This is a genomic window from Sorangium sp. So ce204 (assembly GCF_051526795.1).
In the GTDB taxonomy this organism is placed as follows: domain Bacteria; phylum Myxococcota_A; class Polyangia; order Polyangiales; family Polyangiaceae; genus Sorangium; species Sorangium cellulosum_B.
This window is the reverse complement of the sequence record NZ_CP150317.1, coordinates 6,070,514-6,126,273: the sequence shown is the minus strand read 5'-3', so window position 1 is coordinate 6,126,273 and position 55,760 is coordinate 6,070,514. Positions and strand designations below refer to the sequence as shown.

Genomic DNA, 55,760 nt, shown 5'->3' with positions numbered 1-55,760 from the left:
TGGATGCCGAGGCCGACCTGCTCGGCCTTCCCGGTCCGGATGATCTGCGGGACGATCCGCGCGATCGTCGTCGACGGCACGGCGAAGCCGATGCCGGCGGAGCTGCCGCTCTTCGAGAAGATCATCGTGTTCATCCCGATGAGGTGCCCGCTCGAGTCGAGCAGCGGGCCGCCGGAGTTGCCGGGGTTGATCGCGGCGTCCGTCTGGATCATGTCGCGGATGGTGACCTCGCCCACGCCCTGGACCTGGCGGCCGAGCGCGCTGATGATGCCGGTCGTCAGCGTGTGATCGAGGCCGAACGGGTTGCCGATCGCGATCGCCTTCTGCCCGACCTCGAGCGGCTCGCGCAGGGGCGCGACCTGGATCGGCTTCAGCATGTCCTTGGGGGCGTCGATCCTGATGACCGCGATGTCCTTGCGCGGCTCGACGCCGACGAGCTTCGCCGGGAACGTCTTCTCCCCCTGGAGCCGGACGACGAGCGACTGCGCTCCGGCCACGACGTGGTAGTTCGTGACGATGTGCCCGTCGGCGTCCCAGACGAAGCCCGAGCCCGAGCCCGCGGGCACCTCGACGGCCGTCCCCCAGAAGCGGTCCACCACGAGCCGCTGCTGCGTCACGAACACCGTCGAGGGCGCGACGTCGCGGAACACGGCGATCGAGTTGCGCTCGTCCTCGATGAGCGCGCCCTTCGAGGGCGGGACGGGCGGCGGCGTCGTGTCGATCGTCGCCGACGCCGCCGGCGCGTCGGGGACCTTCGTCGCGTCGGGCGACGGGCCGCTGGGGCCGGGCTTCCCCTTGCATCCGGCGGAGGCGGCGAGCGCGGCGACGACGAGGACGGCAGGGAGTCGAGCGTGGCTGCGGTGGCGCATGCGGCGCAATCTAGCTTGCTATCGGCAAGGCGTCTCCCCCGCGGCGCGCCGTCGGCCTGCGCGGTGGCGCGGCAGTCTGCCGCGCGCAACGAATGCGCGCGAACCGACGCGTGAACCGACGCGCAGGACGGCCGCGCTCCGGCGTCGGCGCACGTCGGCGTCGGAGCCGATCCTGGGATGCAAAAGGGCGAAGTTGCGGTAGAGGTGGCCTTGACGGATGAAGCCCATGACGCCCTCAGCAACGAAATTCCAGACGACCCCCCCTGTCGCGAAGGAGCCCGTCAAGGTGCTCCTGCTCGAGAACATCCATCAGAGCGCGCACGAGCTGTTCCGGTCGCGATCGTTCGAGATCGAGACGCGGAGCTCCGCGCTGAAGGAAGACGAGCTCATCGCCGCGCTCGCTGGCGTGGACATGCTCGGCATCCGGAGCAAGACGCACGTCACCGCGCGCGTGCTGGAGAAGGCGGACAAGCTGCTCTCCATCGGGTGCTTCTGCATCGGCACGAACCAGGTCGACCTCGACGCGGCGAACCGGCGCGGGGTGCCGGTGTTCAACGCGCCGTTCAGCAACACGCGCAGCGTCGCCGAGATGATCATCGCCGAGTCCATCATGCTGGCCCGGCAGCTCGGGGACAGGTCGCGCGAGGTGCACGCGGGCACCTGGAAGAAGGTCTCGAAGGCCTGCTACGAGATCCGCGGCAAGACCATCGGCCTCATCGGCTACGGCCACATCGGCCAGCAGCTCGGCGTGCTCGCCGAGGCGATGGGGATGCGCGTGGTCTACTTCGACATCGCCCAGAAGCTGCCGATGGGCAACAACCGCGCGCTGCCGACGCTGGAGGCGCTGCTCGCCGAGTCGGATTTCGTCTCGCTCCACGTGCCGGCCACGCCGGAGACGCGGAACATGATCGGCGCCGCCGAGCTCGCGCACATGCGCAAGGGCGCGTACCTGCTCAACGCGAGCCGCGGTTCGGTCGTCGTGATCCCGGCGCTGGCCGAGGCGCTGAAGAGCGGCCACCTCGCGGGCGCGGCGATCGACGTCTACCCGGAGGAGCCGGAGTCGAACTCTGACGGCTTCCTGACCGAGCTGCAGAAGCTCCCGAACGTGATCCTGACGCCGCACATCGGCGGCTCGACCGAGGAGGCGCAGGAGGCGATCGGCCGCGAGGTGTCGCGCGCGCTGACGCAGCTCGTGACCACCGGGGCGACGACGGGCGCGGTGAACTTCCCGAACGTCGAGCTCCCGCCGCTCAAGGCCACGCACCGCATCCTCAACGTCCACCGCAACGTGCCCGGCGTGCTCCGCGACGTGAACCGCATCGTGTCGGACGTGAACGCCAACATCGACAGCCAGGTCCTGTCGACCGACGCCAACATCGGTTACCTCATCATGGACCTGTCGCAGGACGTGTCCGCCGAGGTGAGCCGGCGTATCGGGGCGCTGGAGACGAGCATCCGCACCCGCGTGCTCTACTGAAGCCGCGCCGGGCCGGGGCGCCGCCGCGCCCCGGCCGGAGTCCCCGGCCCCGAGAGGTGCCCCGCCTTGTCGCCACCGTTCACGATCCAGCCGGGGCCGCGGCCGCAGATCCGGATCGAGGAGGTCGCCAAGCGCGCTCGCGTCTCGCCCGCGACCGTCAGCCGCGTGGTGAACGGCAGGGGCAAGTACAGCGCGGAGACCCGGGAGCGCGTGCTGGCCGCGATCGACGAGCTCGGCTACGTGCCGAACACCGCCGCCAGGAGCCTCGCGCAGGGGAAGACGGGCGTCCTCGGCCTGCTCCTGCCGAACGCCAGCACCGAGTTCATCTCCAGCCTCGTGCGGGCCATCGCCGCCTCGGCGGCCGAGGCGGGTTATGACGTGCTGCTCTCCGTGAGGCCGGAGGCGCCGGCGCGGCGCCTCGTCGGGCGGCACAACACGGACGGGGTGCTGATCTTCGGCCACTACGTCCACGAGGCCGATCTCCAGCAGCTGGTCCACCAGAAGTGCCCGGCGGTGCTCATGTACCAGTCGTCGCCCGCGGACGCCCCGCTGCCCAGCGTGATCATCAAGAACGCCTCCGGCGCGCGCGCCATCGTGGGGCACCTGATCGAGGCGCACGCCCGGCGCCGGATCGCCTTCCTCCACGGCGTCCCCGAGAGCGAGGACTCGACGACGCGCGCGGAGGGGTACCGGGAGGCGCTGGCCGAGCACGGCATCGCCGTGGATCCGCGCCTGATGCGCCGCGGCTTCGACGCGCGGGAGGCGCGGGCCGCGACGCTCGCGTGGGTGCGCGAGGGGGCCGACCTCGACGCGATCTTCGCGTGGTGCGACCACGCCGCGGCCGGCGCGATGGAGGCGCTGCGCGCCGCGGGCAAGCGCGTGCCCGTGGAGGTCTCCGTCGTCGGCTTCGACGACGCGCCGTCGGCGCGCCACCTCGAGCCCGCGCTCACGACCGTCCGCGCGCCGACGGACGGGGTGGGCTACCGCGCGGTGCAGGCGCTGGTGGACCTCATCCAGACGGGCAGGGCCGAGCGGAGGATCGAGCTGCCGACAGAGCTGATCGTCCGGCGGTCGTGCGGCTGCGATCTCTGAACCCGACGAGGATCCGCGATCGGTCGATCGAATTTTCGGAGAGATTCACAAGGAGGCGGGGAGACGGGGAGTAAAGCCCCATCGATCTCCCCGTCTCCCCGCCTCCCTGTTCAATTTCTTTTTCTCGCTAAAATGCCAATAAAACGAGGGGATTTGGCAGGCTTCGACGTCGAGCGCCGCGATGGACCCCGCCGCGGGGACAGCGCTCATTCATTCCAGACCGGGACGCTGACGCGCTCTCCGGCGCTGCGCCGCGCGGCCGGATCGTCGCCCGCGAAGACGACGGTGAACACGACGAACGCGGCCCACAGCGCCGCGAGGTGGTAGATCATCGCGACGCCGCCCGCGGCCTGGTAAATGGCGCTCGACGCCGGAGGGCCGAGGAGCATCCCGGCGGCGTAGAAGACGTTGTAGAGCGAGTTCGCGCGGCTGTAGTCGCGCGGCGCGGTGACGACGCCCTGGAGCGCCAGGCTGAGCGGCGATATCGACGCGAGCGTCGCCCCCGCGACGAACACGGCCACGCACATCGCGTCGTGACGATCGAGGTACACGAAGCCGAGGATCATCAGCGTGCCGATCGTGCCGAGCACGCGCATGAGCAGGAGGTGGCCGCGGCGGTCGCCGATCCGGCCAAAGACGTTGGTGAAGAGGAGCATGCCCACCGCGAAGTAGGCGGGGATCTGGATCGTCTGATCGCGCGTGACCCCCTTCTCCGCCATCAGGTAGAGCGGGAGGAACAGCACGACCGACGCCTGGAAATAGCCGTAGGCGAAGGTCGCGAAGCACGCGGTCTTGATGCGCGCGAGGATCGAGGCGGAGGACGCCGAGGGCTCCGCCCCGCTCGCCGCGCCGGCCTTCCCGTGGGCCTCGGACATGCCCGGCAGGTCGCGGTCGAGGCGCGCGAGCACGAGGACGGCCGAGATCAGCGAGATCACGCACGAGAGGAGGAACGCCGCGGGCATCGAGGAGAGCGCGACGATGTGCGGCGCGCAGAGCGGCCCGAGGACGTAGCCGAGCGCCATCGAGACGGCGTAGAGGCTCGTGACGAACGCCTTGTTGTCCTTGTCCGACCGGGCGAGCAGGATCGTCTCGCAGCTCACCCAGATGCCGACCGAGCAGGCCCCGTCGAGGAAGCGCACAGCGGCGATGGCGGCGAAGCTCGGCAGGAAGGGGAAGGCGCCGACCGCCCCCGCGTACCCGACCAGCGCGAGCACCAGCGTGGCCTTCGCCGAGAACCGGCGGATGAGCGTGTCCATCGGCAGCGAGAGCAGGACGATGCCGAGCGCGAAGCACGACGCGAGCAGGCCGATGTCGGTCTTGGTGAACCCGCGCGCATCGAGGAAGACGGCCGTGAGCGAGATGGCGATGCCGTACGCGAGGCCGAGGAGGAATATCGCGCCAAAGACGAGCCAGATGTTGCGATCAGGGATGCGGCGGAGCATGAGCGCCCGCCAGGTTCGATCGGTCGCTCCGCCGTGTCAAACGGGTACGTGCGTCAGGAAACGCGCCTCGCCGGCGGTCGCGCCGCGCACGCCCGCGAGCGCCGCGCGGCCGCGGGGGCGCGAGGGCGTCAGCGCAGGAACTCGAGGAGGAGCTGATTGACCTTCTCCGGCCTGTCGTAATGCACGAAGTGGCTCGCGTCGGGGATGCGGGCGACTCGGGCGTTCGGGACCAGCCGCGGATCCGGCGCGGCGAGCTCGGAGCCGAGATAGCGATCGTGCTCGCCCCAGATCACCTGCACCGGGAGGTCGATGCGGGGCTGCCTACCGAGCTCGCCAAGGCCGCCCGGACGGAAGAGGGCCCGGTAGTAGTTGATCATCGCCGTGAGCGCGCCGGGCTGCGACCACGCCTTCACGTAATGGGCGACATCCTCGTCGCTCACCGCGCCCGGGCGCCGCGGGTCGTCCTTCACCGCCGCGCGGAGCCACGCGAAATCGTCCTTCTGCGCGGCGAGCTCCGGGAGCTTCGGGAGCTGGAAGAAGAACATGTACCAGCTCTTGCGGAGCTGCCGCGCCGTGCGGAACCCGGCGAACAGCCGCTCGGGGTGCGGGCAGTTGAGGACGACCAGCCGCTCGAGGAGCGCCGGATACCGCGCCGCGAACCCCCAGGCGACGCCGCCGCCCCAGTCGTGGCCGACCACCGCGGCGGCGCGCTCCGCGCCGGAAGCCTGGATCAGCGCGGCCACGTCCGCGGTGAGCTCGGCGATCGCGTACGCGGCGACGCCCTCGGGCTTGTCCGAGAGGTTGTAGCCGCGCATGTCGGGCGCGATCACGCGGTAACCCGCCTCGACGAGCGCGGGTATCTGGTGGCGCCACGAGTACCAGATCTCGGGAAAGCCGTGGAGGAGCACGACGAGCGGCCCTTCGCCCGCCTCGACGTAGTGGAGGCGCACGCCGCCGTGCTCGGTGAACCGGTGCGAGAGCTTGGATTCGTCGAGGGTCATCGTCTCTCCTTGTCTCCTTGCGCTGATTCCGTCGAACGGCCGCCGGCGCTCTGCCGCGCGGTCACGGGTTGAATCGCTGGTTGGTTGCACCATGGGGGTCCGGGGGCGCGGCGAGCGAGGCGAGGGGCGCGCGGGAGGCGCTCAGACGTCGATGATCTTGCCCGGGTTCATGAGGTTCAGCGGATCGAGCGCCCGCTTGATCGACCGCATGATCGCGAGCTCCTCGGCCGAGCGCGAGTAGGGCAGGTAATCCTTCTTGAGCAGGCCGATGCCGTGCTCGGCGGAGATGCTGCCGTGGTACTTCTTCACGAGCGAGAAGATGGCGTGATCCGCCTCGTGGGTGCGCTTCAGGAACTCCTCGCGCGTGAGGTCGTCGGGCTTCATCACGTTGATGTGGAGGTTGCCGTCGCCGATGTGGCCGAAGAGCGCGATCTCCCACCCTGGATAGCGGGCCTCGAAGAGGCGCTCGAGCTCGGAGCAGAAGCCCTCGAGCTCCTGGATGGGGAGGGACACGTCGTTCTTGTGCGGCAGCCCGGTCGCCGACAGGCTCTCGCTGATCCCTTCGCGGAGCGCCCAGAGCTCGGCGGCCTGCGCGCCGTGCTGCGCGAGCGTGCCGTCGGTGACGAGCTCGCGCTCGAACAGCGAGGTGATCCACGCCTCGAGCGCCTCGGGCTCGCCGCGCTCGACCTCGATGAGCACGTAGTAGTCCGACGGCGCGGAGAGCGGCACGCGCACGTTCCGGTGGCGGCGCAGGCGCGCCTGGCACTTCTCGGTGAAGAACTCGTAGGCCATCACCACGAACGGCCCCGTCCGGGCCTCGCGGAAGAGCGCGAGCACGCCGGCGAGGTCGGGCACCGCGAACAGGAACACGTTGAGCGCCTCGGGCACCCGCGTGAGCTTGAGCGTCGCCTCGGTGATGATGCCGAGCGTGCCCTCGCTGCCGATGAACAGCTGGCGCAGGTCGATCCCCGTGTTGTTCTTCTCGAGCGCGCCGTTCAGCTCGAGCATGGTTCCGCTCGCGGTGACGACGGTGAGCCCGAGGACCCACTGGCGCGTCAGGCCATAGCGGATGACCTTCACGCCGCCGGCGTTCGTGGCGATGTTGCCGCCGACCTGGCTCGACCCCTTCGAGGCGAAGTCGACAGGCCAGGTGAGGCCGTGCGGCGCGACGTGCTGGTGCACTGCCTCGGTGACCGCGCCCGCCTCGACGCGCACGGTCGCGCCGAGCACGTCGACGGGGCCCATCTTGCGCATCCGATCGAGCGACACGACGAGCTCGCCCCTGGCCGCCACGGCGCCGGCGGCGAGCCCCGTGCGGCCGCCGGAGGGCACGACCGGGACGCGGTGCTCGGAGCAGAGGCGGAGCAGCCGCGAGACCTCGTCGGTCGAGCGCGGGAGCGCGAGGGCCGAGGGCCTGGGCTCGTGGACCTTGGTCCAGTCGCGGCCGAACGTCGCGAGGTCGGCGGCGTCCGTCGAGAGGAAATCCGCGGGGAGCTCACGCTGGACGGCCTCGAGGAAGGGGCCGGGGAGGCCGGTAAGTGGGGTCATGGCTGGGTCGGTAGTGCGGCGCGGCGGCGAGGGCAAGCGGGCTGCGCGGTCCTGGCGGGTCAGCCGGCGCCCCGGGATCTCGCCGCTGCTCTGTGGACCGCCGAGATGCGCGGAGATCAGCCGGGCCTCTGCATGGCCTTCAGGAGCTGCGCGGCGAACGCCGGATCCTTGGCCATCTTGCGGGTGCCAAAGCGCCTGAGCCGCAAGAGGCCGCCCTGCGGCAGATCGAGGCCGTCGAGCAGGCATGGGGTGCGGCGGCCTGTGCCAGCCAGCAAGCGCGCGTAGTCCTCGGCCCGGATGGGCCCGTTTCCACGCTCGATTCGCGCGACATAGTAGGCGGCGTCGTAGGCGTGCAGCAGATCCATCTCGCCCCGGCTCGTCGCCTCGTCGATGGCGGCGGCATACCGGCGATCGAGCGCTGTCCAATCGGCCTCGGTGAGCCGGCGGGCTTCGAGGATCTGCGCGCGCGAGCCCGGCTCTTGATCCATCTCCGCTGCGATCGCCGCGCACTCGTCGAGAGAGACATCGAGCGCGGGCTGCTCTGGCTCGCTGGCGGGCGCCTCCGGAGGCACGCTGGCAGCAGGAGGTGGCGTGGCGGGCGGTGAGGCCTCGAGCTCCGGCTCCGGCGGCGGTTCGCGAAACGGCGCGTCGCTCGCCTCGATCGGCGCGACGAGCGGCGGAGGCGGCAAGGGGGAGAGGACCGCGGCCGGCTGGAACGGAAGCGGGATCGGGCTGGGCAGGAGCGGCGCGATGACCGTGCCGGTGCCGTCCGTGAGCCCAAGCGGGGAGGTCTCCGCGGGATCGGCGCAGGCGACGGGCGCGGCGTGCGCCGGGGCGCGCGGCGCGTCGTGGACTTCTGCGGAACGTGATGCGTCCACGAAGAACGGCACCACCGGACCTTGGGGCGCCAGCGACACGGCCACGGTCCTTATCGCGTCCTCGTCGTCGTCGCTCGGCGGATACGTCTCAGCGCTGTTCGGCACGGCGCGGCTGGCCGCCCGCTCCGCCTCGGGCTCCTCCAGGGTCATGGACGACAGAGGTCGCGCCGTCCTGCAGATCGCGCTGCTCGCCACGATCTACTTCGAGCGCGGGCACAGCCTCGAGAAGCGCCGGGCCGTGGCGGCCTGCTTCGAGGAGTACCGCGCCATGGTGGGCGGCCATCTGCGGTGGGCTCACCCCGGGGCGAAAGGGTTCGACCGCCTCGACGGCCCCGCCACGCGCGACCCGGCGAAGTGGCTCGTGGATCCAGGCCTGAACGAAATGCGGGGCTGGGAGTTCCTCTGGCATGGCGGCGCAACCGACGAGGAGGCGAACCATTTCAGGATCGGCGCGCTGGGCTCGCGAAAGTGGGAGAGCGATAGGCATGGATCGCTCAGCTACTTCTCGTTCGCGCTGCCCATCACATGGTTCGCCGATCGTGAGGGTGGCTTCCCGAGCCTGCTCTTCCGTTTCTGTGAGAGGATCCAGCCCGTCCACGGCTATGGCGGTTTCGGCCTCGTCCAGTCCCCGAACCGCTTCCTCAACCAGCTGCACGAGAAGACGGTGTATGCGCTGGCGATGCGGCACCCGGGGCTGGAGATCGATTACCCGATCACGCACAGCCTGTGGCTGCGGGACGGCATCAAGGGCGTCAACTGGCTGACGATCCTCGGCGAGCGATGGCTCGCAGCGCTGGGAGGCCCGTCGGCGCTGGGGCAGGCGCTCGGCGGCACCGCCGAGCTGCGCGAACTGCAGGGCGGAGCCCTCGTCATGGCCGGCCCGCATCCGGAGCTCGGGGATACGAACCGGGCGCTGTACCCCGTCTCGTATGGGCCCGTGTCGAGGGCGCTGAAGCCGATCCGGGTGAAGACGCACCCGCGCGTCCACTCGATGGGGCCGTTCGGCAAGGAGGAGTTCGAGGCGTGGCTCGCTCGGCTCGATGGCGACCGGCAGGACGCGGGGCAGAGGAGCGGCGGGCACGGCACGAGCCTGCCCCCGCGGTGACCGCAGCGCGAGGCGGCGTTCACGCAGCCGTTGCCCGACGAACGCGGAGCCGGCGCCTCCCTCGTTGCGGCGCCGCGCCCGACAGGGCACCGTGACAGGAGGCATGGAGAAGGCACACGGCGTGGACGGGGACGCGGGCGCCCGCGGCGCGCTCGATGTCGTCATGGCTGGGGGCGTGCCTACGGCACGCGGCGGCTGGAGCCGTGACGGGCGCGCGGCTCTGCTCGCGGCGCTCGCCCTGACGCTGGCCACGTGCGACCGCGCCGCCGTCGGCGCCCCGCGCGATGGCAACGGCGCGGGCAGCGCCGGGGGCGCGGGTGCTGGCGAGCTTGGCGAGGATGGCGCCGCCCGTGCCAGCGTCGCGACCAGCAGCGGGGCTTCCGGCGGCGGCGGCGAGGGCGGCGGCAGCGAGGGCGGCACCGGTGGCGACGGCGAGGGCGGCACCGGTGGCGAGGATGCCGGCGCCGCCAGCAGCGAGGGCGGCGCGCCGAGCTGGCAGCCGGTCGAGACGGACTGGTGCTCGGCAGGGTGGATCGGCCTGGACGACCACACCTGCTTCCATGTGCCGGAGACCGCGCCTCGAGGCGCGCCGATCCTTTATGTGCTGCACGGGGCCATGGCGCCCGACTCGCTGCCCGTGGACCTCCAGGCCACCGCCGCGGAGGCCGCCGGGGCGCTCGGCGCCGTCGCCGTGTTCCCGCGCGGGAGACCCGGACTCTGCACCTGGGATCCGTCCGTGGAGACCTACCCCTGCTGGCCGACGCGCCGCGAGACCGTCGACGCCGCGGCGCCCGCCCTGCTCGAAGAGTGGATGCGCGCAGAGGCGCTGCTGGCGCGGATCCTCGGCGGTACGTTCGGCAGGCGTTATGTCATGGGATTCTCCAACGGCGGTTATTTCGCGAGCTACGTGGCGCTCGAAGGCCTCGTCGCCGTCGACGGCGCGGCGCTCGTCGGCGCGGGGCGCATGGTCATCGAGGAGCACCTGTTCTCCGAGGAGAGGCCGCCGATCTTCATCGCCGTCGGCGAGCTCGAGCTCGCCTCCACCATCGCGAGCGCCGAGAACCTCGCCGACGTGCTGACCCAGCACGGCTGGGAGCACGAGCTCGTTGTGCACCCGGGGCGCGGCCACGAGATCCACGCCGACGACTTCTCTCGAGCCTGGGAGACCTGGGTCGCCGCGCCCTGAGCTGCCGCGCGCCGCCGCCGCGCTCGCCCGGCGGAGGATCAAGCCGATTCGACAGGACCCCTGACGCTCGCGACGCGGGATGCCCGGAGCGTCCTTTTTGAGCACTCTTGCGTACACGAGCGCAGGGGAGATGGGCTGAGCGCGCCGGGCGGGGCGGGGCGGATCGCCTGAGGACGGCGAATGCATCTGCGGTGTTGTCGTTCCTTATCTCACGTTGTCGGCGCGGAGGCTCGACATCGTCGGAGACACCTCGTCGACGCGCGCTGCGCCGAGAAATCCGCAGCGCGCGAAAGGCGTGTTATTGCCGGAGCCGTCGCGTCGCGAGGGGCGCTCCCGGCGGGCGCCGAGTGTGCCTGGAAGCGCCTTCTCTGCGCAGTGATCCGGCGCGAGGGGACGCGCCGGATCACCGCGGGGTCGTGCGCTGTTTCGGAATGTCGGTTTGTCGTTGCCTCGCGCCCGCGGCGCGCACCCTCGGGCGGCAGGCTCTGCACACCAGCTCTCGGGCATGAGCGCTGCTCTCTCCGCAACCCGACTGGCGCGACGGTCTTGCAGACGTCGCGGGCCGGGCAAGGAGGAGAAATGGTCGAGCTGTTGAATACCAGGTTGATGTGCGTCGCGATGGCGATGGCGGCGCTGACCACCGGGTGCGCGGTGGGCGCGGGCGAGGCGGACGTCGACGAGAGTGATGCGGACGAGGCCGTGACGGTGGAGGAGGCCTCCCAGGCGCTGTGCGGGGCGCGGAGCTGCGGGGCCCCCGGGGGCTTCGAACAGGGCTGGGGCTGGCCCAACGGGACCTTCGGCTTCCCCAACGGGAACTGGAGCTTCCCGAGCTGCGGCAACGGGAGCTTCGTCGGCGGGAACCCCTGGAGTAACCCGGGCTGGAACAACTGGGGCAACTTCGGGAACAGGCCTTGCGGCTGGAACAGCCCCTGGAGCGGCTTCAGGGCGCCGTGCGGCAGGCCCGGCTGGGGCGGCGGCGGCTGCGGCAGGTTCTAGCCCGCTGGCCCGGAGTCCATCCGCGGCGACGACGGCGAGCGCGGGCCCTGGACCGGCGCGCGACAGGCCCTCCGAACACGAGGGACCCCTTGCGCGCCCGGCGCCCGAGCGGCGGGTCGTCTGATGTGTCGCCCGGGGGAGTGACCGGGGTGCTGGCCTCCAGGAGCTTCGCGCTTGCCGCAAGCGCCTGGAGGCCAGGCGCCCCGGGTCTCCGGATCGGCGACGGCCGTGCAGCTGACGGCCACGTTCCCGGGCCCCCACCTGTCGCATTTTAGGACATCGCCGCCTGGCACGCGCACCTGGGTCTGGCGGCTCAGCCGCTGCCCAGCCCGTTACACACCTCGGCGCAGATCACGCGCCGAGGCGCCGTGCCTGCGCTTGCGCCAGGCCTGGCAGCCCTCGTCGGATGGCGGATCGCTTCTTGCTCCATCCGGAGCGCGCCGGTGCGCCGGCGTCCTCGAGGAATGCCGGCCATGATGTCTTTTGCGACACCCGTCTCGCGTTACATGACCTGTGAAGTCATCGCGGCGTCCGACATGACGCCGCTGCCAGAGGTGCACCGCACGCTGGGCGAGCGCGCGATCTCCTGCGTTCCGATCCTGGACGCGGCGTCGCGCGCGATCGGCGTGCTGTCGCGCACCGACCTGCTCCGGCTCGGCAGGTTCGAGACGAAGACGAACAGCCGAGGGATGCTGCTCACCTTGCCCGATGTGCCCGCGCGCGCCGTCCTGCGCCCCGGGATCATCACCGTCGGGCGCGCGACGCTGGTCGTGCAGGCGGCGAGCGTGCTGCTGAAGCACCGTATCCATCGCGTGTTCGTCCGCGAGGACGAGGCCTTGACCGGCGTGTTCAGCACCAAGGATCTCCTGCTCTCCCTGGTCGAGGCGCGGGACCCGACGCCGATCGCCGGGCTCATGTCGGCGCCCGCGTACACGATCCCGCTCGACGCGCCGCTCGCGCTCGCCGCCGACCGGCTGACGACGGCGCAGGTGAGCGGGCTCGTCGTGGTGGATCCCGGCGGGTGGCCGGTGGGGATGTTCACGCAGACCGAGGCGCTGCTCGCGCACGGCGTGCTCTCCGATTCACCGGTCGAGGACGTGATGAGCCCGGCCATGGTCTGCCTCGACGTCCGGACGCCGCTCCACCGCGCCGCGGCCGCCGCGCACGCGGCGCAGGCGCGGCGCGTGCTCGTGGTGCAGGGGCGGCGGCTCCGCGGCGTGCTGACGGGGCTGGACTTCGCGCGCGCCGTCGCAGGGACGGGCGTGATCACCATGGCCGCGAGGTCCAGGGCGGGATAACGCCGGCCTCGGCGAACGCGGCCTCACCGCGCTGCGGCGCGGGCCGCCATCCGCTCGACGACCCCGTCGGCGCCGGCGGTCAGGCGCGCGGCGAGCGCGCGGGCCGCGGCGGGCGAGGCGGACGCGACCCCCTCGACGGCGCCGAGCCGCGCGCGGCGCGGGAGGCGGGGGTCCGCGGCGAGGGCCTGGAGCTCCGCGATCACGCGCGCCGGGGCGGAGGAACGCGTGGCGGCGCGGCCCGCCGCGGTGAGGGCGCGCGCCCTCACGTACGCCGGCGCGCCGGGATCGCGGCCGACGGCGAGCAGCCGATCGGCGTCGGCGCCGGCCGCGCGGAGCAGCTCGTCGAAATCCGCGCCACGGGCCGCGCTCTGGCCGCAGAAGTGCCCCGCGAGCAGCGCTGCGGCGTGCGGCGGGAGCGCGGCGGTGGAGGCGAGGCGGTCCGGCGCAAACGAGCGAGCACCCTCGCCCGGAGCCGGCGGCGCGATGGGCGCTCCGCTCGCCGGCGTGTCCGCGTCGGCCGGGAGCGGGACGGCCGCCCCGCCGCCCTGCTCGACGATCCCGCGGTAGAGCGCGCTCGCCCGCACGATCGCCGTCTGCTGCGGCGTCATCGTGCCCGAGAAGTCGCCCCCCGTCGGGAACATGAGATTCCCGAAATCCGGGCAGCGATCCATCTGCGACTCCACGTCGCCGCACCGCGAGGTGTCGTCCAGCGGGTCGCCGAAGTCAGCGTCGAACTCGGTGGTGTGGAACAGCCCGGCGAGGTGGCCGAGCTCATGGCGCAGGATGACGGTGTCGACCGAGGGCTCCTCGTAGAGCGTGACCACGATGCCGCTCAGGTGGGTGCCGTGCTCGACCGCGACCGAGGGCACGGCGGGCGTCACGCCGGACGCCTGCACGATGCTCCCCCCGAACGCCGTCACCGCGATCACGTTGAGGGCCGGACGGCCGGGGGCGCCGGCCGTCTGCTCGAGCAGGCCGGGGAGGAGCTCGTCGTCGACGAACTCCCACTCCGAGCCCAGGTGGTGGATGTTGATGCTGCCCACGCCGAGGCCCACGTACCCCTCGTACGCGGCGAGCAGCGCGCGCCGCATGTACTGCTCGGAGACCGCCTCTCCGGCGATGAAGGCGTTGATGTCGATCTTCCCGCCGTGAAAGCGCCCGTCGAGCGTCCGGCGGTGCCACACCGAGAGGCGCACCGGCTCTGCCAGGGGGCCGACTCCGCGGTTGCCGAGCTGGATCCAGTAGGTGCCTGGCGCGAGCGGCGCGGATGCGTCCGCGCCAGTCTGGGGGACGGCCGCCGTGCCGATGCCCTGGTTGAAGAAGGCGGCCATCGTGCCTGGGATGGTGTAGTCGGCCGCCAGCAGCCTGCCGTCGGGGCCGAGGATGCTCTCGATCCCGATCGGCTCGAAGCTCGGCGATGACGCCATGATCTCGGCGACGGCCGTGAAGCCCAGGGTGCCCGGCTGGACGAACACCGGGATGCCCTCGCCCATGCTGACGTTGTTGTGCTCTTCCTTGACGAGGGGCGGAATCGGTGGGGCCCCCCCCTCGCCGGTGCTGCCGCCTTGACCGGCCCCGGAGGCGTCTTGCGGAGCGGAGCTCGCGGTGTCTCCGGAGCTCCAGGAGCCGCCGGAGCCCCCGGAGCCGTCGGGCGGCGGCTCGAACCCGTCGACCACCACCCTGCCGCCGCAGGCGCCCGCGACGAGGGCCGCGAGCGCGCCCGCGGCGAGGAGAGCGCCTCCGCGCACCTGCGTTGCCCGGCGCTCACCGCCTGGTTTCCCGTCCACGCGAGACGGATCGATGGCGCTCGATGCCGGTGCAAGCGACGTTGACATAAGCATGCTCCTGCGTCGGCAAGGGCCCTCCCTCACCGCGCGCGCAGTATGCGCGGGCCCTCGCGCGGTGTCACGCGCTGCGCACGCCCGTGACCTCGGCGGGTGTGCGATGGCGCGCGCGGCGCTCATTCCACTTGCTTGACGCGCATTCTCACCCGACCTGGAGATGCTCCCGTCGCGCCCTCGAAGCGCTCGATGACGATCACGAAGCGCGACACGCCGTCCGCGCCCTGGACGAGCCACGCGGCGTCCTTGGCCGGCGCGGGGGGCGTCGCGCCGGGCTCGATCCACCGCCCCGTGAAGGCGGTCGCGATGTGGTCGCCGCGGTAGGGGACGGCGGGATCGGAGAGGGCCGCGTGGTCGGCCGCGTCGAACCGCGCCTGCTCCGACGCGGCGGTGCGCGCCTTGACCTCGGCGAGCTCTTCGGAGTCCGATGCATCTGCTTGGAGGTCGGCGGCGCGCGTGGTCCCGGGGCCGCCGAGCTCGCCGTTGACGCTGACGAGCGACCTTCGGAAGCAGACATTCCAATCCGTCGACGCGCGCGCCTCTTCGGGCGTGAGCATCAGCTGCCGGTCGCCCGCGAGGTCGAGGCAAGCGCTCGGCTCGGTCTCGGGCGCGTCGATGCCGCCCGCTGTCGCGTCGAGATCCTGGACGTCGACGGTCGGGCCGGAGCCGTCGGGGAGCACCTCGGCGTAGCGGAGCTGATAGAGCGCCGTGACCGGCGCCCCGTTCACCTCCCCGTAAAAGGAGGAGATCTGGAGCTTCCAGTACCTGCCCTCGTGCTCGATCGCGTGGACGTGGTAGCGGCTGAAGGCGACGTGCTCCTCGCCGTCGTAGGCGTACCAGCGCGAGAAGGCGCCGCCGGAGTCGTCCGTGAGCAGGAAGGGGGTGCTCGGCAGCTCACCCGCTCTGTAATCCTCGAGGCCGATCGGCAGCGCCCCACCTTCGCCGGGGCCGCTGAGGCCGCTGTTGGTGAAGACGTCGTAGCCGGAGAGCGCGAGATCCCAGTCGGTGGACGCCGCGCCGTCGCCTTCAACGAGCGCGATCTCCGGCGTGGCGAGGCGGAGGAAGACGCGGCCGGTGGCCGGCACGTCGACCTCGAGGAGCGCGCCGTCGTCCGTGGTCCCGGGGTCTCCGCCGTCGCCGCACGCCGGGGTGAGCAGGAGAAGCGCCGCCGCGACCGATCCTCTCGTCATGAGTCCTCCCACGGTAGATCGGCGCGGACGCCGACGTAAAACGTGCGCCCCTCGAGGGGCCGGTGATCGCCGCGGCGCTCAGGGTCCTTCTGCGCGCCAAGCAGGTTCCTGACGCCGAGATACGCTTGCGACGACGGCCAGAGCGGCCGCGCGAGCCGCGCGTCGAGCGTCGTGAACCCGGGGGCGTACAGGTCTCCCTCGGCGCGCGGGTCTCTCTCGACGAACGCGCCGCTGATGGTCCGGAGACGGGTGACGAGCTCGATCCGGAGCGGCAGAGCGGCGCGGAGCGACGCCTGCGCCGTGTGCGGCGGTTTGCCCGAGAGCGGCTGTCCGGGATCGGCGGTGTCGTCGCGTGTCCAGAGGTAGGCGTAGCCGGCCTCGACGCGGAGCCACGGCGTGGCCTGGAGCGTGGCCGAGAGATCGAGGCCCGCGGTGCGCGCCTCGGCGATGTTCGTGTAGGTGTACGTATCGACGCCGTCGGAGGAGCTGACGGGCTTCGGGTCGACGTCGATCAGGTTGTCGACCCAGTTCGAGAAGGCGCCCGCCCGCGCCGTGATCCCCTCTCGGGGGATCCACGTGACATCGCCGTTCACGCCCCAGGACGTCTCGGGGGCGAGCTCCGGGTTGCCCTCGAGGATGTAGCCGAGGCTCGAGTGGTCGAACGAGAAGCCGAGCTCCTTCGCGCTGGGGGCGCGGAATCCGCGCCCGCCGGAGACGCGCAGCGTGAGCGACGGCGAGGGCCTGTACGCGAGGGCGAGGCGTGGGGCGACGACGCCGCCGTAGCGGACGCGGAGCTCGCCGCGAATGCCGGGCATGACGGTGAGCTCGTCGGTGAGCTTCCACCCGAGCTGGCCGTAGAGCGCGGCGCTGCCGAGCCGGGTGCTGGGCACCTCGTCGTTCGGCGGGATCTCCTCGGTGCCGGAGGTGGTCACGTCGGTGATCTTGAGCACCTGGTCGAGCGTCTCCAGCTCGGCGCGCGCGCCGGCGACCCAGGTGCGCTTCCCGTCGGCCACGGTGGCGATCGCCTCGTAGCTCTGGAGCGTGCCCGAGCGCTCGCGCAGCTCCTCGTAGGGCGAGCCGCGCTGGTCGCGGCCGCTCGACCGGAAGGCCCATTGCTGGCCCGCGGCGAGGCGCAGGCTGGAGCCGCCGCCGAGGTCGAGCGTCTCGGCGAGGTGCAGGGTGATGCGGTCGGTCACCTCGGGGAGGTCGTAGAGGTAGACCCCCAGGACGGGCCGTTCCTTCTGCTCGACGCCGTCCTGCTCGTCGTGGATCCAGCGCGCGCGGAGCCGCAGGTCGATGCCCCTGCCGAGCGCGGCGCCGGCGCGCAGGCCGAGGAGGGTCTGGGAGCGCTCGGGCAGGGCGGTGGGGGCGTCGGCGCCGGCCTCGGGATGGGCGAGGTTCTCGGCGGGCTCGACGAGGGAGAGGCTGTCCTCCCGCTGGAACGAGGCGTCGGCGCTGAGCCAGGCGCGCTCGCCCCGGTAGGCGCCCGATCCATGGAAGAGGAGCCCGGCGCGGCTCCGGCCTTCGAGGCGGGCGCGGCCGCTCAGGCCCGGGTGCTCGGGGGGCGCGGAGAGCACGTTGACGACGCCGCCGATGGCGCTGGTGCCGTAGAGCGAGCTGGTCGGCCCGGTGACGAGCTCGATGCGGGAGACGTCGCCGAGCGGGAGCGACGAGAGGTCGATGGCGCCGCCGGCGTCGCCGATGACGCGCTCGCCGTCCTCGAGGACGAGGACGCGGTCGAGGTCGAAGCCCTGGATCTGGATGGCGCTCGGGTTGCCGAGCGCGCCGTAGGCGCTCGGGTTGACCTGGACGCCGAGCTCGCCGTCGAGCGCCTCACCGACGTTGGTGGCGCCGCGGCGCTCGGCCTCGTCGCGGGTGACGACGCGCGTGCGCACGGTGGCGCGCTGGCTGCTCTCGGGGGTGCGCGTGCCGGTGACGACGACCTCGAGGGGAGGCGGCGCGGGGGGCGAGGGGGGAGGCGATGGAGAGGGACGAGGCGACGCGGGAGAGGAAGGCGAAGGAGCGGGAAGAGGAGAAGGGGAAGGGGGCGCGGCTGACGGCTGCGCGGAAGGGAGCTGCGCGAGCGCAGGGCGCGAGAACGCGGCTGTGACGAGCGCCGGGAGCGGGCAGAAGGCGAGCAGCGCGGCGCGCGTCAGGCGCCGACGCCGGGGCACGGTCCTCCCTGGGACATCGGAACGGCAGGCTCGAGGCGCGGGGACGGCAGCATGGGGAGAGCTCGGCCTGTGCGGCGTTCGGTCGATGGGGTGAGGTGGGGTGGGGGATGGTCGCCCGATTCAGGGCGGTCGTCCAGCGGTTCGCGGGGCGGCGGGCGCGGTAGATGGCGCATGGCGCGCAGCGGGAGCAGCGAGGGAGCTCGCGTCGGGACGGAGGCTCGTGGCGGGCGAGCGGTGAGCGGCGATGCCGAGCGACCGACGCCTCGGCGGGAGGCCTGCGGCGCGCCACGAGAGGCCCCTCGGCCGGCGCGCGTCGCGGCTGCGGGGGGTCTCGGGGCGGGAGCGGGCCCGACGGCGGAAACCCCAACGGGCGACGCGAGTTGGGCTTGCATTGCTCGACGACGGACGGTAGGGTCCCGCGCCGAATCGCCGGTCCCCATCGTCTAGCCCGGCCCAGGACTCAGCCCTTTCAAGGCTGCTACGCGGGTTCGAATCCCGCTGGGGACGCTCCGCTTTCCGTAAGTATTTCCGCGCAGTAGGCCCCAGGTGGCCGGTCCCTCGGACGATTCGTCGGACGAAACCAGGAGCGCGGCAGGGAGCGGAGGGAACGGGTCGCCCACGGGGTGCATGAGGTTCTCGGCCTCGCGCACATAGCCCATGGTCGTTGCGATGTCCTCGTGGCCGGCGCGGCGCATGATCTTGATCGGCTCATCGCCGCGAAGGGCCATCCACGTGATGCCAGTCGCGCGGAGATCGTGGAAGGTGAGCTGTTTGCGGGTGGCGTCGTTGGCGAAGAGCTCGGCGCGCTCGATGCCGGCCCACCCGAGGTATTGCCGCAAGCGCACCGAGAGATCGCAGCTGGACGGCATGTTGATCACGCGGCCCCGGGATGCCTTTCCCTGCATCGCCAGGAGCAGCGGGAGCAGCGTGGGCTCGATGGGAATGCGGCGCGGGTTGTTGGTCTTCGTCTCCTTTACCTCTCCGGTCTCGGAGCGATCGACGGCTCGGTGGATGTGGATGAGGCGTCGATCGATGTCGACGTCTTCCCATTCGAGCGCTTCGAGCTCAGCGGCGCGCGTGTAGGTGTAGACCGAGAGCGCGAACAGCTGGCGCCAGCGGATCGGCACGCGGTCGCATGAGACCACGGCAAGGAACTCCGAGGGGAAGAGATAGCTCTTGCTCTTCTTCACCCCTTCATCCGGGCCGCGGACGCCGGCAGCGGGGTTGTCGTCGCGCACGCGCAGCGCCAGGACCTTGGAGCGGCAGGCATCATCGAAGAGCTTGGAGACGACCCCCCAAACGTTCTTGGCTGTCTTCCACGAGAGCTCTTTCGCGCGCACGCGGGCATCGAGGTCTTCCACGAAGCGCTCGAGATCCGACCGGCCGATCGCCGTGATGGCTGTCTCTCCGAGGGCCGGCAGTACCCACTTCCGGAGGCGCCCGCGATCGTCGCCCACTGAAGTGAGGCCGCGCTCATCGCGGGCCGCGCACCAGCGATCGGCGTAGGCGCGCAGGGGTTCGCCCGCGGGCGCGTCCGCCTCCGAAGCGGGTTGCATGGTGCCGTTCTCGACGCGGGCGAGCTCGGCCAGGCGCCGGGCGTGGTCGCGGGCGCGAGCTTCCGAGAGGCCAGACGGCAGGCAGACCCGCGGGCGCGAGCCATCGGCCAGCGTGAGACGCGCATCGTAGTGGTCGCCGTGGCGCTCGATCGTTCCGGTGCGAGGTCGGGGCATGCGTCGGTGTCTCCGTCAGGGCGCGGCAGGCGCGGTCTACTTCTGCTTCGCCTCCCACGCGCGCAGGGCGTGGGCGAGCGCTGCCACCTTCTCGGGGGGCAACGGCGGCTTCGTGGCGTTCTGCGTGTGAAAGCGGCTGATCTGAGACCGCTCGACACCGGAGAGCTTCGCGAGCTGGGCTTGGGTAAGGCCCCGCTCGAAACAGCGGGCCATGAGCTCGCGGACGTCGCTCTCGTTGCTCTCGCGAGCGGGAGAGCGCGCGGGCGGAGCCGCGGGCGCGGGGTCTGCGGCAGGCTGGCGCAGCGTCGAGATCAAGCCCTTGATGACCGACGACCGCGACACCTTGTCCGCGAGGCCGGGCGGCGCGACGGTGCGCTGGCGCTCGACCTCTGCATCCACGGTCTCGACCTCTCCCGGGGTGAGCCGGACGTGGACCATGACACCGGCGACGGTGCTGCGGTCTTCCTTCGGGGGGCGGCCCATGCGTGCCATGCTCTTGATCCTTTCCTTCACGGCTTCGTCGACCTCTCGACGCTCTTCTCCGGAGACGATGCGAACGATCGCGCAGAACCGCGGCCAGGGCTGCGCGAGCGCCCACGCGCGGAAAGCGCCGGGCGGGTCCGCGTGCTTCAGGATCTTCTGGCAGAGCTCGCGGGTCGCCGGGTCGGGGTTCGGCTCGGCCAGGGCATGCCGAACCGCTGCGCTACCCCATATCTTGCACGCGATGGAGAAACTCACTCTCTCGACCTCGCGAGCACCTTTCGCACGGTTTCAGCCGCCCAGCTACCGCCCCGCTTCGTCCGATACCCCTCGTCGGTCAGGGTCGCGGCGATCTCACGCAGGGAGAGGCCATCGGCGCGGAGCGCGAGGATCCGATCCACGGTCGCAGCCTCATCCTGCACGCGGGCGATGATGCGCCGGCCGTCCGCATCGGCCTCCCCGGTGTGAACCCACCCGAGCGCCGCTCCGCCGAGCCGCACGCCATCGGCGCGGAGCTGGGCCAGCGCGTCGCGCGTGCGCTCGGCGGTCGCTTCGCGCTCCCATTGCGAGACCGACGCGAGGACGTTCAGCACGAGGCGACCCGCGGCAGAGCGCGTGTCGATCGAATCGGCGACCGACAGGAGCGAGAAACGATCGGCGAAGTAGCCGGCGATCAACGTGTCGAGGTCGCGCACGCTGCGCGTGAGGCGATCGAGCTTCGCCACGAGCAGGGCGGAAGCCTGGCCAGCGTCGAGCATGCCGAGGGCACGTTGCAGGCCGGGGCGGTCGAGTGTCTTGGCGCTGACGCCGGGGTCTTCGATGATGTCCACGAGGTCGAGATCCATGGCGGTCGCGTAGGCTTCGAGCTTCGCCCGCTGCGCCGCGAGGCTCACGCCGCCGTCCGCCTGATGTTCGGTCGAGACCCGCACGTAACCGATCGCCCTCGTCCGCTCGCCCATATGTACATTATGTATCTCAATATGTATTCGGTCAAGGGGGATTGCGATCGAGCTCCGCCGACATCACCCACGACTGCGACGCGGGCGCGGGCACCTCCTCGCGGATCGTGCTCCACGCGACCGCGGCGGCGTCGCGTGCATGCTCGCTCGACCGGGCGGGCCAGCCGGCGACCCGCGCGCGGATGGCGGCCGCAAGCGCGGCGTCGCCTGCTCTGGCGCATCCCAGGGCCGAGCGCACCGCCTGGAGTGTCGCGGTGCGGACGATGAGCCCCCGCGCCGCCGCGAGGCCGGCGAGCTCGGCCCCGACCCATGACGCGCCACAGAGCTCGCTGGCCATGGCAGGACCGAACCGCGGGCGGGGGAAGACGCGGACGACCCGCTCGACGGCGACCAGCGCGGGGCAGTAGCGCGAGAGCAGCGCCCCCGCGGCGGCGCGCAGGGCCTCGATCCCGGGATCGCCGGCGAGGTCGACGGGAAGCACGCCGGAGCCGACGTGCCGCGCGCCTGCCGCGTCCACGTCGAGCGCTGCCCATCCCACGCGGGCGGCGCCAGGGTCGAACCCGAGCACGATGGTTTCCATCGGGAAAACCTCACGTCCCCCAGCACGCGGCATGCCGGCCCCGGCTGATTTACTCGCGGTAAATCAGCCGGGGCCGGCATGCCGCGTGCGGGGGACGTCGGAAGAACAATGTCCTAGCTGCGTCCTGTCAAGATATTTCTGCTCCCGCTCACGGCGCCGATGGGCTGCCTTTCGGCACTTGTTCGAGCACCATCGCGCGTGACGTCGCCTGTTCTCCGGCATCGATCGTTCGCACCGGGCGCACCGCGCGGACGCCTCCTCTGGGGGGAGGGACGCTTTCTGCTCGGAGGCGCTTTCGTCGGACTGCTGCCTTCTGAGGACTTCGAGAACGCTCGTCCAAGCAGCGGCGAACGGCCCTGAAGCGAACACGTCCGCGTCGAGGCGCCGACGGCCGTACTCGATCGGCCAGGGCTTGAACGCGTACCGGAGCACCTTCGGCACTTCACCAAAGAGCTCGAGAGACGATCCTTGCTGGTGCTCGCCCCAGCCCGTCACCTCTTTGAGGGTGCATGACGATGCGCGGGCGCCTGTCCGGCGGCACCACGTGCCGCGCGCCGCTGCGGCGTCGCACGTCAAGACGAGCCCGTGTAGATGCTCCGCTCCTTCTTTTCCACGGTCGATCACGAGGACCGCCCCCTCACCCGGGCGTGCCGCGATGAGGGAGGTGAATGGTGCGGCGTGGTCGCGCACATGCCGGTCATCGCGAACCGTGAGGGACGCGCTCGCAAGGGTAAGAGACTGCCCGCGGCATGCGAGCAGGATCGGCCAGAGCCGCACGAGGAGCTCCCAGGGGGCGGCGCCGTCATCCGCGTCTCCAGGGAAGTGCAGAGCGGGAGAGGTGTCATCGGGCGTAGAGAGGGGGAAGCAGAGGCCGCTATCAAGTAAGGCGACTGAGGGGTCACGGTCCGTACCGAGGCGTTGAGAGCCAGCGGATCCATGCGATGGGTGTAGGGCCAAAGACTCGACGAGATCCCGGGGATTTCGCTTGCCGAGGGCTGCAAGCTCGCTGCCCTCGTGTCCGGATGGGCCGGATGGCGAAGCGTCCCCCTGGCCGGCGAAAGCGTCCCCCCGGCCGGCGAAAGCGTCCCCCCGGCCGGCGAAAGCGTCCCCCTGGCCGGCGAAAGCGTCCCCCCGGCCGGCGAAAGCGTCCCCCCGGCCGGCGAAAGCGTCCCCCCGGCCGGCGAAAGCGTCCCCCTGGCCGGCGAAAGCGTCCCCCCGGCCGGCGAAAGCGTCCCCCCGGCCGGCGAAAGCGTCCCCCCGGCCGGCGAAAGCGTCCCCCGCGACAGCCGGCTCGCGGGTCGTGTCCCTGGGTGGCCAGGCGGTATCGCCCGCGAGCCGGAAGGCTTCAAGAGCGCCAGGGGGGCCTCCGGAGGGCCGTCCTCTGCTGCGGTCGCTACGCTGCACCTCAACGCCCGCGGGAGTGCTTCCGGTGACGTGCGGGTGCGGCGTCGTTCGCCGGCTGGAGCCGAACACCCGCCCTTTGGAGGCGGGCGCGATCGTCGTCCGCGTCGTCTACGGGCTTGCGTTCACGAGGTGCCGGCTTTCGGCTCTCGATCCAGCTCTCGACGTCGGTCCAGAGCGCGACGACCTCGCGCCGGCGTTTGAACGTGGCGAAGTCCCCGCGGCGATGGGCATCCAGAAATGCACGGGAGGAGCCGAGCGGGTTCGATTTCGCCGTTGCGTAGCGCGGCGTTGGCTGCGCGCTGATGCCGCGTGCCGCGAGCACCTCCACCAGCGCGCGCAGTGTGCGGGCGTGTGTGTCGAACGCATCCGCCTGTACGGACAACAGCGTCGCCACATCTACGGCGGTCACCGAGGCGTTCACTGCGTAGGCTCCGCCTTCGACTTCGCGCGTTCCATCTGCGCCAACCGAAGTCGAAGCCCCTGCTCTGCGATCCGGCACTGCGGGATCCCCGTTTCTTCGGAGACGACGCGGAGCCGTTCCCGAAGATCGGCAGGAAGGTTGAGATTCGCAGGAGTGCGGCCCGTCCTCGGCCGGCAAGCGGTGTGGTGCTGACCCATGCCCAAGATGGTGCACCCTCCACGGCAGCCACGGAAGGGACTGCACCCCATGGGGGGGATAGGGTGCACGCGGTGCACCCTATGGGGGGGGATAGGGTGCACCCTCTTGACGTCACCACAGGCGGCTCAGGGGTCGAGGAAATGGAAAGCCGCCCGAATCTCCGCGGGGCTGCTTCCGGAGTGCTTGAACTCGTCGCGCAGGAGCTGCTCGGCGATCGTTCGTCCCAACGACTCAGTGGTGTCACGCGCGAGGAGGTCGCCGATCGCGCACAGGGCTGCACGTACGCGCTCGGCGACCTGAGCCTGTCGCTTGAAGGTGTCGGGGTCGCTCGACAGGCTTTTGATCGCCGGGAAGTTGTGAACCATAAGCGTGGCGACCCTGCTGACTACTTCCTCGATCGTACATGTATTTGCCCTATATCGTTCGAGCTCAGCCTGGAGCAGGGCAGCGAGCATGTAAAAGCCACCGGAAATCTGCGAAATGCTGAGCGACCGTCCCATGGGATCTTCGAGCGGTAGGAACCCAAAGTGCCCGATCGATCCACGAGGCGGGCGAATACGCGCGCGTGCCCACTTTTCGGGCTCGCGCAGTGCCGCGGAATCGCCCTGCTCCACCGCATCGCACACCGCGGAAAGGATGTGGCATACGACTACTGCATCTTGATTAGCGTGCTGGAGCGCGAGGTCGTAGAATGCGCGCGTAGCCCTCTTCAGATCGGTCATCGCTGGGTGCAAGCCGGGTGGGGTTCGGATACGCTGCTCGCTTCCGTCGGACGTCTGTTTGACGACCACGGGCACGTCCACCGCGAGTTCGCCGGTAGCCTCCGCCTCTGCCGATGCCTCGATTTTCGCGGCCATCCACATCGCCATCTGATCGGGGTCGTCGAAGCGCACCTCTTCTGGGCCCACTCGGCGCCGCTTCACCTTGTCGCCACCGAGCTCGCCTGCCTTGCTCCTGCCTTTGCTTGCGCGTACCTTCTTCGCCACGGTCACCTCGCACGTGATCAATCGCGGCCGGGAGGCTCCACCCTCGCCGGCCGCATCCTTTCGAGCCTACAGCACGCGGGAGCGATGTCAGGGCCGCACGTCCGGGGAGGAGCTCCCCGGTTCCGTCGGCGGTGGCGGGGCTGAGACCGGCGGGCTGCGAGCCGCGCTTCTGCCGGGCGTGCGTGGGGGCGAGGCTCCGCGTAGCTCGCCCGGCATGCGCCGCCCGTGGAGCGCCTACCTGTCGTGCCGCACGAAGTGCCGCTCGATGGCGTCGAGGATCTGCAAGGCGCCGCGCGCTTCGGCGACGGCCTCGCGTTCGGCGCGCGTGCGGTCCTCGTTGCTGGCGGCGCCCGGCCTACTCCCAGGTCCGCCAGACCCGCCGCGTGCGGCGCTCCGGGCCCCTGCCGGCTGCGATGTCAGCGAGAACTTCGCCCGGGGAGCGGCGCTCGCGCATCGCGATCATGGCGATGATGCGGGTGAGCGGGACGCTTCGGTCGGTCCTGGCGGGCAGCAAGCCGTCGTCCCGCCACCCCGTCGCGTCGATGTAGCGGTCGATCTGCGCGGGCGTGATCGAGCGCGTGACGGGCTTCCCGGGCACGGTCACGCGCACGCGCCGCTTCGGGTCGCGGGGCTTCATCGGCGCCACCTCCTCAGCTTCAGCGCCAGGGCTTCGCGCGCGATCCTGAGCCTGGACGCCGCGGTGCTCGGGTTCATCCTGCGCCGCTTCGCGTACTGGACGAGCGACTCTGGCGAGTCGACGGAGAGCAGCGCGTCCCGCTGCCAGTCCGGAAGCTCGGCCATCGCGTCCAGCACCTCACGCGCCTCGATCTGCGCATGCATGTCGACGCCGACGGGCTCGCGGAGCAACCCGAGAGGCGAGGGATGGAGCACGGCGCGCCGCGCCCACGCGCTGTGCACGTAGTGCGAGGCGAGGCGCCAGGCGATGCCGTGGAGCCACTTCCGCAAGGCGTCGCGCGGCTTGTCCCGCGGGTCCGGGCGGTAGAGCCCACGGCGGACGGCGTTCCAGGCGTTCACGAGCACCTGCTGCTCGACGTCCGCGCGGTCGCGCTTCGGGATGCCGGCGAGCGTCGCCAGGACGATGCCGCGCTCGGCAAGGATCTCTGCCATCGAGGGGCGCTTCCTGGGGTGTCGTGCGGTAGGCGGGCGTCCGGCCCCCTTCCGCCGGCGCTTCACGCGCGCCTCCTGTGGTCCTCGTGGGGGAATCGCGGGCCGGCGGGCCCGTCTGCGGAACAGGAAGCGGACGGGCGAGCGGCCCGTTCTGAAGGCGGATCGGTTCCTTGGCCCGCCGGGGGGCGTAAGTATACAACGGACATGTCGGACCTCGGGTGATCGGGGTTCGGCCACGCCGCCCGGGGTGTTACCAGCACCCGCGGGCGGCACTTTGCTTGTCCGGCGAGCTTACGTGGTCAGCATGAGAATGGCAATCGATACCCACGCTCGGCGATGGGTGGATCGCACCGTCCGGGTTTCTGACAACGAGACGCTCGTCTCGTTGTCATGGGCTTGCACGTCTCCGATACGGTCGACCGTGCCATCTCACCCGGGATATGCCAGATGAAGCGGCCGAAAGCACACACGAAGGGCGCTCTGGGTGTCGCTGGCCTGACGAAGGCCTGCCTGGAGTGCGAATGGGCCTGTGATCCAGTCCTTTCGGACTACGGCGAGGACTTGATCGTTCAGACGACGCTCAATGAAGAGGTAGATACTTTTCGTACCCTGTTTCAGGTAAAGTGCACAGAGAAGATCCGCGCTCGCGGGAGCTCCTTCAAGTGGAGGATTCGCAGGGAGCACGCCCTAAGGTGGCACCGCAGTCGCGAGCCCGTCGTCCTTGTAATCTGGGAACTCGCGTCGGGCACGGGCTGGTTTGCGCTTCCACGAGAGCAGACGAGCGAGTTCGCACTGCTGACGTCAAGCCGCCGCACCGTGTCCGTTTTGTTTGAAAAGTCTTCGTGCATCACAAGACAGAAGCTTGAGCAGCTCGCATGGCGGCTGAGGCTCAAGCACTACGAAGAGCGCATGGTAGTGGCTCACGATGCCGACATGACGCGCTTAGAATTCGGGCAGAAAAAAAGCCCCGACGGTACCGGGTTCCAGAGCTCGTTGGCGGTAATCGCATTCGACCTCTTACACACGATTGGCATCATGCGGCGAGGAAAACTTGCGCCGGTAGTGTTAAGCAGGTTTGCGAATCTGCGTCGGCTCATTGCTTCCAGGGATCAAGCTCTACCTGTCGACGAGCGCGCTACCCCCGAGCACCTAGACGACATGGCAGCCACGCTCTTCGTGATTGCACAGATTCAAGAAGTGGCATCAACCGCTACGCCTACTGCACTCAGCACGCTCGCGGCTCATTACTTGCTCTTGTTCATCAAGCAGAGGAAAGGACGCAACTCGGTCTGATAAGCCGGTGCGGCTGCGCATCACTTGGTATGCGGACGCCGGCTGCGTCGGCCCCTGGTGCGCCGAGCAGGCGGCCGATGGTCTCGTGGGTGATGCGCGCCGCCTCGACGTCGCCCGCGGCGAGCGCCGCCGCAGCGAGCGCTACCCGCCGCGCCGGCTGCGCTCGGCGGCGAGGTCGATGATGTCGGTGAGCATCGCGTCCCGCGTCCGATCGGTGAAGACCGCGGCCCCATGATCGGCGGCGTTCACCGTTCACCGCCGGTCCCCACGCCGATCTGGGCCACGCTCGCCTCCGCGGCGTAGACGTTACGCCCGCCGAAAAGTCGAAGGCCCGAGGGCTGCCACCCTCGGGCCTTCTGGAGCTCCGCGTTGCCGGAGTCCCCCACCTTCATCACAAGCCGGGCTCCAGGTCCAGAAAGCGGCGTCATGGAGCCCGTTGCCTTCGTCCGCCTACCGCCTCGCCCACTGCGCCCGCTGCCGCGTCCAGCTTCGCCTCTGCCGTCGCTGCGATCGCGGCCAGCGCCTCTGCCCCGACTGCCGCCCGCTCCAGCGTCGTGAGTCGCTCCGCCGCGCCGGCGCGGCCTACCAGACGCAGCTTCGCGCTCGCCGCCTCCATGCCGCTCGCCAGGCCCGGTATCGGGACCGGCAGCGGGACAAGTTCTCCGCGCAGAAAGTGACGCATCACAGGGTGACACAAGCCGCGGCCGCGTCGATGTCCCAGCTCGCGCCGGAGATCACCCCCGGCCGAAAGGACAACAATGACGATTGGATCCGAGATGTCGGCCGCTGCTCGCTCTGCGGAGCGCGGCTTCCGCCCTGGGCCCTGCGCGAGCGGCGCGCTCGGTCAGCTGTTCACCGACGCGCTCCCCGCGTCCCACGAAGCCCTCCGCGGTGACGGGAGGCGGCGGTGATCGCGAAAGAGAAGGAGGCCGAGGTGCTGCGCCTCTACCACGGTGAGAAGTGGCCCGTGGGCACCATTGCCGCTCAGCTCGGGCTGCACCACACCACCGTTCAGCGCGTGCTCGGGCAAGCGGGCGTCGACCCGAAGGTCGTCGCGCCGCGCCCGTCGATGGTCGACCCGTTCGTGCCCTTCATCGTCGAGCAGCTCGGCAAGTATCCCTCGCTGCGCTCGAGTCGCCTCTTCGGCATGCTCAAGGAGCGCGGCTATCCGGGCGGTCCCGATCATCTGCGCCGAGTGATCGGTCGTCTCCGCCCCAAGAAGCCGGCAGAGGCATTCCAGCGGCTGCGCACGCTGCCCGGCGAGCAAGCGCAGGTCGACTGGGCGCACTTCGGCAAGCTGGCTGTCGGCCGGGCGCTGCGCCCGCTCTGGGCGTTCGTCATGGTGCTCAGCTACTCGCGGCGGATCTTCCTGCGCTTCTTCCCCAGCGCAGCGATGCCCTTCTTCGTTCGCGGGCACGTCGAGGCGTTCGCCGACATCGACGGCGTCCCGCGCGTGCTGCTCTACGACAACCTCAAGAGCGCTGTCGTGGAGCGTCACGGCGACGCGATCCGGTTCCACCCCATGCTCCTGGCTCTGTCGGCGCACTACCGCTTCGAGCCGCGCCCCGTCGCCGTCGCTCGCGGCAACGAGAAGGGCCGCGTCGAGCGCGCCATCCGCTACGTCCGCGAGGCATTCTTCGAGGCCCGGACCTATACCGATCTCGACGACCTCAACCGACAAGCGACCGAGTGGACCAGCTCCGCAGCGCTCGATCGCTCCTGGGTCGAGGACCGCGCCCGCACCGTGCGGCAGGCCTTCGACGACGAGAGCCGTGTGCTGCTCGGGCACCCCGACACGCCGTTTCCAGCCCATGAGCGCGTCGAGGTCGAGATCGGAAAGACCCCCTACGCGCGTTTCGATCTCAACGACTATTCTGTTCCCCACGACCGGACGAGCCGCACGCTCGTCGTCCTCGCCGACCTCGAACAGGTGCGCATCGCTGACGGCAACGAGATCGTCGCGACCCATGTCCGCTCGTGGGACCGCGGCCAGCAGATCGAGCAACCCGAGCACATCCAGCGCCTGGTCGACGAGAAGCGCCGCGCCCGCGAGCATCGCGGCCTCGATCGCCTCGCCCGCGCCGCCCGCAGCAGCCAGGCATTCCTGCGCATCCTCGCCGAGCGCGGAGACAACGTCGGCAGCGCCATCGCCCGGCTTCTGCACCTGCTCGACGCCGTCGGCGCCGCCGAGCTCGAAGAGGCGCTCGTCGAGGTGCTCGAGCGCGACACCATTCACGTCGGCGCCGTGCGCCAGGTGATCGACCGCCGGCGCTCCGAGCGCCACCTGCCGCCTCCAGTCTCGATCCCCGTCACGCGCGGCCAGCACGCCGCCCTCGTCGTCACGCCGCATTCGCTCGCCACCTACGACGCCCTGAAGAAGGACCCGACGCCATGACCGATCTAACGCCCACCGAGACCAAGGCCCGCCTGAAAAGCCTCGGCCTGTTTGGTCTGCTGGCCTGCTGGGAGGAGCTCGCCGAAAAGCCCTGGCTTCGCGAGGTGCTCGCCATTGAGGAGCGCGAGCGCCAAAAACGCAGCCTCGATCGCCGCCTCAAAAACTCCCGCGTAGCCGCCTTCAAGCCCATGGCGGACTTCGACTGGTCCTGGCCCAAGAAAATCGACCGCGAGGCCGTCGACGACCTCTTCGCTCCCGGCTTCCTCGCCACCGGCCACAACGCCGTGCTCGTCGGCCCCAACGGCGTCGGCAAGACCATGATCCTCAAGAACGTCGCCCACCAGGCCGTCGTCCGCGGTCACACGGTCCGCTTCTCGACCGCGAGCGACATGCTTGCCGACCTCGCCGCGCAGGAGTCCTCGGCCGCGCTCGCGCGCCGGCTGCACCGCTACACGGTTCCAGCCCTTCTTTGCATCGATGAAGTCGGCTATCTCTCCTACGATGGCCGCTACGCCGACCTGCTATTCGAGGTCGTCACCCGTCGCTACGACGCGCAGAAGCCGATCCTGCTCAGTACGAACAAGGCCTTCTCCGACTGGGGCCAGGTCTTTCCGCACGCCGCCTGCGTCGTTACGCTCGTCGACCGGCTCGTGCACCGGGCCGAGGTGATCGAGATCGAGGCCGAGAGCTACCGGCTCAAGGAAGCCAAGGAGCTGAGTGCCATCCGCACCAAGCAGCGCCGCACCAAAAAGCACTGAGCGGCCTCTTCACCGGTGAACTTCACCGGCGTCGGGTGCGGGTTTCACCGGCACCGGGCGCGGATTTCACCGGTGAACTTCACCGAATCTCCGCGGATTGCCGCGATCATCAACAGATGACGCCGGCTGCGTCGATACCCGTAGACCCGCCCCCTGCGACGTGACCGTCGCGGTGCTTCCTGAGCAGGTGCTCCTTGGTTCGGCTGCGGATGCGTTCTCCCTCGACGTCGCCCGGAGATTCGCAGTGGCTCAAGCAAGAGCGGTCCATGGCGGTGTCGACCTTGACCTCGCGCCGGTCGATGTATGTCCACAGCTGGGCACCAACCTCCCGCAGCTCTTCAACCCAGAGGGGCACGCGCGCTGCGTGGCCACCGATGCGCGTGAGGTCGCGGCACACAACCGCCGCGAATCGCCCCTCCTCGGCAGCGGCCTTCATCGCGAACCATCCGGGCCGCCACTTGAACTCATCGCGGCTGATACCGGCGTCTTCGAAGGCTCCCACCACCGTCCAGCCCTGGGTCGCGGCGAACGCCTCGGCAGGCGCGTTGGACCTCGAGCGAGTCCTGCTGCTCGTCGGTGGACTTGCGGAGGTAGAGCGCCACTTTCACGACGCGCCTCCGGGCAACAGCTCCGCGAGAACCAGGGCGGCGAGGCGTCGCGAGAACTCGGCACGGGCCTTCTGGTCGGGTTGCGCGGCGGGCTCGGGCGCTTGGGGGTCGTCCCACTTGTCGCTGGTCGGGTCCACGCTGGCACGCCAGCGCTCGAAGCCGCGCGGTTCGGCAGCGGCCGAGTTGCCTCCAGCGGGCGCAGGTGTTCTCTTCTTCACGTCGAACCTCCACTCAGGTTTGGCCATGCCCCGGGGCGGGTACCAACCGTCGCCGGGGCGTTCCTCGCGCGCGCGTCTTAGGCCCGCATGGAGCGCGGCGCCGGGCGCCGCGTGGTGATCAAATTACGGGGCTGACGCATTCGCGAGCAACCGAAATCGGCTTGTTTTAGCGATGTTTATTGCGTTCGTTCCGTTTGTTTGAACACCAATTATTGCCATCGATCAACGCGAACGCTTCCATGTTCGGTGGGCCCGCTTCGCTGACTCGCCCCATGGGACACCGCGCGGCAGCTCCGCGGTGAGCAGCTCGGGCACCGTCCGCACCCAAGGCGCCTGGTAGCTGTCGGATTCATCAACGAGGCTGAGCAAGCGGACGTCCGAGGTCGCGAGGAACGCGGGTGCGGCAATGCACCCGAGCATGCCGACGTCCTCGATGTCGTTCGGCTGCGGCTGCTTCCCCTGGTGACGGGCCGCGCGGATGATGAGCAGGAACATCACACGCAGCTGCGCGTCGAAGCGCTCCGGCCTCTCGTGGTAGTGAGAGCCGAACCTCAAGAGCGAGCGCTTCAGCATCTCCGGCTCTGGCACTGCCGCCGCGGCCGGGTTCACCTCGCGCGCCCACATCTCCTGCAGGCTCTCGACCCACTGGTCGGCGAGTTCGTTCAGTCCCTTGTCGAGAAGCTCGCCGATGCGGTGGAAGGCTGCGTCACATATGCCGCGTCCCAACTCGTAGACGAGCCGGTCGCGTAGCTTGGTGCTTCGCGCCCGGTGTTCGGCCGCGAACCGCTTCCGCGCCGCCACGTTGAGCGCGTTGGCTTGCTGCCCGAGGTGCGCCGGCCCAAGCACGAAGGGCAGCTCCGGGTCGAGGCGCGGCAGCACGCGAGAGATCGGGCCGAACGCTTTGCCTGGGGCGCCGTCGCGCAGCGCTGCAGCCCACGCCTCGGACACGGCGAACATCGGCAGCGACACGGCGAAGCCGCGGGTGCGGAGCGCGTCAACGTCACCCGCTGAGGTGGAGCGCAGCACGCAGGTGTCGAGCACCACGCGACGGACGACGCTCATGTTGCACCGCCTGCTTCACGCAACCACCGCCGACGCTCCCGCTCCGCGCCCGCTCCCCAGGGCACACCTCTCGGCAGCGGCGTGGTGAGCAGCTCGCGGAGCGTGCGCACCCAGGGCGCTTGGTAGCTGCCGGAGTCGCGCACGTCGCTGAGGAGCCCACGGTCCTCGGTTGCGAGGAAAGCCGGCGTGGAGACAGCGTCGAGCATCAGTTGGTCGTCATGGGCTTCGTGGGATCGATCGTTGAGGGCGTGTTCCACAACTCTTCGAGGGTGCGCTTGTACGACTCGCGTTGGTCTTTGAATCCGCTGACAAGGTCGCGGTAGAGCGCGAACTCGTCGTCCGACATGCTGCTCTCCAGGACGCGCAGCAGCTCCGCGCGGACGGCACGTCCTCGCGGCCTGTGTTCGCCTGCGAAGAGGCGGGCGATGTGCGGCGGTACAGTCCCCACCTCGCGCGCCTGGTGCCCTCCCGTGACGACGAACGGTTCATGTTCGTCGAGGCGCGGAAGCGCGCACCGCAGCGCCGCGAAGATCAGCCCCGGCTTGTCGTCCCGGACTGCCCTCGACCAGACCTCCATCATTCCGAACACGGGCAGCGAGATGACGAACCCGCGTGTACGCAGCGCTTCAAGGTCGGCAACCGACGCGCCGCGCAGCACGCTCGGATCCAGGACTTCGCGCCGGACACCGGTGGCCTTGGAGCCGCTCATCGCAGCTTCCGGTCCAGCAAGTCCGGCGACGTCAGCGTCCCAGTTGCGTCCCAGTGGTCGAGGTCGGCGAGGGCCGCGCGTACGGCGTCGCAGTCGTACTCGGAGACCAGCTCGACGAGACCTGCGCGGTCTGGAACACGGAGGTCGTCTTCGAACGAGAGGGCATCGATCGTGCGCTGTTGGAACGCCATGTAGACCGCGTCCGCCTTGCCACCTTGGCGCGCCTTGCACTCTTCGCGTGCGGCGAAGATGACGTGGTGCACTAGTCGGTAGCGCGCCAGTGAGACGAAGTACGCGTCGGCTCGCGTGATGTCCTCGGCGCTGATGCCGAGCGCTTCGAGCCGCGCTCTGAGGGCACCGCGCAGCTCGAACTTCTGCGACCAAGGCATCGCGCCGAGGATAGCCGTGCGCGCAAGGACGTCGAGCGCGACATGTGAAGTCGCCACGGCGAGCTTGCGCATCTCGGCGAGCGACTCGTCGATCTCCTTCACGCGCGCGTCGACCTCAAGTGCCGCACCGTGCGCCGCTTCTGCCTTCGCATCGGCTACCTTGGCGGCCTTGTTGGCGCGGGTCGCGGCGGCGTTCGCGTTGTCGACGGCCGGTCGGGTCTCGAAGGTGACGAGCTTGCTCGTCAGCTTCTTGATGCGGTCGAAGCGCACCGCGATGAGCGCAACGACGACGCCGGACACCGCGACCCCGAGCACCTTGTAGTCGGCGGCTCGGTAGACCCAGAGCACCGCCGCTAGGAGCACAACCAGCCCAAGGTGTGCGACGACCGACGCACGGTCGGTCGGCTGCTGGTCGATAGGCTCGACGTCGTCGACCGGCTCGCGGGGCGCGGGCGTCTTGCGGGGGCGCTTGGTGATGGCCTTGGTGTCGCCAGCGGGCGGCTGTGCCTTCTCGTCGCTCACTTCGAGCTACCCTTCTTCGCGCGCGGCGCAGGCATGTCGGCGAGGTACGCGGCGAGCGCCTCGCGGATGACGTCGCCGCGGGTGAGGTCGCCGCCGGTGGGTGTGGTCTTGCCCACGCGGTAACGGTCGACCTTGGCGACGAGCGAGACGGGCAGCCGCACGGCGGCCTGGTGCGTGGGTTCGGACGGCGGGGGACGGGCCATGCTGGGTCTCCTTGGTGGTCAGGACCCTGGGTCCCCGCCGCAGTAGAGGCAGTCCGACCGTCTAACCACGACCCCCATGTTACCTTGTTGTCGGGCGCCGCGAGAGCCCGCTGGCTCGGCGCTCTCACCGGAGCTCGTGCATGCAAGCGCCGCCCCGGCGCGGTCGAAGACGGGCATGTTGCCGTACACGTCGGCGGTGTCGAAAAAGTTAATGCCGAGGTCCAGTGCCGCCGCCACGACGGCGTCGGCGTCCTGCGAGCTCGGGGCCACCCCGAAGGTGGCCGTGCCCATGCAGACCTTCGAGACGCGGACGCCGGCCGGACCGAGGACGGAGTACTTCATCTGATAGTTCCCTTCAGTAGGCTTCGGACCGGGCCGGGCCGCGCACGCGATCTGGCGAGCCGCCATCGGCGATCAGTGCCGCCTCCACCTCCTAACCGTTCGGTTAGATTTGAGCAACGTAACCGCCCAGCCAACGCCATCGTGATCCCCCGTGCGTCGCCGGCTACCTGTTCCCATCGCGACGAAGGAGGAAGCGATGGCGACGCGGGCGGAGACCGGCTCACCGGACCCGGGTCGTGGACCGACGCCGCCCCGCGCCCAGCATCGTCGACCCCGGCGATCGTCGCAAGAGGTCGCGCCCAGGGCGATGGCTGGGCGCCTACCTCCAGCCGTCGCTACCCGCCGCGCCGGCTGCGCTCGGCGGCGAGGTCGATGACGCCGCCCGCGTCGGCGCCGGGCGCGCCGAGCAGGCGGCCGATGGTCTCGTGAGCGATGCGCGCCGCCTCGACGTTGCCCTCGGCGAGCGCCGCTCTCATGCCTTCCGCGAGCTGGCGGAGCAGCACCGTCCGCGCGTCCTCCGGTTTCGTCCGCGATTCGTCCGGCTCACGAGGTTCCGCGCACTTAGCCGCCGCTGTCTGCCTCGTCACCTCGCCGTCAGCATGCGGAAGCCTACGTGATTCCTGCGGATCTCGACGCGTTTCCAGGGTTCGAATCCCGCTGGGGACGCAATTCATTAATAATTCCAATAGCTTGGCGATGCGCCGAGCGTCGGCTGGAGGTTCAGGTAGATGCCGCACGAGGTGCGGCAACGCTACTGGGCCTTCGGGTCTCCGAGCGCTCCTTCTCCGGATTCAGGACCGAGCAGCTCCACCTCGCTCCAGAGCGCGTCGAGATCGAGCGAGAGTCCCTCCAGGCCGGGAACACTGCCCACGATCCCGTCGGCCGCCGAGCGCGCGTGCACGTAGCAGCGATCGGTTCCTGGCTCGAGGAGGCTCGAGCGTCCTTTCCTGCGGGTCGATGATCCAATACCAGCGCACCCCGAAAGACGCGTACTCGTGGAGCTTCTCGACACGGTCGCGTCGCGCGTCCCGCGGGATAGGGGAGACCACCTCGACCATGATGTCGGGCGAGCGTTGAACGACCTCCGGCTCCTCTTCCTCTTCCACGAGCCGCTCGCTCTTCCACGAGCCGCTCGTCGACGAGCTCACCCGGTTCAGCTTCGCGGGTGCCGAGCCGAAAACGCTGTGCGACTCCGGACCGAAGGGCATGAGGAGGTCAGGAAGAATTCGTGAGCTTCTCTTCCTGCCATCCCGCCTTCATGTTGATGCTCTCTGGCTCTCAACCTGATTGCAACGCGCCGCGACGATCTCGTGCGTGAGTGGAATCTTCTACTCTGCGAGCGCGGCGTCGGCGGTCTGTTCCATCTCCGCAGGGCTGGTGGGCCTCGCAGCTTTCACGCGCTTGAAGGGCCGGATCCCGCCGGACGAGACGAGGCTGTACTCGGCGCCCCTCGCTGTCCCGGCTCTCGCGACGCGGCCGCGAGCGACGAGCGCGCGAAGCGTGACGTACACGCTCCCGTTCGGTAGCCCGCTGCGCGTGGCGATCTCCGTCGCCGTCCCTCGCACGAGCGCTCGAACGGTTTCGAGCACCACAGCCTCCCGATCGCTCGTGGAGGCCCCCGTCGCGGTCATCGTGCCAGCCGTGGTTCGGTCCGCGCCGGATGCCGGTGCCGAGGTCGTCCTCGTGGACGGTGCCGTCGTCGAGGAGCTTGACGCTCCCGAGAGCGCGCCCTGCTTCGCCACGCTCCTCGTAGGCTTCGCCACGCTCCTCGTAGGCTTCGCCACGCTCCTCGTAGGCTTCGCCACGCTCCTCGTAGGCTTCGCCACGCTCCTCGTAGGCTTCGCCACGCTCCTTTTGGCGTGCGCGGGCTGCTTCCGGGGCTTCGGACGGCGCTCCGAGGAGGCGTTCGCCGCTGGCCGTCCCAGATCGGCCAGCATCGTCGTCACAGTCCGGTGCGCTGCGGCGCGGTGCTCGTCCTGAACTCGTTCGACCAGGCTCAGGATGTCCTTTACAAAGCGGTCCACCCGCTCCTTGATCGCGTCCGAGGCGTTCATGGGGAGCGCCTTAGTAGCACGAACGCTCCGACAGTCGAGAGCTTGCAAGCAAGCTGGGCCGGTCCGGGCGACCGGGTGGTGTCGACTACGTGCGCGAGGAGCCGGATCCCGAAGACCATCCGCGCACGCCGCGCCGGCAATGTCTCCGGCAACGTCGAGCGCGCGCTCGGGTAAGGCCCCGCCGAGCGGACTCGCCAGGCGCGCGGGAACAGGCGTCCGGTCAAATGCCGCTGCCGCGCGCCTCCCGGCACCCGCTCACGCCATGCAGGCGAGGGGAGCGGAGAAGGCCACCCGGGCATCCTCGGGGTGGCGGTCAGCATCGAGCGCAGGCCACCGATGCGCCTCTTCGCCTCGGCCGCCGTGCAGCGGACCTCGTGTCTTCTCCCCCGGAGGCTCGCTCCCGCCGCGGCGATCCAGCGAGGCGACGTCACTGACACGCGTTCGGCGCGGCGGTGCAGTTGCCGAGTGCCGCGCACACATAGGAGCGCGCGCACGTCTTGGCGTCATCCTGAGAGTACGCCACGACGTGCTGGGTCGACCTCCCGAAGGGACTGGTGACGCATATCGCGTGCGTTCGCGCCACCCCCGCCGGGGCGAGCCGAACCCCCTGGAGCGCGGCCCTCGCGGCGGCGCATCCCAGCGCCTCCACTTCCGAATCTGCGAAGACCACGAGGCCGGGGCCCGCGCAGCGCGTGTCCGACAATGCGGTGTTGAACGTATAGGTGTTCGCCCCACGGCAATCGGCGAAGCTCGGTTCGCGCGTCCGGGGAGCGCCGTCGCGAACCCCGCTGGCATCGCTCCGTCCGTCCTCGGCAGAGCTGCCGCGGGCCGAAGGCGATCCGCTCGCGGGGGTGATGGTGAACAGCAAGAAGGCGCTCCAGGCACGCAGCGCCGCTTCGAGCGATCTCATGGATCTTCTCTTATCATAATCGCCCGACCGAGCTCGCTCAAAAGTTCAGTGTTGGCACGTTGCACGTTGGTTGGCATATCTCGGGTTAGTACAGGTTGGCACATCTCGTGCCGCACCGCAGGGCTCGTGGCATTCGGCTCTTCTCTTGACAGTGGTCGTAACGCTCGCTCCCATCGAACATTGGAGTCACCATCCCATGCAAAATACATCTCGATCGCAGGTGGATAGCAGCGCTTTCCAGCCGCTCACCGGCCGCACCCGGCGGAAGATCGTGCGGGCGCTCGTCCGTGCCGAGCCCCGGTCCAAGGGGGCGGGGCCGCCGCGGCTGGGGGCGATCGTGCCGGGCATCGGCACGGCGATCGCGCTGCTGGCCGACCCGACCGAGCTCCAGCGCGCAGGCCATGAGGCGCTTGGTGATGTATTTACCCTATCGCTGTTCGGGCTGCCGCTCACGTTCGTCGGCGGGAAGGACGCCACACAGCGCTTCATCGACGCGGGTGAAGAGCTGAACCTCGTGGACGCGTACCGGCGGCTCGCCGGCAGGATCCTCGGCGAAGACCTCTTCGTCGAGATCCAGCCCCACGTGCTCCGCGCGCTCTCCGGCGCGTCCGTGCGTCGCCAGAGCGGCCCCCTCGCGGATTTCACGGCGCGGTTCCTGCGCGCACGGCTCGCTGGCGGCGAGATCGACGCGCTCGCGCTCGCCAACGACCTCGTACTGCACATGGCTTGCCGGTTCGTCTGCGGCGACACCATCTCCGAGCCGCTGTGCGACGAGCTCGCGCGCCAGTTCCACATCCTCGAGAGCGAGCTGAACCTCACGGGCTTCTTCCTGCCCATCGAGACGCCCTCGGCGAAGCGCCGCAAGCAGGCGCGGGAGCGCATCCTCTCGATCTTCATGAGCGAGGTGCGGCGCGTGGCGGCCGAGGGCAGCGCTGACCCGGAAGGTTATCTCCATGCGGTGATCAAGAGTTCCCTCGGGGACGAGCCCACGGCCGCGACGCCCGAGCAGCTCCGCAATGCAGCGCTCGCCGTGATGGGCGCGGTGCTCGGCGCGCACACGAACACGGCCATGAGCCTCGCCGCGAGCCTGTCGGAGCTGCTCGAGCACCCGCGGGCGCTCGCCGCGGTGCTCGAGGAGCAATCTCGCGTCCTCCAGGATGGGCAAGCCCTCGATCTCGGCGCGCTCTGCCGCATGCCGGTGCTGCTCCGCTCGATCAACGAGTCGCTGCGCCTCCATGGCAACGGCGGCCTCTGGCGCCTCTCGCGGAGGCCGGTGGAGCTGGGCGGCCACCTGATCCCGGCCGGCAGCCTCATCGGGATGTCGATGGGGCTCGTCAACGGCGATTCGTCGTTCTACCATGATCCGTCTCGTTACGAGCCCGATCGGTATTGCGATATGAAGACGGACGCCTTCCAGAGCCCCGCAGTCAAGGAGCGGCGGTTTGGCGCGTTCGGGCTCGGCCATCACCTCTGCCCTGGCCGGACGCTCGCCTACACGATGTTGGGAATCGCGCTCACCGTGCTCCTGCGCGACTTCCGGATCGAGGTGCTTCGCCGGCCGCGCGCATGGCTCGACCTCATGATGGGCGGCATGGCACGCCCGGTCGGTCAGCTCCGTCTCCGTGTGACGCCTGTGCGCCGCGCGCCCGCAGGCGTGATCTCGCGCTCGAGCTCGGTGAACGGCGAGGTCGGTTGACCATGACCCATCCAGCAGACGACCCCCTTGACGCTGGCTTCATGCAGCTCGCCGTGGACGCCTCGAGCGACGCCCTGCGCGCCGGCAACATGCCGTTCGGCGCCGTGCTCGTTCAAGGCGGCCAGGTGCTCCAGGTGAGCGGCAACCAGCGGCGAACGGCCAACGCAGGGCGGGGCGACTGCACCGCTCACGCCGAGGTGGTGTTGTTCCGCGAAGCGACGGCGGCGCACGGCCCGGAAGCGCTCGCGGGCGGCACCGTGTACGCCAGCGGGGAGCCTTGCGCCATGTGCTCGGGGGCGTTGTTCTGGGCGGGGGTGAGCCGCATCGTCTACGCTGCCAGCACGCCGGACATCATCGCGGTGCTCGGCGGGCGAGCTCTGCCGGTGCGTTGCCACGAGGTGCTGGCGAACGCCTCGCCCGCCGTGCGCGTGGACGGGCCGATCCTGCGAGAGGCCGCCGTGGCGCTGCTGCGGAGCGCCGTGGAGCGGTCGTAGCCCGCTCCACGCCCGACAGGCCATCACCCTGCCCGCGCGGCGCCCTTGCCGATCTCCACGATCCGCGCCGCCAGCCGTTCGGCCGCCGGAGGCAGCTCGGCGCCGCGGCGGGTGACGCGCCGGTAACACACGGTGCCCAGCTCGGGCACGGGCCGCAGGATCACCCCGCGCGGGGGCGCGCCCGCGGGATCGGGCCGAAGATCGGCGCGAAGCGCGAGCGTTACTGGAAGGAGACGCGCGGGTCCTCGCGGGGCGAGCGCGACGTATCCGCTCAGAATGCGATCGTGGAGTACGGGCAGCGCTTCTTGATCTCGTCCACGTCGCACGCCTGAGGTGGCATGCAGTTGAACGAGGGCGGGCAGCTCGGGTCCTGCTCGCAGCCGCAGCCGCACTCGTTGGAGACGTAGGTCAGGCCTCCGGTGCAGGCGAAGTCGATGAGCGTGCACTCCTCCGGGCTGGTGCTCACGTACTGGCGCCACCACTCGCTCGACGGGTCGCAGCCGCAATAACGCTCGGTGCAGGCCACGCCCCCGCCGGCGGTGCAGGTGCAGGTGTTGCAGCCGTCGAAGGCAGGGAAGCTGTCGCCCGGCTTGTACTCCACGCCTCCATACGTGCAGCCCTCCGGGCAAGCCACGTCCGTGCACACGATTTCGCCGTCCGCGTTGCATGTGCAGCTGTTGCAGCCGTCGTCCGGTGGGACCGGCGCCCCCGCCGCGTAACCGATGCCGTCTCGTTCACAGCCGTGACACGCGATCTTGGTACAGCCGACGCTCCCGGAGCCCGAGGGATCGCAGGTGCAGGTGTTGCACCCGTCGGACGCCGGGAAGGACTCACCGGGCGGGTAGGCGAGCCCGTCGTAGATGCAGCCGCCGGTGCACTCGATCAGCGTGCAGGCGACGTTCCCGTCCTCCATGCAGAAGCAGCTGTTGCACCCGTCCCCGGCAGGGAACGACTCGCCCGGCGCGCGGGTGACCCCTCCCCACGTGCACTCGGCGATGCACGCCATATCGGTGCAGGCGACGTTCCCGTCCTCCGTGCAGGAGCAGCTGTTGCACCCCTCCTTGTCACGAAATTCGTCGCCGGGGCTGTACTCGACGCCGTCGTACTCACAGGTCGTCCAGCCGAGCGGCCCGCAGCCCGCGAGCGCGCCGGAAAGGGCGATCGCGAGCGAGAACACGGGGCCGAGATGAAGCCACGTCGGTCGAAGGTCTGTCATTGGATTCGCTCCTGTGCCAAAGAGTGCCATGGCCGCGCGTGGAAAGATCCCGAGAAAGGCGCGCGGTTTGATGCAAGACGGCGTTCAAGAAAGACCTGTGCCAGGCACGTCGAGGGCCACGCGTTCTGACGCATGCGCCAGTTCTTCGGCAAGAGGAGAGGCTTGTATTCTAACGGATGATCGTCTAATATAACGGATATGACTGCTCCGCGTCCCCTCCCTGCTGACCTGCTCCGCGCCGCGTTGCGTGTCGTCCACCTTTTCGCCCTGCTGGTGTCGTGCGGCGCGGTGGGCTGCTCGCGCGACGACGCTCCGCGTGCCTCCGCCGCCGGACCGGAGGGCGAGTTCGAGACGCTCGAGCTCCGCTATCAGGGCAACAACGGCACGGTGTCGCCGATCGAGCTCGCCGAGGATCTCGGTTACCTCGCGCCGATCCGCCTGAATTTCGTCGGCAGCACGGTGAGCGGCCCGCAGAGCGTGCAGGCCGTGGTCACGGGCGACACCGACTTCGGCGGCGCCTTCAACGGCGCCATCATCAAGCTGATCGCGGCCAAGGCGCCCATCCTCGCCGTCGCGGGCTACTACGGTGTCGACGAGCACCGCCAGAGCGGCTTCTACGTGCTGAACGACAGCCCGCTGCGCACCGCGCGCGATCTGCTGGACAAGACGATCTCCATGAACACGCTCGGCGCTCACAGCGAGTTCATGGTCAAGGAATTTCTGTCGCGGGGCCAGCTCGCGCCGGAGGAGGCCCGGCGCGTCACGCTGCTCGTCGTTCCCCCGGTGAACGGCGAGCAGCTGCTCCGCGAGAAGCAGGTCGACGTGGCGACGCTCGGCGACATCTACCGCGATCGCGCCCTCGAGCGCGGCGGCATTCGCTCGCTGTTCTCGGACTACGAGCTCTACGGCAAGTTCACCGCGGGCAGCTACGTGATGAAGACGAGCTTCATCAAGCAAAACCCCAAGACCGCGCGGCGCTTCGTCGAGGCGACGGCCAGGGCCGTCGAATGGGCCCGGGACACGCCGCGCGAGACGGTGGTGGCGCGCTGCATCGCGCTGATGAAGAAGCGCGGTCGGAACGAGGAGGACTCGGTCATCAAGTTCTGGCGCAGCTACGGCGTCGCCGGCAAGGGCGGCCTGATCGCGGAGCGCGATTTCCAGGTCTGGATCGACTGGATGGTCAAGAGCGGGGAGCTCAAGCCGGGCGAGATCTCCCTGAGCCGCGTCTACACGAACGAGCTCAACCCCTACGCGAACGAGCAGGCCGCGAAGTAGTCGGGGTCGGTCGCCCCCTGGCTGCGTCAGGGCAGCGTGCGGGGCTTCCAGAAGCCTTCGAGCTTCTCCTCTCTCAGGACTTGATCGAGGAAGCTGCGATCGACCCAGGGCTCGAAGTCGAACGTCGTGCGGATCAGGCCCAGGCGCTTGGCGTCGGCGATGCGCGCGGGGGAGGGATGGCGGAACGCGCACAGGCCGCCTAGCGAGGCACCTCGCCGCGGATCACCTGCCGCACGGTCAGGACGACGACGCGGCCCGCGTCGCGCTCCTCCGCGAGCCAGTCCACGAGGGTGGAGAAGTCCTGTCTGGAGATGCTGTATTTGCCGCAGGCGTCACAGACATGGTGGAAGATGAGCTGTATCCATCCGCCGTCCTGCTGCGCGCCGCGGAGGAGAGCCTTGATCGTGGGGACGCCCTGGCTGCGGGTGAGGGAGCCGGGCGCGCGGGTGGCGGTCGGGTCGCGGGGAGGGATGGACTCCGTCCGTGGGCACAAGATGCAGGAGGCGAACGCGAGCCCTCCCGCGCGCCTTCCGCTGTCGTAACCGCAGGCGCGCACCAGCGCGGTGCTGACGCTGTCGTGAGCGCCCCAGGGGTAGGCGAAGTCGCTCACGGCGAAGCCCAGCGCGAGGAGGGCGCGGCGATCATCGCAGATCTGCCGGCGCTGCTCGCTGGCGCTGAGCCCGGGCAACCGCACGTGATTGACGGTGTGGCCGCCGATCTCATGGCCGTCGGACGCGAGCGCGCGGAGCTGCGCGACGGTCAGGTAGCCGGGGCGGTCGAGTACACCGCTGTTCACGAAGAACGTGGCATGCATCCCGTGCTCGGCGAGGATGGATCGCACGGAGAGCTGATCCGCCAGCGTGTCGTCGAATTCGATGGACACGACAAGGGCGCCCGGGTCACGCCGCGCCAGGTGGACCGGGGAGAGGAGGACGGCGGCAAGGCACGCCACGATGAAGGCCAGCACCGCCTGCTGTCGGCGCGTCGCGGGGCGTCGCGCGCAGCCCCTCTCCATGGGCACGATCTCCACGGAACACGTCGCCGTATCATCGACCGTGCCCGGGCCTCCGGCGCCCTTCCGGGAGGACCGGCGCGCTCTGCGCGTTCCAGGAACGCCTGGAGATGCTCCCGGGGCGGCGCGCGGCTGCGGCGTCGAGGCATAGGCCAGTATGCCCATGCCTCGAGCCAGCGACCTCGGATATGACAGCCACGTGCATCGGGTGATGTGACGACGGACGGTGAGCCGGGAAGACAGGGCGGCGCTGTCCCGCGCTTCCGAGGACGTGACCCGAGCACCGGATGGCGGTCTTGAACCCACCGGACAGAGGTGCTGACCAATGACGTACGGACGAACGAGTTTACCGAAGCTGATTCTGGTGTTGGGAGCGCTCGGCATCTCCCTCTGGGGCTGCGGTGGCGACAGCGATGGGACCACCAGCGCCGGTGGCGACGGCGGCGGCGGCCCCGCCGCCGGCGCCAGCACGAGCAGCACCTCGGGCAGCGGCAGCGTGTCGACGGGCCCGGCCAGCGGCACCAGCACCGGCAGCGATGGCGCCAGCACGAGCGGCGCGGGTGGCGACGCCAGCACGAGCGGCGCGGGTGGCGACGCCAGCGCGAGCGGCGCGGGTGGCGGCGCCAGCACGAGCGGCGCGGGCGGCGGCGCCAGCAGCACGAGCGGCGCGGGGGGCGCCACCAGCACGAGCGGCGCGGGGGGCGGCGAGCCCATCACCTGCCCGTCGACCGCGCTGAGGGCCGGCGACACGAACAAGACGATCACGGTCGGCGGCTCGAACCGCAGCTATGTCCTGCATGTCCCTGCCGCGTACGACGGCAGCAAGCCGGTGCCTCTCGTGGTGGACCTCCACCCCCTCGGCGGCTCTGGCCCGTCGGAGCGATCGGGCTCGCCGTATCCGGCGCAGACCGACCCGGAGGGCGTGATCATGGCCTTCCCGTCAGGGCTCGCCGGCCCCTCGGGCGGCGCCTGGAACGTGGGGCCCTGCTGCGTGAAGAACACCGACGACGTGGCCTTCGTCAAGGCGATGGTGGCCGAGATCCAGGAGACCGCCTGCATCGACCCGAAGCGCATCTACGCGGTCGGCTTCTCGATGGGAGGTGGAATGTCCCACTACCTCGCTTGCCACGCGGCCGATACGTTCGCCGCCGTGGCGCCCGCCGCCTTCGATCTCCTGCAGGAGAACGTCGGCGATTGCAAACCATCGCGCCCGATCACCGTGATCTCGTTCCGCAGCACCGGGGATCCGATCGTGCCTTACGCCGGTGGATACTCCGCGGTCGTGAGCGGCATGCCCATCACGTTCCTCGGGGCGAAATCGACCCTCGAGAAGTGGGGCCAGATCAACAAGTGCACGGGCTCGCCATCGGCCGAAGACAGCAAGGGCTGCTCGACCTTCTCGAACTGCGAGGGCGGCGTCGAAGTGGCCCTCTGCACGAAGCAGGGAGGGGGCCACGACTACGGCAACGCCGCGGTCGGCTGGCCGGTCCTGAAGCGGCACGTCATGCCGTGACCGCCTCCTGACGCGCGCTCCGCGTGCTCGACGCGGCGCGTCCCCCCATTCCCGTGCACGGCGTCCCTCGATCGTCGCCGTCCTGCCCACACCCGCCTCCACGTTCGAGCGACCCCGCTGACATCGAGATACGACCCACCGTGGGATGCAATGACGCTATGCATCCACAGCGCGATCTGTCGGCCTGCAGCGCCATCAGAAGAATCTGCTGCTGGTGTGCGAATACCGCGTGATCGTAGCTGCGGCGTGACACGCGAACTCGCGGGTTGGTGGCCGACGCCTTGATCGTTCGACGTGGCGAGTGATACTTTGGGAGCCTGCCTCCCGAGCGGCTTCGTCGTCCAGCGGGAGGCGCCAACGAGCTTCCCATGAAGGTCAGCGGAACCACAATCCTGACGCGGAAAACCTTGGTGAGCCGGAGATTCGGCTCGGAAGCGTGGCGAGGCCTCTTTCGTGACATGGCGCTGAGCCATCCGTGGTTCAGGCAGCCGATCACGGCCAGCAGCCTGGTTCCGCTGCCCGAGTTCCTCACGTTCCACGACGAGCTCGTGCGGCGCTTCTATCCGGACCGCAAGGACGCCCTCTTCGAGCTCGGGGCCGAGTCGGCGCGCTGGGCGCTCGTCGATGGCCCGCTGAAGCGCTTCGTCCGAGATCCGGGGATCTCCTCGCTTGTCACGGCGATTCCCACGCTCTGGCATCGTTATTTTTCCGAGACCGACAGCCGCTCCGAAGCGGCGCTGCGGGACGCCGGCGTCGAATTTCGAGTTCACGACCTCCCGGCCTGGCACCCGTATTTCGAGCACTTCGTGATCGGGTACACGAAGGAGATGCTGGAGCTCTATTGCGCCAACCCGATCTGGACCCATCGCCTCGCCGGGGGGCGCGGGACGACGTACAACTACCTGCTCGCCACCGATCCCGTTCCGAGCGCTCCTCCGAGCGGAGAGCGCGCCAGCGGCGGGTGCGCTCGGCTCGTCCGGTCACGAAGGGCGCTCACGGAGCGCGAGCTGGAGGTGCTGCGGCTCGTCGGGGTCGGCAAGACCAACCGCGAGATCGCCGTCGTCCTTCACATCTCCCAGAAGACCGTGCAGCATCACATCGCCCACGCCTACGACAAGCTCGGCATCTACAGCCGAGCCGGCGCGACGCTGTGGCTGGGCGAGCGGGGGCTCCTGGGCTGAGGGGCGGCGCGAGCGCGCGCCGCTGGCCGGCCGGCAGAGCGACGAGCGCTCGCCGGGAGAGCGCGAGCCTCACGGTCGCCTGCATACGCGATCGCCTGCATACGCGGTCGCCTGCATACGCGGTCGCCTGGCATACGGCGGCGCGGCGATCACATCGGCGATGGACGCGCTCTTCGTAAGCACTGGATTGGCTCGTCGCTCGCCTCGCCATCGGTGATCGCGAGAGGGCCGCGCAGGCCACGCTGCGGGGGCAGGTTGCGCAAGCCCAGGCTCACCTTGCGCAGCTTTGGCCCGATCCGGGCGGCCGCTGACGCCGCAGCCGGGCGTGCACGCCGTGGAAACCGCGCCGCGCGACGTGTGGCCTGACTCCTGCCAAGGAGACAAGGAGACAAGGAGACAAGGAGACAAGGAGACAAGGAGACAAGGAGACAAGGAGACAAGGAGACAAGGAGACCGTGCCCCCGCGGCGCTGCGACCGTCGGCTCGAGGTCTCATCGCACGTAGGTCGCGTCGAGTCGACTCTCATGCTCGCCGACCGATCGGCAGGGGGGATGACAGGGATCACGCGCCGCGCTCGCGCTCGGCGCAAGGCGCCCTTTCTCTCCAGGGGAGGGGCTCGCGTACGGTCATCGCTTTGCCGGGAGCGGCGAGGCGCCATTGGAGGAAACATCATGAACGTTCAGGCTTGGTTCAAGGGCAGTCGCATGGCATCCATCGTCTGGCTCGCGCTCGCCGTGGCCCCGCTCGCCGCGGGCTGTCAGGTGGAGGTGGCCGACGATGCGCCCGAATCGATCGTCTCCGAGTCGAGTGAGGTGAGGGGAGACGGCGGGCAACAGGGCGGCGTCTGCGGCGGCTTCGCCGGGATCGCGTGCGAGCGCGGCTTCTTCTGTGACTACGACATCAAGGCGCAGTGCGGCGCGGGCGATCAGACGGGCGTCTGCGCGCCCATCCCGCAGGCGTGCACCCAGGTGTACAATCCCGTTTGCGGCTGCGACGGCAGGACGTACAGCAATGCATGCGCCGCGAACGCGGCGGGCGTGTCGGTTGCCAGTTCGCAGGGTCATGGGGCCACCTGACGGCGTTTTTCGCAGGGTCATGGGGCCACCCCAATCGCAGGAGGATGGGGCCACCCGCGCGGGGGCGTGACCCAGTTTTTCGCAGGGTCATGGGGCCAGCTTTCGAGGTTTTTCGCAGCCTCATGGGGCCAGCTCGGGACGCCGCGGTCGGGATCTGAGACGGGCTCCTTCCGACGACGGCGCGGGTCGCCGTCGGAAGGAGCCCGATGCCCTACCGAGAGCTGATCATGGTTGACATCAAGGAAATGCTCCGCCGTCGTGCGGCGGGGCAGAGCGCGCGTCAGGTGGCGCGCGAGACGGGGTTCGATCGCAAGACGGTCGGCAGGTACTTCGAGGCCGCGGCGACGCTGCCACTGCCGCTCGACCGCGAGCCGACGGACGAGGAGGTCCATGCGATCGCCCAACGCGTGCAGGCGCGCCCGGTGCCCGACGCGAGCGACGAGAGGAAGCAGATCGACGCGCATCGCGTGCGTATCGAGGCCTGGCTCGCTCAATCTCGCCCGCTGAAGCTGCGGAAAATCCACACGCTGCTCCAGCGCGACCACGGCGTCACGGCGAGCTACGACACGCTCTGGCGCTTCGCCAAGGAGGAGCTCGCGTGGCGCAAGAAGACGCCGACGGTTCGTGTCGCGGATACCGAGCCCGGCGAGGTCGCGCAGGTCGACTTCGGCCTCATGGGCAGGCTGTTCGATCCTGCGACGCAGCGAGTTCGCAACCTGTGGGTGCTCGTGGTGACGCTCGCGTACAGCCGCTACCAGTTCGTGTGGCCGTCGTTCGAGCAGACCACCGTGGCGGTGTGCGCGGGCCTGGATGCGGCGTGGCGCTTCTTCGATGCGATGGCGCGCGTGATCATTCCGGACAACATGAAAGCCATCGTGCTGCGCGCCGACGAGGTCGCCCCCGTGCTCGCGCCGGCCTTCCTCGACTACGCTCAGACGCGCGGGCTGTTCGTGGATGCCGCGCGTGTCAGGTCGCCGAGAGACAAGGCACGTGTCGAGAATCAGGTCGCCTACGTGCGGGAGAGCTGGTTCGACGGCGAATCGTTCACGAGCCTCGACGACGCGCGCGCGTCGGCTGAGCGGTGGTGCCGCGACGTCGCCGGCGCGCGCGTCCACGGCACGACGCGCGAGGTACCGCGCGAGGTGTTCGAGGCGCGCGAGAGGAGCGCCATGAAGCCGGCGCCGGCAGCGCCGTTCGACGTGCCGCACTGGACCGACGCGAAGGTCCACCCCGATCATCACGTGCAGGTGCTCCGGTCGCTCTACAGCGTGCCCACCCGCCACGTCGGCAGCACGGTGCGCGTCCGCGCCGACAGCGCGTCGGTGAGGATCTACGCCGGCACGGAGCTCGTGAAAGTGCACGCGCGCGTCGCGCCGGGCAAGCGTTCCACCGATCCGAGCGACTACCCCATGGGCAAGGACGTCGCGGCGGTGCGCGACGTCGCCTCGCTCATCGCGAGCGCGAAGAAGTGCGGAGTGCACGTCGGCGTCTACGCTGAGCGACTGCTCGCGGTGCCATTGCCCTGGACGCGCATGCGGCTGGTCTACGCGCTGCTGCGTCTGTGCAAGAAGTTCGGTAACGGGCGTGTCGAGGCGATCTGCCAGAGCGCGCTCGCGTTTGATGTCGTCGACGTGCAGCGCGTGGCGCGCATGCTCGAGACGGCGAAGACGCCGGCGTCACCGTCCACGGGTCAGCGCACGGTCGTTGCGCTGCCCACGCCGCGGTTCGCGCGCAGCACGGAGCACTTCGCGACGCGCATGCCGGCGGCTGCCGCGACCAAGGAGGACTCGTGATGAGCGCGAGCGAAGTCGACCCTGCGCTCATCACGGCGCTCAAGCGCCTTCGTCTCGGCCGGATCGCGGCGACGCTGCGCGAGCGTCTCCTGGTCGCCGAGAAGCAGTCGATGGGACACGAGGAGCTGTTGCTCATGCTGCTCACCGACGAGATCGCGCGTCGCGAGGCCAGCGCGACGGAGAGCCGCGTACGCGACGCCGGGCTCGACCCGGCCATGCGCCTGGAGCTCTGGGACAAGACCGCGAAGGTCAGCTTCGACAAGCGTCTGCTCGGCGGGTTCACGAGCCTACGCTTCCTCGAAGAGCACAAGCACATCGTCATCCTCGGCTCTGTCGGCGTGGGCAAGACCTACCTCGCGAACGCGCTCGGACACCTCGCGTGCCAGCACGGCTACAGCGTACGCTTCTTGCGCGCGGACGCGATGCTGCGCAGGCTGCGCCAGAGCAGACTCGACAACTCACGCGACGCCGAGATGGTCGCGCTCACGACCGTCGACCTGCTCATCCTCGACGACTTCGCGCTCGAGGCGATGAACAAGGAAGAGAGCCGCGACGTGTACCAGCTCTTCCTCGAACGTACAGGCAACGCTTCGATGATCGTCACGAGCAATCGCGACACGGCCGAGTGGCTCGCGATGTTCGACGACGTACTGCTCGCGCAGAGCGCCGTCGATCGGTTCAAGAACGCGGCGTTCGACTTCATCATCGACGGCGAGTCGTACAGACCGCGGCTCAAGCCGAAGCTCGACGAGAGCACCACGGCCGCGCCGGTGCCCGCGCGCAGCAAGCCGCCAACCCACCCACGCGGCAGGCGGCGATGACCGCTGCGGCCTCGGCGAGGACGTCGAGCCCGGGGCCGCGCCTCTGACCCCTCGCTCCGATCGGCGTGCCTCGCCCACCCTCGTCGACGGGAGCGCGGGTGTCGCTGGGGGCGGGGTGAACCTGCCTGCTCCTGAGCGTCGCGGACCCTGCCGGGATCTGCCGGGGGCCTGGGTGGCCCCATGACCCTGCGAAAAGAGAGACGTCGCCGGTCGCTGCGCGCCCGGCTCCGGGGACCTCGACACGCTTCGCGGTCTCGGGCATGGTCGAGACCGATCACGGCGTCTCCCCCCTGGCCCCATGACCCTGCGACGGGGTGGCCCCATGATCCTGCGACGTGGCATCGGTCGCGTCGCGCGGCAAGTGCCTCGCGCCCTCGTGAGCGCGCGCCGCGGGGGGCCTGATGTGCCGCGCCCCCCGGCGGCGTCGACTCGATAGCTCCCGCCGCCCTCCCGCGTCGATGTCGACCTGCCTTGCTCTCCTCGGGGAGCGGAGGGGTCTGCGCGATCGTCGCGGGAGGGCGCGCGGCGCGCCTGCGCCGCCCTCCTTCCACGCCATGTGGAAATCTACGCTGCATCACGAATGGAAAAATCATTTGTGATTGATGTGGAAAATTCCACCATGTCCCGGCCTGCGCCTCGGGCCGATCGGGCCGATGACGGCATGCCGCACGCTTCTGGCGCGAGGTTTCGTCGCACGATCGAAGCATACTTGACATAAGATTGCCCCGAAACGCGAGCTGAGGAGCGATCGATGACCTTGAGAATTCTTCGTTGCCTGTTGCCTGTCGCCACGCTGGCGGCCGCGCCTCTCGTGGGCTGCGGCTCGTCCGACGACCCCGGCGCGACCGGGGCGGGCGGCGGCGCGAGCAGCAGCACCGGAGGGCAGGGCGCGGGCGGCGACGGCGCAGGCGGCGACGGCGAGGCGGGCGGCGTCCCCGCGGAGCCGCCGGATTACGCCGCCGCGTTCCCGCAGGACCGGGTTCCCCGCATCGACATCACCATCACGCCCGAGCAGTGGCAGCAGATGGTCGACGACATGACGGACATGGCCGGCGAGTTCGGCTCGCAGGGCGGCCCATTCACGCCGCCTCCGGAGTGGGTCACGGCCTGCGATGGTCTCGTGGCCGGCGACGCCTGCACGATAGACCTCTTCGGGGCCCCCGCCGAGGGAGCGTGCACGGAGCTCCCCGGCGGCCTGACCTGCCAGCCGACCCCGCAGGAGCCCGGGGAATTCGTGCCGCCCCCGGACTGGATCGCCGCCTGCGAGGGGCTGGCGGCGGACGCCGCCTGCACGATCGACATCTTCGGGACCGCCACCGAGGGGGCGTGCACCGACGTCGAGGGCGAGCTGACCTGCATGCCGCCCGGCCCCGGGGGCGGCGATCCGGGGCTCATCAGCAGCGTCGAGCTGCTCCCGCGCACGCCGGTCTACGTCGAGTGCGACGTCGCCACCGAGGATCGGCAGTGGAAGCACGTCGGCATCCGCTTCAAGGGCAACTCGAGCCTGCTCCTGCCCTGGAACGCGGGCAACTGGAAGCTGCCGCTGCGCCTCAACTTCGACCGATTCGAGGACGAGTATCCCGAGATCAAGAACCAGCGCTTCTACGGGTTCGACTCGATGTCGTTCGCGAGCGGGTACCTGGATCCCTCGCTCCTGCGCGAGAAGATCGGCACCGACATCTTCGCCAAGGCGGGGATCCCCGCGCCCGCGACCGCGTTCTACCGGGTCTTCATCGATCACGGGGAGGGGCCCGTCTATTTCGGGCTGTACACCGGCATCGAGCTGCCGTCGGACGAGTCGTTCCTCGACACCCATTTCGGCGGCCACAAGGGCAACCTCTACAAGCCAGATGGCACGGGCGCGCGGTGGGAGACGTGGGACCCCGACACCATCGTCAAGGAGAACAACGAGGACGACACCGATCGCTCGGACGCGCGGGCGCTGTTCGACGCGCTGCACGCCGACAGGACCGACGCCGCCGCCTGGCGCGCGGGGCTCGAGGCGCGCCTCGACGTCGACGGCTTCCTGCACTGGTTCGCGCTGAACGCGGTGATCGAGGACTGGGACGTGTACGGCCGCCTGCCGCACAACTACTATCTCTACGCGGACCCGAACAAGGGCGGGCAGTTCACGTGGATCCCCTGGGATCACACCTTCGCGTTCTCGGACGCCGACGCGGGCGTGACCATCGGGCTGACGGCGCTGCCCCTCTCGATGGCCGACGTGACCGAGCAATGGCCGCTCGTCCGCTACCTGCTCGACGATGCCGTCTATTTCGAGGTCTACCGCGGCTACGTGGCGCAGGCCGCCAGCAAGGAGTACGAGGCGGCCGCTTCCGAGGCGTGGTTCAAGGCGGCGCATGACCTGATCGCGCCGTACGTCGTCGGGCCGGAGGGCGAGATCGAGGGGCACACGCACCTCACGACGCCCGAGGACTTCAACAACGGACTCGCCACGCTGATCGCCCACGCCAAGGGACGGACAGCGGAGGTCGCCCTCTACCTCGAGCAGTGAGGGTCGAGCCGTCTCCGCACAGGACGAAAGCATCCTGTGCCACGGTGGGCCAACCCTGTCCCTGCGATCGCGGGCGCCGCGCCGGTGGGTGTCGCCTCCGCGAGAGCGACCGTCTCCGCGGGGGTCGATGAGGCCGGGGCCCTTGGCACAAGCGCTGCTGTGCCGGGGCCCATGCGTTATCACCAAATTTCGTCAATCCTCATCCCTCTGTCCGTGCTCCTCGCGGGCTGCTCCTCCGGCGGCACCGGGGAGGACCCGGTGCCCTCGCCGTCCGGGTGCGGCGATCCGGAGACGCCGGGGTGCGTCGTCACCTCCGAGAAGCAGCGGATCCTCGACCCCTCGGTGCCCGACGCCGATCGCGAGGCGCTCGCCGACGGCAACACGGCGTTCGCGCTCGACCTCTACGGGAAGCTCGGCGGCGCGCCGGGCAACATGTTCTATTCGCCGCACAGCGTGTCGAGCGCGCTGGCGATGACGTACGCGGGCGCGCGCACGGAGACGGAGGCGGAGATGGCGAGCGCGCTGCGCTTCACGCTGCCCCAGGAGCGGCTGCACCCGGCGTTCAACGCGCTGGATCTGGCGCTCGAGAGCCGCGGCGAGGTCGCCGAGGGGCAGGACGGCGAGGGGTTCCAGCTCAACATCGCCAACGCGCTCTGGGGGCAGGTGGGCTATCCGTTCCTGCCCGCGTTCCTCGACGTGCTCGCGGAGAACTACGGGGCCGGGATGAACCTCGTCGACTTCGGCCAGACGAGCGAGGCCCGGGAGATCATCAACGGGTGGGTGGCAGAGCGCACCGAGGACCGGATCAAGGACCTCCTGCCGGAAGGCTCCATCAGCGGCGCGACCCGGCTCGTGCTGACGAACGCCATCTATTTCAACGCGGCGTGGAAGTTCCCCTTCAAGGAGGAGGACACGGCCCCGGGCGATTTCACGCTGGCGGACGGCTCCACGGTCTCCGTGCCGATGATGGCCGCCACGTCGGAGGTCCGCTACGGCGAGGGCGACGGCTACGCGGCGCTCGAGATGCCCTATGACGGCGACGAGCTCGCGATGGTGCTCGTGCTGCCGTCCGACATCGAGGCGTTCGAGGACGGCCTCGACGGCGCGCGCCTCGACGGCGTCCTCGGGTCGCTGGAGCCGCGGAACGTCACCATCGGGCTGCCGAAATTCAAGGTGGAGTCGACGTTCGACCTCGTCCCGCCGCTCATGGATCTGGGGATGACCGCCGCCTTCGGCGCGGCGGATTTCTCGGGGATCGACGGGCAGCGGAGCCTCTCCATCTCCGCCGTGGTCCACAAGGCGTTCGTCTCCGTGAACGAGGCGGGCACGGAGGCCGCGGCGGCGACCGCGGTGGCCCTCGACGAGAGCGGGCCGCCCGAGCCCGCGGCCATCCGCTTCGATCGCCCGTTCTTCTTCTTCATCCGGGACAACGCGACGAGCGCGATCCTGTTCGTGGGCCGCGTGGCCGACCCGTCGGCGTAGCGCCGCGAGGCCGCGCGTCCGGCGCGCGGGCGCGGATCACCCGGCGGTCGCCTCGCGCAGCGGGGCGCGCGCGTCCGCGCCCCGCCCGTCGAGCCTCCGGAACTCCCGGCCGACCAGGGGGATCACGAGCACGAAGATCGCGATGTCGATCGCGGCGTTCGCCCAGAACACCCCGCTCACCCCGGCGATCCTGGGCAAGAGCCACATCAGGGGGAGATAGAACACAAGCTGCCTCAGCAGGGCGAGCGCGCTCGCGAGCTTCGCCCGCTCCACGGAGGGGAAGAACGCCAGCGCCATGAAGACCCACGGCATGACGGGCAGGGCGAGGACGGAGATCCGGAAGTCGAGCAGCTGCTGCGCGGCGAAGTCGAACCCCGGCAGCATGGAGCCGAGCACGGCCTCCGGGGCCAGCATCATCGAGAGCCAGAACGGCAGGAGCAGGACGAGCCCGGCGATCGAGAACTGGCTGAAGGCCTGCTTCACCCTGCCGTAGCGCCCTGCCCCGTAGCTGATCCCCTCCACGGGCTGCAACGCCCGCATCAGGCCGAACAGCGGCGTCATCAGGAACATGGAGATGCGGTTGCAGGCGGCGAAGAAGGCGACGTCCTGCTCCGTGCCATGGGTCGACACCGCCCCATAGACCACGAGGTTCTGGACGACGCCCATGATGCACACGATCATCGCCGGCATGCCCAGAGAGACGATCTGCCGCCGGATCGACGGGTCGATGCGGATCGTGCGCCAGGCGGTGTCGAACGAGGCGCGGCCCCTCGCGTAGTACAGGAGCCCGACGGCCGAGTAGACGAGCATGGCCGCGTTGGTGGCCCAGGCCGCGCCCTGCACGCCCCAGCCGAACGTGTGGATGAACAGCGGCTTCAAGGCGACGTCCACCCCCAGGCCGAGGGAGATCATCCAGGCCGCCGTCTTCATCTTGCCTTCGCCGCGAACGGTCATGTTCACCGCGAGGCCGTGCACCCAGAACAGCGACCCGAGGGTCGTCGCCTGGAAGTACGCGGTGCCGTACGCGAGGATCTCCCCGCTGCCGCCCATCGCGCGCACGAGCGGCTCTGCGAACCAGTAAGCGAGCACGGCGTACGGCAAGCTGACGAGGAGCGACAGCCCGTTCACGCTCCCCAGGAGGCCGTGGAGCTTGCCCCGGTCGTCCGCGCCCATGTAGATGCTCAGCGCCGTGCCGGCGCCGGTCCCGATCAGGCTGCCCAGTCCCAGCGTGATCTGCGACAGGGGATAGGCGATCCCCACGCCGGCCAGGGCGCTCTCGTTCATCAGCTGGCCCACGAACACGGCGTCCAGGAACGAGTTGAGCCCGTACAGGACCATGGCCAGCACGGCCGGCCACGAGAGCCGCCACATCACGGCCTTCAGGTCGCCTTCGAGGATGAACTGCTTGTGGGCGTCTCTATCGCTCATGGCACGGCCGGCGCCTGGTCGGGAAGAACGAACCGCGCCTCGGCCGTCGCCGATTCCGGCGTCGAGGCGTCATCTCGAAGGGCTGCGCGGCTTTCGCCGACGCGCCGGCCGCCGCCGCGAGGCCGCCCCGAGGCGCTTCTGGATCGCCGCCTGCGTCTCGCGAGGCAGCGTCGCGATGTACTCCGCGGACAACGCGCGGAGCACCGCGTCCGGCAGGGCGAGCACCGTCTGCGCCTCGGTGAGCCCAGCGAGCCGCTGCTCGGGGGCGAGCCCGGCGAGCCGCTGCTCGGGGGCGAGCCCGGCAAGCCGCTGCTCGGGGGCGAGCCCGGCGAGCCGCTGCTCGGGGGCGAGCCCGGCGAGCCGCTGCTCGGGGGCGAGCCCGGCGAGCCGCTGCTCGGGGGCGAGCCCGGCGAGCCGCTGCTTGGGCGGCACCCGCGCGACGAGGCGCGTGAGCACCTTCTCGAAGCTCTCGACCACTCGCTTTTCGTCCTTCATGTGCCGCTTCCTCCGCCCCGGGAGCGGACGTCGAAGCTGCTCGACATGCTCCAGGAGCGCCCAGAACACCGCGATCTCCGTCGGGGAGAGCGCCGGGATCCCGCCGGGGTCGGCGACCATCCCAGGCGTCACAGTGTACAGCAGATGGTGGCCGTCGCGAGCGTTCGCCGGCACCGTCTCCACCACCCGCAGCGGAAAGACGCAGAGCCGACCCTCGTGTGTGCCCGGTCCCGTGGGTGTGAGCGCGCAGTCGAGCGACCTGAGCGCTTCGACGAAGCGCGGGGTCAGGCGGGGCGCGAGCACGCGGAGGGCGACGG

General features: G+C 70.1%; 52 protein-coding genes, 1 tRNA gene and 3 pseudogenes (2 of these 56 running past the window's edge). 21 read left to right on the top strand and 35 right to left on the bottom strand.

What is annotated here, in order from left to right; all coding sequences use genetic code 11:
* Positions 1 to 869 carry the 5' portion of a S1C family serine protease gene (locus WMF22_RS22755; RefSeq protein ID WP_437301164.1) on the bottom strand. It extends 298 nt beyond the left edge of the window, so the window shows 869 of its 1,167 coding nt (coding positions 1-869); its start codon is at positions 867 to 869; its stop codon lies beyond the left edge, outside the window.
* 217 nt (positions 870 to 1,086) lie between these two features.
* Between WMF22_RS22755 and serA the strand changes: the two genes are divergently transcribed.
* The gene (gene serA / locus WMF22_RS22750; protein WP_437301163.1) at positions 1,087 to 2,346 is read left to right on the top strand and encodes a phosphoglycerate dehydrogenase; all 1,260 of its coding nucleotides are present in this window, start codon (positions 1,087 to 1,089) and stop codon (positions 2,344 to 2,346) included.
* A gap of 66 nt (positions 2,347 to 2,412) precedes the next feature.
* Positions 2,413 to 3,438 carry a LacI family DNA-binding transcriptional regulator gene (locus WMF22_RS22745; protein WP_437301162.1) on the top strand — a complete coding sequence of 342 codons (1,026 nt, stop codon included), beginning with the start codon at positions 2,413 to 2,415 and terminating at the stop codon, positions 3,436 to 3,438.
* Between the two features lie 206 nt (positions 3,439 to 3,644).
* On the opposite strand, the gene WMF22_RS22740 is transcribed toward WMF22_RS22745, so the two are convergent.
* The 4 genes from WMF22_RS22740 to WMF22_RS22725 form a co-directional block, all read right to left on the bottom strand.
* Complete coding sequence (locus tag WMF22_RS22740) at positions 3,645 to 4,880, bottom strand: MFS transporter (RefSeq protein WP_438037012.1); 1,236 nt, start codon at positions 4,878 to 4,880, stop codon at positions 3,645 to 3,647.
* A gap of 128 nt (positions 4,881 to 5,008) precedes the next feature.
* A complete protein-coding gene (locus WMF22_RS22735) occupies positions 5,009 to 5,881 on the bottom strand; it encodes an alpha/beta fold hydrolase (RefSeq protein WP_438037011.1) in 873 nt (290 codons plus the stop codon).
* 141 nt (positions 5,882 to 6,022) lie between these two features.
* Positions 6,023 to 7,429, bottom strand: coding sequence for an FAD-binding oxidoreductase (locus tag WMF22_RS22730; RefSeq protein ID WP_438037010.1), 1,407 nt, complete (start codon positions 7,427 to 7,429; stop codon positions 6,023 to 6,025).
* Positions 7,430 to 7,545: 116 nt separating this feature from the next.
* Entirely contained in the window at positions 7,546 to 8,457 is a 912-nt protein-coding gene (locus WMF22_RS22725) for a hypothetical protein (RefSeq protein ID WP_438037009.1), read from the bottom strand.
* On the opposite strand from WMF22_RS22725, the gene WMF22_RS22720 reads away from it, so the two are divergent.
* The 4 genes from WMF22_RS22720 (at position 8,456) to WMF22_RS22705 (ending at position 12,892) form a co-directional block, all read left to right on the top strand.
* Positions 8,456 to 9,412, top strand: coding sequence for a DUF3396 domain-containing protein (locus WMF22_RS22720; RefSeq protein WP_438037008.1), 957 nt, complete (start codon positions 8,456 to 8,458; stop codon positions 9,410 to 9,412). The genes WMF22_RS22725 and WMF22_RS22720 overlap by 2 nt on opposite strands.
* A gap of 103 nt (positions 9,413 to 9,515) precedes the next feature.
* A complete protein-coding gene (locus WMF22_RS22715; RefSeq protein ID WP_438037007.1) occupies positions 9,516 to 10,598 on the top strand; it encodes an alpha/beta hydrolase in 1,083 nt (360 codons plus the stop codon).
* A 579-nt stretch (positions 10,599 to 11,177) separates the two neighbouring features.
* Positions 11,178 to 11,594 carry a hypothetical protein gene (locus tag WMF22_RS22710; protein WP_438037006.1) on the top strand — a complete coding sequence of 139 codons (417 nt, stop codon included), beginning with the start codon at positions 11,178 to 11,180 and terminating at the stop codon, positions 11,592 to 11,594.
* A gap of 473 nt (positions 11,595 to 12,067) precedes the next feature.
* The gene (locus WMF22_RS22705; RefSeq protein ID WP_437301154.1) at positions 12,068 to 12,892 is read left to right on the top strand and encodes a CBS domain-containing protein; all 825 of its coding nucleotides are present in this window, start codon (positions 12,068 to 12,070) and stop codon (positions 12,890 to 12,892) included.
* A gap of 23 nt (positions 12,893 to 12,915) precedes the next feature.
* On the opposite strand, the gene WMF22_RS22700 is transcribed toward WMF22_RS22705, so the two are convergent.
* From WMF22_RS22700 to WMF22_RS22690, 3 genes are all read right to left on the bottom strand, one after another.
* Positions 12,916 to 14,727 (bottom strand): hypothetical protein, encoded by a 1,812-nt coding sequence (locus WMF22_RS22700; protein WP_438037005.1) that lies wholly within the window; start codon positions 14,725 to 14,727, stop codon positions 12,916 to 12,918.
* Between the two features lie 125 nt (positions 14,728 to 14,852).
* Positions 14,853 to 15,923, bottom strand: coding sequence for an HmuY family protein (locus WMF22_RS22695; protein ID WP_438037004.1), 1,071 nt, complete (start codon positions 15,921 to 15,923; stop codon positions 14,853 to 14,855).
* A complete protein-coding gene (locus WMF22_RS22690; RefSeq protein ID WP_438037003.1) occupies positions 15,920 to 17,818 on the bottom strand; it encodes a TonB-dependent receptor plug domain-containing protein in 1,899 nt (632 codons plus the stop codon). The genes WMF22_RS22695 and WMF22_RS22690 overlap by 4 nt, the downstream gene beginning before the upstream one ends.
* A gap of 711 nt (positions 17,819 to 18,529) precedes the next feature.
* On the opposite strand from WMF22_RS22690, the gene WMF22_RS22685 reads away from it, so the two are divergent.
* Positions 18,530 to 18,604 (top strand) — tRNA-Glu (locus WMF22_RS22685).
* Between the two features lie 188 nt (positions 18,605 to 18,792).
* On the opposite strand, the pseudogene WMF22_RS22680 reads toward WMF22_RS22685, so the two are convergent.
* The 9 genes and pseudogenes from WMF22_RS22680 to WMF22_RS22640 form a co-directional block, all read right to left on the bottom strand.
* Positions 18,793 to 19,653 (bottom strand): annotated as a pseudogene (locus tag WMF22_RS22680) (tyrosine-type recombinase/integrase); the annotation flags it as partial.
* A 210-nt stretch (positions 19,654 to 19,863) separates the two neighbouring features.
* Positions 19,864 to 20,565, bottom strand: a complete 702-nt coding sequence (locus WMF22_RS22675) for a helix-turn-helix domain-containing protein (protein WP_438037002.1) — start codon at positions 20,563 to 20,565, stop codon at positions 19,864 to 19,866.
* Positions 20,562 to 21,266: a recombinase family protein gene (locus WMF22_RS22670; protein WP_438037001.1), complete on the bottom strand. Its 705-nt coding sequence runs from the start codon at positions 21,264 to 21,266 to the stop codon at positions 20,562 to 20,564. Before WMF22_RS22670 ends, WMF22_RS22675 begins: the two co-directional genes overlap by 4 nt.
* Positions 21,267 to 21,297: 31 nt before the next feature.
* Entirely contained in the window at positions 21,298 to 21,846 is a 549-nt protein-coding gene (locus WMF22_RS22665; RefSeq protein WP_438037000.1) for a hypothetical protein, read from the bottom strand.
* A gap of 1,405 nt (positions 21,847 to 23,251) precedes the next feature.
* Complete coding sequence (locus WMF22_RS22660) at positions 23,252 to 23,671, bottom strand: hypothetical protein (protein ID WP_438036999.1); 420 nt, start codon at positions 23,669 to 23,671, stop codon at positions 23,252 to 23,254.
* Positions 23,668 to 23,868, bottom strand: coding sequence for a ribbon-helix-helix domain-containing protein (locus WMF22_RS22655; RefSeq protein WP_438036998.1), 201 nt, complete (start codon positions 23,866 to 23,868; stop codon positions 23,668 to 23,670). Before WMF22_RS22655 ends, WMF22_RS22660 begins: the two co-directional genes overlap by 4 nt.
* A 126-nt stretch (positions 23,869 to 23,994) precedes the next feature.
* Positions 23,995 to 24,855, bottom strand: coding sequence for a hypothetical protein (locus WMF22_RS22650; RefSeq protein WP_438036997.1), 861 nt, complete (start codon positions 24,853 to 24,855; stop codon positions 23,995 to 23,997).
* Positions 24,856 to 25,210: 355 nt separating this feature from the next.
* Positions 25,211 to 25,492, bottom strand: a complete 282-nt coding sequence (locus tag WMF22_RS22645) for a hypothetical protein (protein ID WP_438036996.1) — start codon at positions 25,490 to 25,492, stop codon at positions 25,211 to 25,213.
* Positions 25,489 to 26,049, bottom strand: a complete 561-nt coding sequence (locus WMF22_RS22640; protein WP_438036995.1) for an RNA polymerase sigma factor — start codon at positions 26,047 to 26,049, stop codon at positions 25,489 to 25,491. The genes WMF22_RS22645 and WMF22_RS22640 overlap by 4 nt, the downstream gene beginning before the upstream one ends.
* 324 nt (positions 26,050 to 26,373) lie before the next feature.
* Between WMF22_RS22640 and WMF22_RS22635 the strand changes: the two genes are divergently transcribed.
* Positions 26,374 to 27,276 carry a DUF4365 domain-containing protein gene (locus tag WMF22_RS22635; protein WP_438036994.1) on the top strand — a complete coding sequence of 301 codons (903 nt, stop codon included), beginning with the start codon at positions 26,374 to 26,376 and terminating at the stop codon, positions 27,274 to 27,276.
* Positions 27,277 to 27,283: 7 nt separating this feature from the next.
* Positions 27,284 to 27,511, top strand: coding sequence for a hypothetical protein (locus WMF22_RS22630; protein ID WP_438036993.1), 228 nt, complete (start codon positions 27,284 to 27,286; stop codon positions 27,509 to 27,511).
* Positions 27,512 to 27,521: 10 nt separating this feature from the next.
* Here the strand turns inward: WMF22_RS22630 and WMF22_RS22625 are convergent, their stop codons facing one another.
* A complete protein-coding gene (locus WMF22_RS22625) occupies positions 27,522 to 27,668 on the bottom strand; it encodes a hypothetical protein (protein ID WP_438032198.1) in 147 nt (48 codons plus the stop codon).
* 515 nt (positions 27,669 to 28,183) lie between these two features.
* On the opposite strand from WMF22_RS22625, the gene istA (WMF22_RS22620) reads away from it, so the two are divergent.
* Both istA (WMF22_RS22620) and WMF22_RS22615 read left to right on the top strand, forming a co-directional pair.
* Entirely contained in the window at positions 28,184 to 29,671 is a 1,488-nt protein-coding gene (gene istA, locus WMF22_RS22620) for an IS21 family transposase (protein ID WP_438032199.1), read from the top strand.
* On the top strand, positions 29,668 to 30,429 hold the full coding sequence (locus WMF22_RS22615) for an ATP-binding protein (RefSeq protein ID WP_438032200.1): 762 nt from the start codon (positions 29,668 to 29,670) through the stop codon (positions 30,427 to 30,429). The genes istA (WMF22_RS22620) and WMF22_RS22615 overlap by 4 nt, the downstream gene beginning before the upstream one ends.
* 109 nt (positions 30,430 to 30,538) lie before the next feature.
* On the opposite strand, the pseudogene WMF22_RS22610 reads toward WMF22_RS22615, so the two are convergent.
* From WMF22_RS22610 to WMF22_RS22555, 12 genes and pseudogenes are all read right to left on the bottom strand, one after another.
* Positions 30,539 to 30,955: pseudogene (locus WMF22_RS22610) on the bottom strand (recombinase family protein); the annotation flags it as partial.
* Between the two features lie 78 nt (positions 30,956 to 31,033).
* On the bottom strand, positions 31,034 to 31,255 hold the full coding sequence (locus WMF22_RS22605; RefSeq protein WP_438036992.1) for a hypothetical protein: 222 nt from the start codon (positions 31,253 to 31,255) through the stop codon (positions 31,034 to 31,036).
* Between the two features lie 222 nt (positions 31,256 to 31,477).
* Positions 31,478 to 32,317 (bottom strand): hypothetical protein, encoded by an 840-nt coding sequence (locus WMF22_RS22600; RefSeq protein ID WP_438036991.1) that lies wholly within the window; start codon positions 32,315 to 32,317, stop codon positions 31,478 to 31,480.
* A 205-nt stretch (positions 32,318 to 32,522) separates the two neighbouring features.
* Positions 32,523 to 33,026: a hypothetical protein gene (locus tag WMF22_RS22595; RefSeq protein WP_438036990.1), complete on the bottom strand. Its 504-nt coding sequence runs from the start codon at positions 33,024 to 33,026 to the stop codon at positions 32,523 to 32,525.
* Complete coding sequence (locus WMF22_RS22590; protein WP_438036989.1) at positions 33,023 to 33,937, bottom strand: hypothetical protein; 915 nt, start codon at positions 33,935 to 33,937, stop codon at positions 33,023 to 33,025. Before WMF22_RS22590 ends, WMF22_RS22595 begins: the two co-directional genes overlap by 4 nt.
* A complete protein-coding gene (locus WMF22_RS22585) occupies positions 33,934 to 34,140 on the bottom strand; it encodes a hypothetical protein (RefSeq protein WP_438036988.1) in 207 nt (68 codons plus the stop codon). Before WMF22_RS22585 ends, WMF22_RS22590 begins: the two co-directional genes overlap by 4 nt.
* Positions 34,141 to 34,158: 18 nt before the next feature.
* On the bottom strand, positions 34,159 to 34,482 hold the full coding sequence (locus WMF22_RS22580; RefSeq protein ID WP_438036987.1) for an aldo/keto reductase: 324 nt from the start codon (positions 34,480 to 34,482) through the stop codon (positions 34,159 to 34,161).
* Between the two features lie 335 nt (positions 34,483 to 34,817).
* A complete protein-coding gene (locus WMF22_RS22575; protein WP_438036986.1) occupies positions 34,818 to 34,985 on the bottom strand; it encodes a hypothetical protein in 168 nt (55 codons plus the stop codon).
* A gap of 248 nt (positions 34,986 to 35,233) precedes the next feature.
* The gene (locus WMF22_RS22570; protein ID WP_438037362.1) at positions 35,234 to 35,383 is read right to left on the bottom strand and encodes a hypothetical protein; all 150 of its coding nucleotides are present in this window, start codon (positions 35,381 to 35,383) and stop codon (positions 35,234 to 35,236) included.
* Positions 35,384 to 35,459: 76 nt separating this feature from the next.
* Positions 35,460 to 35,540 (bottom strand): annotated as a pseudogene (locus tag WMF22_RS22565) (Uma2 family endonuclease); the annotation flags it as partial.
* Positions 35,541 to 35,810: 270 nt separating this feature from the next.
* Entirely contained in the window at positions 35,811 to 36,536 is a 726-nt protein-coding gene (locus WMF22_RS22560; protein ID WP_438036985.1) for a helix-turn-helix domain-containing protein, read from the bottom strand.
* A 427-nt stretch (positions 36,537 to 36,963) separates the two neighbouring features.
* The gene (locus WMF22_RS22555; RefSeq protein WP_437301095.1) at positions 36,964 to 37,446 is read right to left on the bottom strand and encodes a hypothetical protein; all 483 of its coding nucleotides are present in this window, start codon (positions 37,444 to 37,446) and stop codon (positions 36,964 to 36,966) included.
* A gap of 196 nt (positions 37,447 to 37,642) precedes the next feature.
* Between WMF22_RS22555 and WMF22_RS22550 the strand changes: the two genes are divergently transcribed.
* Together WMF22_RS22550 and WMF22_RS22545 are read left to right on the top strand one after the other, a co-directional pair.
* Entirely contained in the window at positions 37,643 to 39,142 is a 1,500-nt protein-coding gene (locus tag WMF22_RS22550; protein WP_438036984.1) for a cytochrome P450, read from the top strand.
* Between the two features lie 41 nt (positions 39,143 to 39,183).
* Complete coding sequence (locus WMF22_RS22545; RefSeq protein ID WP_438036983.1) at positions 39,184 to 39,636, top strand: nucleoside deaminase; 453 nt, start codon at positions 39,184 to 39,186, stop codon at positions 39,634 to 39,636.
* 23 nt (positions 39,637 to 39,659) lie between these two features.
* Here WMF22_RS22545 and WMF22_RS22540 read toward each other — a convergent pair whose 3' ends face one another.
* Positions 39,660 to 39,785 (bottom strand): hypothetical protein, encoded by a 126-nt coding sequence (locus WMF22_RS22540; protein WP_437301092.1) that lies wholly within the window; start codon positions 39,783 to 39,785, stop codon positions 39,660 to 39,662.
* 122 nt (positions 39,786 to 39,907) lie between these two features.
* A complete protein-coding gene (locus WMF22_RS22535) occupies positions 39,908 to 40,852 on the bottom strand; it encodes a hypothetical protein (protein WP_438036982.1) in 945 nt (314 codons plus the stop codon).
* Positions 40,853 to 41,050: 198 nt separating this feature from the next.
* Between WMF22_RS22535 and WMF22_RS22530 the strand changes: the two genes are divergently transcribed.
* A complete protein-coding gene (locus tag WMF22_RS22530; protein ID WP_438036981.1) occupies positions 41,051 to 42,127 on the top strand; it encodes an ABC transporter substrate-binding protein in 1,077 nt (358 codons plus the stop codon).
* Positions 42,128 to 42,326: 199 nt separating this feature from the next.
* Here the strand turns inward: WMF22_RS22530 and WMF22_RS22525 are convergent, their stop codons facing one another.
* Positions 42,327 to 43,142, bottom strand: coding sequence for a polysaccharide deacetylase family protein (locus WMF22_RS22525; protein ID WP_438036980.1), 816 nt, complete (start codon positions 43,140 to 43,142; stop codon positions 42,327 to 42,329).
* 361 nt (positions 43,143 to 43,503) lie between these two features.
* Here WMF22_RS22525 and WMF22_RS22520 point away from each other — a divergent pair, with 361 nt between their 5' ends.
* From WMF22_RS22520 to WMF22_RS22490, 7 genes are all read left to right on the top strand, one after another.
* On the top strand, positions 43,504 to 44,652 hold the full coding sequence (locus WMF22_RS22520) for an alpha/beta hydrolase family esterase (protein WP_438036979.1): 1,149 nt from the start codon (positions 43,504 to 43,506) through the stop codon (positions 44,650 to 44,652).
* Positions 44,653 to 45,110: 458 nt separating this feature from the next.
* Positions 45,111 to 45,833: a response regulator transcription factor gene (locus tag WMF22_RS22515; RefSeq protein ID WP_437301087.1), complete on the top strand. Its 723-nt coding sequence runs from the start codon at positions 45,111 to 45,113 to the stop codon at positions 45,831 to 45,833.
* 671 nt (positions 45,834 to 46,504) lie between these two features.
* Entirely contained in the window at positions 46,505 to 46,909 is a 405-nt protein-coding gene (locus WMF22_RS22510; protein ID WP_438036978.1) for a Kazal-type serine protease inhibitor family protein, read from the top strand.
* A 206-nt stretch (positions 46,910 to 47,115) separates the two neighbouring features.
* Positions 47,116 to 48,702: an IS21 family transposase gene (gene istA / locus WMF22_RS22505; protein ID WP_438032050.1), complete on the top strand. Its 1,587-nt coding sequence runs from the start codon at positions 47,116 to 47,118 to the stop codon at positions 48,700 to 48,702.
* Entirely contained in the window at positions 48,702 to 49,523 is an 822-nt protein-coding gene (locus WMF22_RS22500) for an ATP-binding protein (RefSeq protein ID WP_437296943.1), read from the top strand. The genes istA (WMF22_RS22505) and WMF22_RS22500 overlap by 1 nt, the downstream gene beginning before the upstream one ends.
* Positions 49,524 to 50,274: 751 nt before the next feature.
* Positions 50,275 to 52,038: a CotH kinase family protein gene (locus WMF22_RS22495; protein WP_438036977.1), complete on the top strand. Its 1,764-nt coding sequence runs from the start codon at positions 50,275 to 50,277 to the stop codon at positions 52,036 to 52,038.
* 171 nt (positions 52,039 to 52,209) lie between these two features.
* Positions 52,210 to 53,520, top strand: a complete 1,311-nt coding sequence (locus WMF22_RS22490) for a serpin family protein (protein WP_437301084.1) — start codon at positions 52,210 to 52,212, stop codon at positions 53,518 to 53,520.
* Positions 53,521 to 53,556: 36 nt separating this feature from the next.
* On the opposite strand, the gene WMF22_RS22485 is transcribed toward WMF22_RS22490, so the two are convergent.
* Entirely contained in the window at positions 53,557 to 54,948 is a 1,392-nt protein-coding gene (locus tag WMF22_RS22485) for an MATE family efflux transporter (RefSeq protein ID WP_438036976.1), read from the bottom strand.
* Between the two features lie 69 nt (positions 54,949 to 55,017).
* Positions 55,018 to 55,760, bottom strand: the 3' portion of a protein-coding gene (locus tag WMF22_RS22480; RefSeq protein ID WP_438036975.1) for a hypothetical protein. The gene runs 379 nt beyond the window's last position; only the last 743 of its 1,122 coding nucleotides appear in the window; its start codon lies off the right edge, out of view; the stop codon is at positions 55,018 to 55,020.

What these genes read in the sequence shown, in the direction of transcription:
- serA (WP_437301163.1), top strand. Translation starts at nt 1,087, where the DNA reads ATGAAGCCCATGACGCCCTCAGCAACGAAATTCCAGACGACCCCCCCT.
- WMF22_RS22740 (WP_438037012.1), bottom strand. Translation starts at nt 4,880, where the DNA reads ATGCTCCGCCGCATCCCTGATCGCAACATCTGGCTCGTCTTTGGCGCG.
- WMF22_RS22735 (WP_438037011.1), bottom strand. Translation starts at nt 5,881, where the DNA reads ATGACCCTCGACGAATCCAAGCTCTCGCACCGGTTCACCGAGCACGGC.
- WMF22_RS22730 (WP_438037010.1), bottom strand. Translation starts at nt 7,429, where the DNA reads ATGACCCCACTTACCGGCCTCCCCGGCCCCTTCCTCGAGGCCGTCCAG.
- WMF22_RS22720 (WP_438037008.1), top strand. Translation starts at nt 8,456, where the DNA reads ATGGACGACAGAGGTCGCGCCGTCCTGCAGATCGCGCTGCTCGCCACG.
- WMF22_RS22725 (WP_438037009.1), bottom strand. Translation starts at nt 8,457, where the DNA reads ATGACCCTGGAGGAGCCCGAGGCGGAGCGGGCGGCCAGCCGCGCCGTG.
- WMF22_RS22715 (WP_438037007.1), top strand. Translation starts at nt 9,516, where the DNA reads ATGGAGAAGGCACACGGCGTGGACGGGGACGCGGGCGCCCGCGGCGCG.
- WMF22_RS22710 (WP_438037006.1), top strand. Translation starts at nt 11,178, where the DNA reads ATGGTCGAGCTGTTGAATACCAGGTTGATGTGCGTCGCGATGGCGATG.
- WMF22_RS22705 (WP_437301154.1), top strand. Translation starts at nt 12,068, where the DNA reads ATGATGTCTTTTGCGACACCCGTCTCGCGTTACATGACCTGTGAAGTC.
- WMF22_RS22700 (WP_438037005.1), bottom strand. Translation starts at nt 14,727, where the DNA reads ATGTCAACGTCGCTTGCACCGGCATCGAGCGCCATCGATCCGTCTCGC.
- WMF22_RS22695 (WP_438037004.1), bottom strand. Translation starts at nt 15,923, where the DNA reads ATGACGAGAGGATCGGTCGCGGCGGCGCTTCTCCTGCTCACCCCGGCG.
- WMF22_RS22670 (WP_438037001.1), bottom strand. Translation starts at nt 21,266, where the DNA reads ATGGGCGAGCGGACGAGGGCGATCGGTTACGTGCGGGTCTCGACCGAA.
- WMF22_RS22665 (WP_438037000.1), bottom strand. Translation starts at nt 21,846, where the DNA reads ATGGAAACCATCGTGCTCGGGTTCGACCCTGGCGCCGCCCGCGTGGGA.
- WMF22_RS22655 (WP_438036998.1), bottom strand. Translation starts at nt 23,868, where the DNA reads ATGGGTCAGCACCACACCGCTTGCCGGCCGAGGACGGGCCGCACTCCT.
- WMF22_RS22645 (WP_438036996.1), bottom strand. Translation starts at nt 25,492, where the DNA reads ATGAAGCCCCGCGACCCGAAGCGGCGCGTGCGCGTGACCGTGCCCGGG.
- WMF22_RS22635 (WP_438036994.1), top strand. Translation starts at nt 26,374, where the DNA reads ATGGGCTTGCACGTCTCCGATACGGTCGACCGTGCCATCTCACCCGGG.
- WMF22_RS22625 (WP_438032198.1), bottom strand. Translation starts at nt 27,668, where the DNA reads ATGAAGGTGGGGGACTCCGGCAACGCGGAGCTCCAGAAGGCCCGAGGG.
- WMF22_RS22615 (WP_438032200.1), top strand. Translation starts at nt 29,668, where the DNA reads ATGACCGATCTAACGCCCACCGAGACCAAGGCCCGCCTGAAAAGCCTC.
- WMF22_RS22600 (WP_438036991.1), bottom strand. Translation starts at nt 32,317, where the DNA reads ATGAGCGTCGTCCGTCGCGTGGTGCTCGACACCTGCGTGCTGCGCTCC.
- WMF22_RS22595 (WP_438036990.1), bottom strand. Translation starts at nt 33,026, where the DNA reads ATGAGCGGCTCCAAGGCCACCGGTGTCCGGCGCGAAGTCCTGGATCCG.
- WMF22_RS22585 (WP_438036988.1), bottom strand. Translation starts at nt 34,140, where the DNA reads ATGGCCCGTCCCCCGCCGTCCGAACCCACGCACCAGGCCGCCGTGCGG.
- WMF22_RS22580 (WP_438036987.1), bottom strand. Translation starts at nt 34,482, where the DNA reads ATGAAGTACTCCGTCCTCGGTCCGGCCGGCGTCCGCGTCTCGAAGGTC.
- WMF22_RS22560 (WP_438036985.1), bottom strand. Translation starts at nt 36,536, where the DNA reads ATGAACGCCTCGGACGCGATCAAGGAGCGGGTGGACCGCTTTGTAAAG.
- WMF22_RS22555 (WP_437301095.1), bottom strand. Translation starts at nt 37,446, where the DNA reads ATGAGATCGCTCGAAGCGGCGCTGCGTGCCTGGAGCGCCTTCTTGCTG.
- WMF22_RS22550 (WP_438036984.1), top strand. Translation starts at nt 37,643, where the DNA reads ATGCAAAATACATCTCGATCGCAGGTGGATAGCAGCGCTTTCCAGCCG.
- WMF22_RS22545 (WP_438036983.1), top strand. Translation starts at nt 39,184, where the DNA reads ATGCAGCTCGCCGTGGACGCCTCGAGCGACGCCCTGCGCGCCGGCAAC.
- WMF22_RS22535 (WP_438036982.1), bottom strand. Translation starts at nt 40,852, where the DNA reads ATGACAGACCTTCGACCGACGTGGCTTCATCTCGGCCCCGTGTTCTCG.
- WMF22_RS22530 (WP_438036981.1), top strand. Translation starts at nt 41,051, where the DNA reads ATGACTGCTCCGCGTCCCCTCCCTGCTGACCTGCTCCGCGCCGCGTTG.
- WMF22_RS22525 (WP_438036980.1), bottom strand. Translation starts at nt 43,142, where the DNA reads ATGGAGAGGGGCTGCGCGCGACGCCCCGCGACGCGCCGACAGCAGGCG.
- WMF22_RS22515 (WP_437301087.1), top strand. Translation starts at nt 45,111, where the DNA reads ATGGCGCTGAGCCATCCGTGGTTCAGGCAGCCGATCACGGCCAGCAGC.
- WMF22_RS22510 (WP_438036978.1), top strand. Translation starts at nt 46,505, where the DNA reads ATGAACGTTCAGGCTTGGTTCAAGGGCAGTCGCATGGCATCCATCGTC.
- istA (WP_438032050.1), top strand. Translation starts at nt 47,116, where the DNA reads ATGCCCTACCGAGAGCTGATCATGGTTGACATCAAGGAAATGCTCCGC.
- WMF22_RS22500 (WP_437296943.1), top strand. Translation starts at nt 48,702, where the DNA reads ATGAGCGCGAGCGAAGTCGACCCTGCGCTCATCACGGCGCTCAAGCGC.
- WMF22_RS22495 (WP_438036977.1), top strand. Translation starts at nt 50,275, where the DNA reads ATGACCTTGAGAATTCTTCGTTGCCTGTTGCCTGTCGCCACGCTGGCG.
- WMF22_RS22490 (WP_437301084.1), top strand. Translation starts at nt 52,210, where the DNA reads ATGCGTTATCACCAAATTTCGTCAATCCTCATCCCTCTGTCCGTGCTC.
- WMF22_RS22485 (WP_438036976.1), bottom strand. Translation starts at nt 54,948, where the DNA reads ATGAGCGATAGAGACGCCCACAAGCAGTTCATCCTCGAAGGCGACCTG.